The organism is Streptomyces sp. NPDC005263 (assembly GCF_042872365.1).
Taxonomy (GTDB): Bacteria; Actinomycetota; Actinomycetes; order Streptomycetales; family Streptomycetaceae; genus Streptomyces.
Map to the genome: position 1 here is coordinate 377,248 of NZ_JBIAKJ010000008.1, position 49,002 is coordinate 426,249.

General features: G+C 70.9%; 48 protein-coding genes (1 of these 48 only partly in view). 17 read left to right on the plus strand and 31 right to left on the minus strand.

What is annotated here, in order from left to right; all coding sequences use genetic code 11:
• Both ACFYRY_RS32675 and ACFYRY_RS32680 read right to left on the minus strand, forming a co-directional pair.
• A protein-coding gene (locus tag ACFYRY_RS32675; RefSeq protein WP_389153759.1) for an AMP-binding protein crosses the window boundary here: on the minus strand, positions 1 to 119 show its 5' end (the start). It extends 1,489 nt beyond the left edge of the window; only the first 119 of its 1,608 coding nucleotides appear in the window; it begins with the start codon at positions 117 to 119; its stop codon lies off the left edge, out of view.
• Positions 116 to 1,786 carry an AMP-binding protein gene (locus ACFYRY_RS32680; protein ID WP_389153761.1) on the minus strand — a complete coding sequence of 557 codons (1,671 nt, stop codon included), beginning with the start codon at positions 1,784 to 1,786 and terminating at the stop codon, positions 116 to 118. The genes ACFYRY_RS32675 and ACFYRY_RS32680 overlap by 4 nt, the downstream gene beginning before the upstream one ends.
• 114 nt (positions 1,787 to 1,900) lie before the next feature.
• On the opposite strand from ACFYRY_RS32680, the gene ACFYRY_RS32685 reads away from it, so the two are divergent.
• The 3 genes from ACFYRY_RS32685 to ACFYRY_RS32695 all read left to right on the plus strand — a co-directional run bounded on the left by ACFYRY_RS32685 (position 1,901) and on the right by ACFYRY_RS32695 (position 6,791).
• Positions 1,901 to 2,770 carry a response regulator transcription factor gene (locus tag ACFYRY_RS32685; protein WP_389153763.1) on the plus strand — a complete coding sequence of 290 codons (870 nt, stop codon included), beginning with the start codon at positions 1,901 to 1,903 and terminating at the stop codon, positions 2,768 to 2,770.
• A 167-nt stretch (positions 2,771 to 2,937) separates the two neighbouring features.
• A complete protein-coding gene (locus tag ACFYRY_RS32690) occupies positions 2,938 to 5,754 on the plus strand; it encodes an AAA family ATPase (RefSeq protein ID WP_389153766.1) in 2,817 nt (938 codons plus the stop codon).
• Positions 5,755 to 6,002: 248 nt separating this feature from the next.
• Entirely contained in the window at positions 6,003 to 6,791 is a 789-nt protein-coding gene (locus ACFYRY_RS32695; RefSeq protein ID WP_389153769.1) for a S1 family peptidase, read from the plus strand.
• Between the two features lie 151 nt (positions 6,792 to 6,942).
• Here ACFYRY_RS32695 and ACFYRY_RS32700 read toward each other — a convergent pair whose 3' ends face one another.
• Positions 6,943 to 8,070, minus strand: a complete 1,128-nt coding sequence (locus tag ACFYRY_RS32700; RefSeq protein ID WP_389153772.1) for a winged helix DNA-binding domain-containing protein — start codon at positions 8,068 to 8,070, stop codon at positions 6,943 to 6,945.
• 118 nt (positions 8,071 to 8,188) lie between these two features.
• Positions 8,189 to 9,205, minus strand: a complete 1,017-nt coding sequence (locus tag ACFYRY_RS32705) for a hypothetical protein (RefSeq protein WP_389153775.1) — start codon at positions 9,203 to 9,205, stop codon at positions 8,189 to 8,191.
• A 180-nt stretch (positions 9,206 to 9,385) separates the two neighbouring features.
• Here ACFYRY_RS32705 and ACFYRY_RS32710 point away from each other — a divergent pair, with 180 nt between their 5' ends.
• From ACFYRY_RS32710 to ACFYRY_RS32745, 8 genes are all read left to right on the plus strand, one after another.
• On the plus strand, positions 9,386 to 9,658 hold the full coding sequence (locus ACFYRY_RS32710; protein WP_389153777.1) for a heavy-metal-associated domain-containing protein: 273 nt from the start codon (positions 9,386 to 9,388) through the stop codon (positions 9,656 to 9,658).
• An 81-nt stretch (positions 9,659 to 9,739) separates the two neighbouring features.
• Positions 9,740 to 12,010 carry a heavy metal translocating P-type ATPase gene (locus ACFYRY_RS32715; protein ID WP_389153779.1) on the plus strand — a complete coding sequence of 757 codons (2,271 nt, stop codon included), beginning with the start codon at positions 9,740 to 9,742 and terminating at the stop codon, positions 12,008 to 12,010.
• Positions 12,011 to 12,035: 25 nt separating this feature from the next.
• The gene (locus ACFYRY_RS32720; RefSeq protein WP_389153782.1) at positions 12,036 to 12,317 is read left to right on the plus strand and encodes a metal-sensitive transcriptional regulator; all 282 of its coding nucleotides are present in this window, start codon (positions 12,036 to 12,038) and stop codon (positions 12,315 to 12,317) included.
• Between the two features lie 206 nt (positions 12,318 to 12,523).
• Positions 12,524 to 12,916: a BlaI/MecI/CopY family transcriptional regulator gene (locus ACFYRY_RS32725; RefSeq protein WP_389153786.1), complete on the plus strand. Its 393-nt coding sequence runs from the start codon at positions 12,524 to 12,526 to the stop codon at positions 12,914 to 12,916.
• Complete coding sequence (locus ACFYRY_RS32730) at positions 12,913 to 13,887, plus strand: M56 family metallopeptidase (protein ID WP_389153789.1); 975 nt, start codon at positions 12,913 to 12,915, stop codon at positions 13,885 to 13,887. The genes ACFYRY_RS32725 and ACFYRY_RS32730 overlap by 4 nt, the downstream gene beginning before the upstream one ends.
• A gap of 213 nt (positions 13,888 to 14,100) precedes the next feature.
• Positions 14,101 to 14,958, plus strand: coding sequence for a class I SAM-dependent methyltransferase (locus ACFYRY_RS32735; protein WP_389153792.1), 858 nt, complete (start codon positions 14,101 to 14,103; stop codon positions 14,956 to 14,958).
• Positions 14,959 to 15,058: 100 nt separating this feature from the next.
• Positions 15,059 to 16,117, plus strand: a complete 1,059-nt coding sequence (locus ACFYRY_RS32740) for a LuxR C-terminal-related transcriptional regulator (protein WP_389153795.1) — start codon at positions 15,059 to 15,061, stop codon at positions 16,115 to 16,117.
• A gap of 97 nt (positions 16,118 to 16,214) precedes the next feature.
• Positions 16,215 to 16,643, plus strand: a complete 429-nt coding sequence (locus ACFYRY_RS32745; protein ID WP_389153798.1) for a Fur family transcriptional regulator — start codon at positions 16,215 to 16,217, stop codon at positions 16,641 to 16,643.
• Positions 16,644 to 16,746: 103 nt separating this feature from the next.
• Here the strand turns inward: ACFYRY_RS32745 and ACFYRY_RS32750 are convergent, their stop codons facing one another.
• The 6 genes from ACFYRY_RS32750 to asnB form a co-directional block, all read right to left on the minus strand.
• On the minus strand, positions 16,747 to 17,097 hold the full coding sequence (locus ACFYRY_RS32750) for a hypothetical protein (RefSeq protein ID WP_389153801.1): 351 nt from the start codon (positions 17,095 to 17,097) through the stop codon (positions 16,747 to 16,749).
• A gap of 260 nt (positions 17,098 to 17,357) precedes the next feature.
• Positions 17,358 to 18,659, minus strand: a complete 1,302-nt coding sequence (gene mshA, locus ACFYRY_RS32755) for a D-inositol-3-phosphate glycosyltransferase (RefSeq protein ID WP_389153937.1) — start codon at positions 18,657 to 18,659, stop codon at positions 17,358 to 17,360.
• Positions 18,660 to 18,870: 211 nt separating this feature from the next.
• Complete coding sequence (locus tag ACFYRY_RS32760; RefSeq protein WP_389153803.1) at positions 18,871 to 20,448, minus strand: class I tRNA ligase family protein; 1,578 nt, start codon at positions 20,446 to 20,448, stop codon at positions 18,871 to 18,873.
• Between the two features lie 48 nt (positions 20,449 to 20,496).
• Positions 20,497 to 21,234, minus strand: coding sequence for an SDR family oxidoreductase (locus tag ACFYRY_RS32765; RefSeq protein ID WP_389153940.1), 738 nt, complete (start codon positions 21,232 to 21,234; stop codon positions 20,497 to 20,499).
• A 124-nt stretch (positions 21,235 to 21,358) separates the two neighbouring features.
• On the minus strand, positions 21,359 to 22,288 hold the full coding sequence (locus tag ACFYRY_RS32770; protein WP_389153806.1) for a PrpF domain-containing protein: 930 nt from the start codon (positions 22,286 to 22,288) through the stop codon (positions 21,359 to 21,361).
• The gene (gene asnB, locus ACFYRY_RS32775; protein WP_389153808.1) at positions 22,285 to 24,060 is read right to left on the minus strand and encodes an asparagine synthase (glutamine-hydrolyzing); all 1,776 of its coding nucleotides are present in this window, start codon (positions 24,058 to 24,060) and stop codon (positions 22,285 to 22,287) included. Before asnB ends, ACFYRY_RS32770 begins: the two co-directional genes overlap by 4 nt.
• A gap of 150 nt (positions 24,061 to 24,210) precedes the next feature.
• On the opposite strand from asnB, the gene ACFYRY_RS32780 reads away from it, so the two are divergent.
• On the plus strand, positions 24,211 to 24,951 hold the full coding sequence (locus tag ACFYRY_RS32780; RefSeq protein ID WP_389153811.1) for a PIG-L deacetylase family protein: 741 nt from the start codon (positions 24,211 to 24,213) through the stop codon (positions 24,949 to 24,951).
• Positions 24,952 to 24,960: 9 nt separating this feature from the next.
• On the opposite strand, the gene ACFYRY_RS32785 is transcribed toward ACFYRY_RS32780, so the two are convergent.
• The 13 genes from ACFYRY_RS32785 to ACFYRY_RS32845 all read right to left on the minus strand — a co-directional run bounded on the left by ACFYRY_RS32785 (position 24,961) and on the right by ACFYRY_RS32845 (position 36,671).
• Complete coding sequence (locus ACFYRY_RS32785; RefSeq protein ID WP_389153814.1) at positions 24,961 to 25,632, minus strand: maleylpyruvate isomerase family mycothiol-dependent enzyme; 672 nt, start codon at positions 25,630 to 25,632, stop codon at positions 24,961 to 24,963.
• On the minus strand, positions 25,622 to 26,491 hold the full coding sequence (gene metF, locus ACFYRY_RS32790) for a methylenetetrahydrofolate reductase [NAD(P)H] (RefSeq protein WP_389153943.1): 870 nt from the start codon (positions 26,489 to 26,491) through the stop codon (positions 25,622 to 25,624). Before metF ends, ACFYRY_RS32785 begins: the two co-directional genes overlap by 11 nt.
• A gap of 23 nt (positions 26,492 to 26,514) precedes the next feature.
• Positions 26,515 to 27,498 carry a carbohydrate kinase family protein gene (locus ACFYRY_RS32795; protein WP_389153816.1) on the minus strand — a complete coding sequence of 328 codons (984 nt, stop codon included), beginning with the start codon at positions 27,496 to 27,498 and terminating at the stop codon, positions 26,515 to 26,517.
• 1 nt (position 27,499) lies between these two features.
• Complete coding sequence (gene metK / locus ACFYRY_RS32800) at positions 27,500 to 28,693, minus strand: methionine adenosyltransferase (protein WP_389153819.1); 1,194 nt, start codon at positions 28,691 to 28,693, stop codon at positions 27,500 to 27,502.
• Position 28,694: 1 nt separating this feature from the next.
• Entirely contained in the window at positions 28,695 to 28,940 is a 246-nt protein-coding gene (locus ACFYRY_RS32805; protein ID WP_356773743.1) for an acyl carrier protein, read from the minus strand.
• Positions 28,937 to 29,449 (minus strand): holo-ACP synthase, encoded by a 513-nt coding sequence (gene acpS, locus ACFYRY_RS32810; RefSeq protein ID WP_389153824.1) that lies wholly within the window; start codon positions 29,447 to 29,449, stop codon positions 28,937 to 28,939. The genes ACFYRY_RS32805 and acpS overlap by 4 nt, the downstream gene beginning before the upstream one ends.
• A 1-nt stretch (position 29,450) precedes the next feature.
• Positions 29,451 to 30,185, minus strand: a complete 735-nt coding sequence (locus ACFYRY_RS32815) for a hypothetical protein (RefSeq protein WP_389153827.1) — start codon at positions 30,183 to 30,185, stop codon at positions 29,451 to 29,453.
• Positions 30,186 to 30,347: 162 nt separating this feature from the next.
• Positions 30,348 to 31,238 (minus strand): diiron oxygenase, encoded by an 891-nt coding sequence (locus ACFYRY_RS32820; protein ID WP_389153830.1) that lies wholly within the window; start codon positions 31,236 to 31,238, stop codon positions 30,348 to 30,350.
• 46 nt (positions 31,239 to 31,284) lie between these two features.
• Complete coding sequence (locus ACFYRY_RS32825) at positions 31,285 to 32,364, minus strand: class I SAM-dependent methyltransferase (protein ID WP_389153833.1); 1,080 nt, start codon at positions 32,362 to 32,364, stop codon at positions 31,285 to 31,287.
• Positions 32,361 to 33,191, minus strand: a complete 831-nt coding sequence (locus tag ACFYRY_RS32830) for a class I SAM-dependent methyltransferase (protein ID WP_389153835.1) — start codon at positions 33,189 to 33,191, stop codon at positions 32,361 to 32,363. Before ACFYRY_RS32830 ends, ACFYRY_RS32825 begins: the two co-directional genes overlap by 4 nt.
• A gap of 70 nt (positions 33,192 to 33,261) precedes the next feature.
• Entirely contained in the window at positions 33,262 to 33,774 is a 513-nt protein-coding gene (locus ACFYRY_RS32835) for a MaoC family dehydratase (protein ID WP_389153838.1), read from the minus strand.
• Between the two features lie 69 nt (positions 33,775 to 33,843).
• Positions 33,844 to 35,016 (minus strand): trans-sulfuration enzyme family protein, encoded by a 1,173-nt coding sequence (locus ACFYRY_RS32840; RefSeq protein ID WP_389153841.1) that lies wholly within the window; start codon positions 35,014 to 35,016, stop codon positions 33,844 to 33,846.
• A gap of 212 nt (positions 35,017 to 35,228) precedes the next feature.
• Positions 35,229 to 36,671, minus strand: coding sequence for an MFS transporter (locus ACFYRY_RS32845; protein ID WP_389153844.1), 1,443 nt, complete (start codon positions 36,669 to 36,671; stop codon positions 35,229 to 35,231).
• Between the two features lie 204 nt (positions 36,672 to 36,875).
• Between ACFYRY_RS32845 and ACFYRY_RS32850 the strand changes: the two genes are divergently transcribed.
• On the plus strand, positions 36,876 to 37,544 hold the full coding sequence (locus ACFYRY_RS32850) for a hypothetical protein (protein WP_389153846.1): 669 nt from the start codon (positions 36,876 to 36,878) through the stop codon (positions 37,542 to 37,544).
• A gap of 124 nt (positions 37,545 to 37,668) precedes the next feature.
• On the opposite strand, the gene ACFYRY_RS32855 is transcribed toward ACFYRY_RS32850, so the two are convergent.
• Entirely contained in the window at positions 37,669 to 38,274 is a 606-nt protein-coding gene (locus ACFYRY_RS32855; protein ID WP_389153849.1) for a TetR/AcrR family transcriptional regulator, read from the minus strand.
• 144 nt (positions 38,275 to 38,418) lie between these two features.
• On the opposite strand from ACFYRY_RS32855, the gene ACFYRY_RS32860 reads away from it, so the two are divergent.
• On the plus strand, positions 38,419 to 39,228 hold the full coding sequence (locus ACFYRY_RS32860; RefSeq protein ID WP_389153852.1) for an alpha/beta fold hydrolase: 810 nt from the start codon (positions 38,419 to 38,421) through the stop codon (positions 39,226 to 39,228).
• Between the two features lie 228 nt (positions 39,229 to 39,456).
• A complete protein-coding gene (locus tag ACFYRY_RS32865; protein ID WP_389153854.1) occupies positions 39,457 to 41,001 on the plus strand; it encodes a protein kinase in 1,545 nt (514 codons plus the stop codon).
• Here the strand turns inward: ACFYRY_RS32865 and ACFYRY_RS32870 are convergent.
• From ACFYRY_RS32870 to ACFYRY_RS32885, 4 genes are all read right to left on the minus strand, one after another.
• The gene (locus ACFYRY_RS32870; RefSeq protein ID WP_389153857.1) at positions 40,985 to 41,560 is read right to left on the minus strand and encodes a cupin domain-containing protein; all 576 of its coding nucleotides are present in this window, start codon (positions 41,558 to 41,560) and stop codon (positions 40,985 to 40,987) included. The two genes, ACFYRY_RS32865 and ACFYRY_RS32870, sit on opposite strands and share 17 nt — an antisense overlap.
• A 32-nt stretch (positions 41,561 to 41,592) precedes the next feature.
• Positions 41,593 to 42,327, minus strand: coding sequence for a phosphotransferase family protein (locus ACFYRY_RS32875; RefSeq protein ID WP_389153860.1), 735 nt, complete (start codon positions 42,325 to 42,327; stop codon positions 41,593 to 41,595).
• 123 nt (positions 42,328 to 42,450) lie between these two features.
• Entirely contained in the window at positions 42,451 to 43,611 is a 1,161-nt protein-coding gene (locus ACFYRY_RS32880; RefSeq protein WP_389153863.1) for a sensor histidine kinase, read from the minus strand.
• Positions 43,604 to 44,299, minus strand: a complete 696-nt coding sequence (locus ACFYRY_RS32885) for a response regulator transcription factor (protein WP_389153866.1) — start codon at positions 44,297 to 44,299, stop codon at positions 43,604 to 43,606. The genes ACFYRY_RS32880 and ACFYRY_RS32885 overlap by 8 nt, the downstream gene beginning before the upstream one ends.
• 86 nt (positions 44,300 to 44,385) lie before the next feature.
• Between ACFYRY_RS32885 and ACFYRY_RS32890 the strand changes: the two genes are divergently transcribed.
• Both ACFYRY_RS32890 and ACFYRY_RS32895 read left to right on the plus strand, forming a co-directional pair.
• On the plus strand, positions 44,386 to 44,748 hold the full coding sequence (locus ACFYRY_RS32890; protein ID WP_389153869.1) for a hypothetical protein: 363 nt from the start codon (positions 44,386 to 44,388) through the stop codon (positions 44,746 to 44,748).
• 23 nt (positions 44,749 to 44,771) lie between these two features.
• Positions 44,772 to 45,851 carry an endonuclease/exonuclease/phosphatase family protein gene (locus ACFYRY_RS32895; protein ID WP_389153872.1) on the plus strand — a complete coding sequence of 360 codons (1,080 nt, stop codon included), beginning with the start codon at positions 44,772 to 44,774 and terminating at the stop codon, positions 45,849 to 45,851.
• A gap of 210 nt (positions 45,852 to 46,061) precedes the next feature.
• On the opposite strand, the gene ACFYRY_RS32900 is transcribed toward ACFYRY_RS32895, so the two are convergent.
• The 3 genes from ACFYRY_RS32900 to ACFYRY_RS32910 form a co-directional block, all read right to left on the minus strand.
• Positions 46,062 to 47,126 (minus strand): HoxN/HupN/NixA family nickel/cobalt transporter, encoded by a 1,065-nt coding sequence (locus tag ACFYRY_RS32900; RefSeq protein ID WP_389153946.1) that lies wholly within the window; start codon positions 47,124 to 47,126, stop codon positions 46,062 to 46,064.
• A gap of 251 nt (positions 47,127 to 47,377) precedes the next feature.
• Positions 47,378 to 48,199, minus strand: a complete 822-nt coding sequence (locus ACFYRY_RS32905; protein ID WP_389153874.1) for an SAM-dependent methyltransferase — start codon at positions 48,197 to 48,199, stop codon at positions 47,378 to 47,380.
• 287 nt (positions 48,200 to 48,486) lie between these two features.
• Positions 48,487 to 49,002, minus strand: a 516-nt coding sequence (locus ACFYRY_RS32910) for an RNA-guided endonuclease InsQ/TnpB family protein (RefSeq protein ID WP_389153877.1), incomplete at its 5' end; no start/stop codon positions are given.

The window sequence follows — 49,002 nt, forward strand, 5'->3', positions numbered from 1 at the left end:
ACGTCGACGAGGGCCTCGCGCTCCGGCCAGGCCGCGACCGCCCGGTCCAGGTTGGCGCCGATGGTGTCGCCGAGCAGGGCGGTCCGGCCGGTGCCATGGGTGTACGACGGCTCACTCACCGGAAGTCCTCCTCGCGGTACTCGGCGTCCGAACCCGCGGCCGTGGCCTCGCGCAGTTCGATGCGGCGGATCTTGCCGGATACGGTCTTGGGCAGCGGCGCGAACTCCAGGCGGCGGACGCGCTTGTAGGGCGCGAGGGCGCTGCGGGAGTGCTCGAACAGCACCTTCGCGGTGTCGGGGCCGGGCTCCCAGCCCTCCGCCAGCACCACGTAGGCCTTCGGGACGGCGAGCCGCAGCTCGTCCGGCGCGGGCACCACGGCCGCCTCCGCCACCGCTTCGTGCTCCAGCAGCGCGCTCTCCAGCTCGAAGGGGCTGATCTTGTAGTCGGAGGCCTTGAAGACGTCGTCGGCGCGGCCCACGTAGGTGATGTAGCCCTCGGCGTCGCGCGCGCCGATGTCCCCGGTGCGGTAGAAGCCGCCGGCCATCGCCTCGGTCGTGAGGTCGGCGTCGCCGTGGTAGCCGGTCATCAGGCCGACCGGCCGCGCGGACAGGTCGAGCGCGATCTCGCCCTCCGCCGCGCCGGGCGCGCCCGACACCGGGTCGAGGAGTTCGACGCGGTAGCCGGGGCTGGGCCGGCCCATGGAACCGGTCTTGAGGGGCTGCCCCGGGCTGTTGGAGACCTGGACCGCCGTCTCCGTCTGCCCGAAGCCGTCGCGGACGGTCACGCCCCAGGACCGGCGGACCTGCTCGATGACCTCGGGGTTGAGGGGCTCACCGGCCGCGACGATCTCGCGCGGCGGGACGCGCAGCTGGGTCAGGTCGGCCTGGATGAGCATCCGCCACACGGTCGGCGGGGCGCAGAACGTGCTCACGCCGGCGCGGTCCATCTCCGCCATCAGCCGGGCCGGGTCGAAGCGCGTGTAGTTGTGGATGAACACGGTCGCCTCCGCGTTCCACGGCGCGAACAGGTTCGACCAGGCGTGCTTGGCCCAGCCGGGCGAGGAGATGTTCAGGTGGACGTCGCCGGGCTTCAGGCCGATCCAGTACATGGTCGCCAGGTGCCCGATCGGGTACGAGGTGTGGGTGTGCTCGACGAGCTTGGGGCGGGCCGTCGTACCGGAGGTGAAGTACAGCATCAGCGGGTCGTCCGCGAGGGTCGGCCCGTCGGGCAGGAACTCCGCCGAGGAGGCGTACGCGTCCTCGTACGGCTGCCAGCCCTCCGGCACACCGCCGACGGCGGTGCGCGTGTAGTCGCCGGGCACGTCGTCGAACTTGCCGGCGTCCTCGGCGCGCACGAGGACGTGCCGCACGTTCCCGCGCTCGACCCGGTCGCGCAGGTCGGCGGGGCCGAGCAGCGGGGTCGCCGGGATGACGACGGCCCGCAGCTTCATGGCGGCGAGCGCCGTCTCCCACAGCTCGGCCTGGTTGCCCAGCATGACCAGGATCCGGTCCTCGGCGCCCACCCCGCGCTCACGCAGCAGGTTCGCGACGCGGTTGGACCGTTCGGACATCTCGGCGAAGGAGAGGCGGACCTCGGAGCCGTCCTCCTCGACGATGTGCAGGGCGGTCCGGTCGTTCCCGTGCGCGATCTCGTCGAACCAGTCGAGGGCCCAGTTGAAGTGCCGGGGGCGGGGCCACTCGAAGCCCTCGTACGCCGTGGTGTAGTCCTCGCGGTGTTCCAGCAGGAAGTCCCGCGCGCTGCGGAACAGCTCCGTGGCCGATGTCATCTGTCCTCCTGGGTGCCGGACCATTGCCGGGCGGTGGTCTGCCATCGTGTAATCCGTGATGCAAGCCTCACTACCCCCGAACGGGGGTGTGTGCCGCAACAAAGGGGCGAGCAGGTGACGGCAGAGGTGTCGCAGTCCGCGGAGATCCGCAGCGCGCTGGTGCGGCTGCGGCGTACGACCGGGCTCCCGGTGGCCTTCGGCGGCCTGGTGGAGTCCCGCCTGAGGCAGATGCGCATCAGCGAACTGAACGGCACGGCCACGCCCGCCCTCAGCGCGCTCGCGGTGACCTCCGGCAACGGCCTGGGCGGCCGGGCGGTGGCGCTGGGCCGCCCGTGCGCGGTGACGGACTACTCCTGCTCGCGGCAGATCAGCCACGAGTACGACACCGCGGTCGCCGCCGAGGGCCTGCGCTCGGTGCTGGCCGTGCCCGTGGTGGTGCGGCGCCGGGTGCGTGGTGTGCTCTACGGCGCCCTGCGCGACGCCCGGCCGCTCGGTGACCGCATGCTCGGCGCGGCCGTGGACGCCGCGCGGGACGTGGAGCAGGCGCTGGTCGTCGCGGACGAGGCGCGGGATCTGGTGATCGCCGCGCGAGCCGGGCCGGGCCGGGCCGCCGGCCAGGACTCCGCTCGGGACTCAGCGGCGTGGGAACAGGTCCGGGAGGCGCATGCGGCGCTGCGGGCCCTGGCCCCGCGGATCGCGGACCCGGCGCTGCGGACGGAGCTGCTGGACGCCTGCGGACTGCTGACCGCGGGGACCGGTCCCGCCGCGGGAACCGGGCCTGCCGAAGCGGCGGGGCCGGCACCTCGCGAGGTGGATGTGCTGGCCTGCGTCGCGGCCGGGGCGACGAACGCCGTGGCCGCCGAACGGCTGGGAGTGACCGCCGAGACGGTCAAGGGGTACCTCCGGTCGGCGATGCGGAAGCTCGGGGCACGGACCCGCGGCGAGGCGGTCGTCGCCGCACGTCGGGCCGGGTGGTTGCCGTAGGCGGCCGGGAGACCACGGCGGCCGGATCCGTCGGCGGGCCATTCAGGCGTGACGGCGCTGAATTTCTCTCTGCCCCCATGTTGTTATTTCCCTCACCACCGCGTTTCGGCCGAATTCCATTGTCCGTTGCCTAATATTGGCCCGGACACGACACACGGAGGGGAGCGGTGACCGTGCGACGGGACTTCAAGGAGCCTGCCCGATGCCGCCCCGATCTGCTGATCGGCACGGAGGAGCTGTTCACGGCCGCGCGTGAGCAGCTCGTTCGCGGCGGCAGCGTACTGCTCCACGGCCCGGCCGGAATAGGAAAGTCGACGGTGCTGCGGAGTTTGGCCGCCGAATACTCCGGCACGGCGGGCACCGTCCTGCGCTGTTCCGCCACCGAGTCCGAATCCCACCTCCCCTTCCTGGCCCTGGCGGATCTGCTGGGCCTGGTCGTCGACGAGGTGGCCGGCCGGCTGCCCGCGGCCCAGCGCACCGCCCTGGAGTCGGCGCTCACCGGCCGCGGCGAGTCCACCCTCCAGCGCGACGGGCTGGCGCTGCGGCTGGCCGTCCTGTCCGCGCTGCGCGCACTCGCCGCCAAGGGCCCCGTCCTGGTCGTCGCGGACGACCTGCAGTGGTTGGATCCGGCCAGCGCGGAGCTCCTCGGCTTCGCCGCCCGACGCCTGGGCGACACCCCCGTCCAGCTGCTGTGCGCGGTGCGGACCGACGGGCAGGAGTACGACCGACATCTACGCGCGTTGCCCCCGGACAGCGTGGCGGTCCGGCTCAACCCGCTGTCCCGCACCCACGTGTCCGAGCTGTTGATCCAGCGCGGCTACACGGGTCTGCCGCGCTCCACCGTCCGGGACATCCACCGCACCAGCGGCGGCAACCCGCTGTTCGCGCTGGAACTGGGCCGGGCGCTGACCGAGAACCCGACCCGGCCCCGTCCCGGCGAGCCGCTGCCGGTGCCCACCTCACTGCGGGCCCTGGTGCTCAACCGGCTGGAGATGCTCTCCGGCGAGGCCCGTCGCACCCTGCTGGTGGCCAGCGCGGGCGCCCGCCCCACGCTGGCGCTGCTGCACGCGGCCGGCCGGGACAACGCCGAGGCGGAGACGGCGCAGGCGGCGGCCCTGGGTCTGCTGGCGACGGAGCCGGAGGGGCCCGCCGTACGGTTCGCGCATCCGCTGATCTCGGCGGCGCTGTACGCGGAGGCGCCCGCGCAGGAGCGGCGGGCCGCGCACGCCGCGCTGTCCACGGCGGCCTCCGACCCCATCGAGCGGGCCCGGCATCTCGCGCTGGCGACCACCGGAACCGACCCTGAGGTGGCGGCCCGGCTCGCCGAGGCCGCCACCCAGGCCCGGGACCGCGGCGCCCCCTCGATGGCCGCGTCGCTCGGACTGCTGGCCGCCCGGCACACCCCGGCGGACACCGTGCCCGGGCCGGACGAGCGCCGGTTGCAGGCCGCCGAGGACGCGATCACCGCCGGGGAGGTGGACCTGGCACGGGACATCGCCCGGGAGGTGCTGACCCGGGCGACCGTGCCCGCGGACCGGGTACGGGCCTGGATGGTGGTGATCGAGTCCGCCGGGCAGGCCCTCGGGGACGTCGACGCCGTCTTCCCGCAGGCGCTGGCCGACGCGGGCGACGACCCCCGACTGCTCGCCCTGGTCCACTACCAGCTGGCCTGGCGGGGCCTGGTCGTCCAGGGAGACTTCGCGGAGGGCCGGGAGCAGGCCGCGCACGCGGCTCAGCTGGCCGCGCGGGCCGGGGACCGGCGCACCGAACTGCTGGCGCTCGCCTTCCAGGCCCAGACGGAGACCCTGATGGGTCATCCCGACGCCCCCGCGACCATCAACCGGGCGCTCACCGAACCCCAGGACCCGCAGGTCGCGTGTCATCACAACGGGCCGGGCCTGACCCGCTTCCGCTGGCTGCTGATGAGCGACCAGCTGGCCGAGGCCCGCACCACCGTGACGGCGCTGCTGCGCGAGGTGCGGCGGCGCGGCATGGTCGAGAGCGAGGTGCACTTCCTGCGGCTGGTCGCCGAGACGGAACTGCGCTCCGGGCACTGCGGCCGGGCCCTCGACCTGGCCCGGGAGAGCCTGCGGCTGGCCCGCGACTCCGGGATCGGCGAGGTGGCCTCCGCGCTGCTCACCTCGTTCGCGGAGGCGGCCGGCGGGGACGTCGACCGAGCGCTGGCGCTGGCCCGGGAGGCCGCGGACCACGCCGAGGTGGACGGCGACCAGATGTACGTCTCGCGGGCCCTGGCCGCCCTCGGTCACGCCCAGCTGGTGGCCGGGGACGCCCCGGGGGCGGTCCGGTCGTTGCGCCGGGTACGGGAGCTGGAGCTCGGGCTCGGCATCACCGACCCGGCGCGCGGGCGCTGGCACGGTGACCTCGCCGAAGCCCTCGTCGGCACGGGTGAGCTCGCCGAGGCGCAGGACCTCATCACGGTGACCCGCGAACACGCGTTGCGGCTGCGCCGCGAGTGCGTGCTCGCCGTACTGGACCGCGCGGAGGCGCTGGTGCGGGCGGCCCGCGGCCAACACGAGGCCGCTCTCGGGCAGTTGACCTCGGCGCAGGACCGGCTCGCCAAGCTGGGCTACGGCCTGGAGGAGGCGCGGGCCGCGTTCGCGCTGGCCGCGCTGCGCACCCGGCGGCCGGGGCCGACGTCGTACGACGAGGCGGCGCGGCTGTTCCGGCGCTGCCGGGCGCTGCCCTGGCTGCGGCAGGTGGAGGCCGCGACGGTGCCGCCGCCGGCCGAACCGGCCGTGGTCCCCGCCCCCGCCCCCGCCCTGGAGGCGCTGGACGGACTGGCCGCGATGGAGCGTCAGGTCGCCGCGCTGGTCATGGAGGGCGCCACCAACCGGGAGATAGCCGGGCGGCTGTTCATCAGCGTCAAGACGGTGGAGGCGACGTTGACCCGCGTCTACCGCAAGCTCGGGATCCGCTCGCGGGTCGACATCGTCAGACTGGCGGCGGGCCGCCGTACGCCGTGAGCGCGTGAGCGGTAAGCCCTGTGGTTTCGGGGATGTTTCGGCGTCCCACGCGGTGTTTCGGACGGGGCCGACCGAGGGTTTTCCCTGCCCAACTCCCTTAGGGGGTTCCCTCATTGGGGAGGGGAACTTGCGGGTTCTAGCGTAAGCGACATGCCGCTCGCCCGGTCATACGGGGGTCGGTTCCAAGGCCCCCGTGCACAACCCCCCACCCGCGCGACCTCCACCGGCAACCCCCACTGAGGAGACTCATGTTCGGGCTCCACCGCGCCAAGAAGTCCGCCGCCGTCCTGGTGGCCACCGCTGCCGCCGCCACGACCGCGCTGATCGGCTCCCCCGCAGCCGCCGCTCCCCAGCCCATCGTGGGCGGCACCACGACCACGACGACCGCCTACCCGTTCATGATGCAGATCACGGACGCCTCGCAGAACCAGTTCTGCGGCGGCACCCTGGTCTCCCCCACCAAGGTCGTCACCGCGGCGCACTGCATGGTCGGCGAAACCACCAGCAGCGTCCGTGTGGTGGGTGGCCGCACCTACCTCAACGGCACCAACGGCACGGTCAGCAGAGTCAGCAAGATCTGGGTCCATCCCGGTTACACGGACGCCACCAACGGCGACGACGTGGCCGTGCTGACGCTGTCGACGTCGATGCCGTACACCACGGCACCGTACGTCTCCTCGTCCCAGACGAGCGTCTACGCGGCCGGTACCACCGCCCGCATCGTGGGCTGGGGCACCACGTCCTCGAACGGCAGCTCCTCCAACCAACTGCGCACCGCGACCGTGCCGACGGTCTCCGACAGCAGTTGTGCGAGTTCCTACGGCTCCGACTTCGTCGCGAGCGACATGGTCTGCGCCGGATACACCTCCGGCGGCGTCGACACCTGCCAGGGCGACAGCGGCGGCCCCTTCCTCATCGGAGGCGTCCTGGCAGGGATCACTTCTTGGGGCGAGGGCTGTGCCGAGGCGGGTTACCCGGGCATCTACACCCGGCTGACCACCTTCTCCAGCCTCGTGACGGCACAGGTCAACTCGTAGCCAGGAAGGTTCTCCTGAGGATTCCTCAGGTGCAGTACCAGGGGTGGGGGGGGGGGGGGGGGGGGGGGGGGGCCCCCCCCCCCCCCCCCCCCCCCCCCCACCCCTGTTCCATGTCCGCCGTTCCGCCGTTCCGCCGTTCCGATGTGGGCCTCTATCGGATGACGGTGCCGAACCGGATGTCGTACGACGACTCCGGGTGCAGCACGCTCAACAGGTACTCCCCCTCCTCGGTCACCGCGCGACGCTGGTCCCTGGTGAGGCGGCCGAAGGGCTCGATGACGAGGTGGTCGTCCTCGATTCTCCACACGCCCGCCAGGAATCCGTCGACCAGGAGGGTGCGATGGGCCTGGTTGCCCTGCCAGGCGCGGCCCCAGTGCTCCGGAGGGACGACCCGGGTGCGGTCGGCGTGGGAGAGGAGCAGGTTGTCGAACTCCGGGAGGAAGCGGGGCGGGGCCGGGGTGTCCGGGGCGGGTCGGGGCGCGTCCGGGAGGTCGAAGAGTTCGGTGCCCTGTTCGTCGCGGAAGGTGACCAGGTCCGGGCGGAGGCGTTCGAAGGCGTCCCGCAGGCGGGTCAGGCCGGCCCAGGTCTGCATGTCCTTGACGGACGCCGGGCCGAACGCGGCCAGGTAGCGCAGGACGGTGGCGTCCGGGGTGGGCGTCGGCTCGGTGGGGCGGCCCAGCCAGTGCTCGGCGGTGGTGAGGGCGACCTGGCCGCTGCGTTCCCACAGTCCGCGCGGGGTCACCTGGACCAGCGGCAGCTTGCAGCGGGCGGCGATCGCGAGGGCCTGCGGATCGGCGTCCGGCCAGACGGCGAGCAGCGCCTCACGCAACTGCTTCATGGTGCGCGGCTCGGCCTCGACGAGGTCCCGGGCGAGCGCGGCCAGCCGGTCGAGGTCGACACCCTGAAGTCCCCTGCGGAAGGTGGTGAGTTCGCGGTCCCGGGCGGGCTGCACCAGGGGACGCAGGGTGAGGCAGTCGGCGGCGGTGTGGGTGTGGATGGTCGAGCGCATGGTGACGATGCGCACCACCGCACGGTCGGCCATCAGCCCGGACAGCTCACCCGGGGTGAAGCCGTCGAGGCGGGCGGCGAGGGCGTAGTACGGGGGCTTCACGTTCTGCGCCTGGAGTCCCAGCAGGTGCTCGACGGCGGCCTCGGCGGACAGCGGAGCGCGGCGCAGCAGCAGTTGCCGCTCCAGGGTGGCCCGGTTGAGGGCCCGGGTGTCGAGCACCGGCACCCCGGCCGCCGACCGCGGGGTGTTCCGCTTCGTCGTCTTCGTCATGTCGGGCACGCTAGCGGTGATCGCGGACAGGTTCCGTCCGCGACTCCCACTCCCTTCGGTCCGCGACCACCGCTCCAGAGGCTCCGGGCACGCTGATCACCTCGGCCGACCGCGTTGATCAGTGTCCGTGCGGCGACGACTCGTCGGAGGTCCCCGACCCTGCCTCCGGCGTCGCCTCCGCCTCGGCGCCCGGGCCCGCGGCCTGGGCACGCACCGTGAAGGCGGCGGTGCGGACCTTGCCCTCGTGCTTGAAGTCCAGGAACAGCCGGTAGGCGCCCTCGCTGGGCGCGGTCGCCGTGAAGGACACGTCGGGGCCGGGCCGGGTCCTGCCGTCGCCGGGCTCGCCGTTGGGGTGGACGTGCAGGTAGGCGAGGTCCCCGGAGCGCAGGGCGACCAGGTGGCCGTATGCGCCGAGGTAGGGCTGGAGGTCGCGGACCGGCTTGCCGTCCTTGGTGACGGTCAGGTCGAGTTCGCCGGCCTTGCCGGGGGTCAGGGCGCCCTTCAGTGCGACGTCGTAGCCGTCCACCGTCGCCGTGGTGTTCTGCTCGGGAAGCGTGTGGGGCTCGTAGGCGCCGGAGACCGCGAGGTCGGCACCGAGGGTGAGCCCTTCTCCGCCCTTGGGCGTGAAGTCGGCGAAGACCCGGTAGCCGCCGGCTTCGGGGAGTTCCACGGGAGTGGACCAGGTGCCGTCGGCCGCCCGGGTGGGATGCAGATGACGGTAGGTCGTCAGGTCGCGTGAGGCGACGATCAGATGCAGTTCCTTGTCGTGCTCCCGCTCGTAGGCCGACACCTGCCGTCCCGTCGACCCCTGCACGACCGCGAAGCGCAGCTGTGCCTTCTTGTCGGCCTCGAGGCGCGGGGTCTTCAGGTCGAGGGTGTAGCCGCCGTCCGAGATCTGCAGGCCCCCGGGCGGGGCCGCCGTCGCACTCGCTTCCGCACGCTGCCGGGCGTCCGGCTCGTGGCCCGGTTCATGACCGCCGCCCTGTTCGGCGCGGGCGCCCCCGGCGTGCTTCCCGTGAGCGGCGCTCGCCGGCTCGGGCGAGATCTCGCCGACACCGCTGCCGACGCCGTACGCGGTGCCGAAGGTCGCGGCGAGGGCGGCGGCGAAAACTGTGATCCGCAGTCCGGTGTTCATGTCTCGCACTCCTCGATCTCCCAGCCGCCCGGTCTGGCGGCCTCCACACACCTCAACATACCCCCAGGGGGTACCAAGTCAAGCCGGGACCCCGCTTGCGTTCGATACGGGCGGGGGGTATACAGGAAGCCGATACGGATACCCCGCCGGGGTATCCAGCCCGCCCAAGATGGAGGAACCGTGTCGGACTGCTGCACCCCGGACGGAAGCTGCCACACCCAGACCGAGACCAAGACCGTTTACAAGGTCGACGGCGTCGGCAGCGCTCACTGCCAGGGCATCGTCGCCAAGGCCGTCGGAGGCCTGGACGAGGTCAAGGCGGTCGAGGTCGAGATCGGCACCGGCCTGGTCACCGTGACGACCGCCGCCGAGCCCGGCGAGGAGCTCGACAAGCTGATCGCCGACACCGTCGACGAGGCCGGCTACGACTTCGCCGGCCGCGCGGCCGTCTGAGCCGCCCCACCCGGGGTGGGGCGGCGTCCGCGCCCCACCCCCCGTTTTCCGTGTCGCGTCCGTGAGCTGCGAGGAGCAGACATGACCACCACCACGCCCGGCGCCGCCGAGGTCGAACTCGCCATCGGCGGCATGACCTGCGCCTCGTGCGCCGCCCGGATCGAGAAGAAGCTCAACCGCATGGACGGGGTCGAGGCCACCGTCAACTACGCCACCGAGAAGGCGAAGGTCACCTTCAGCGAGGACATCGCCGTCACCGACCTGATCGCCACCGTAGAGGCCACCGGCTACACCGCCCGGGAACCCGAGCGGGCCCCCGGGCGCGGCGGATCCGGGCCCGGCTCGGCCGAGGAAGAGGCGGAGGCCGACGAACTGCGGCCGCTGCGCCAGCGGTTGATCACCGCGGTCGCGCTCGCGGTTCCGGTGATCGCGATGGCGATGGCTCCCGCCCTGCAGTTCGAATTCTGGCAGTGGCTGTCGCTGACGCTGGCGGCGCCCGTGGTGACGTACGCCGCCTGGCCCTTCCACAAGGCGGCCTGGACCAACGCCCGGCACGGCGCGGCGACCATGGACACGCTGATCTCGGTCGGTACGACGGCGGCGTTCCTGTGGTCGCTGTGGGCGCTGTTCTTCGGCACGGCGGGCACACCCGGCATGACGCACCCCTTCGAGTTCACCATCGCCCGCACCGACGGCGCCGGGAACATCTACCTGGAGGCCGCCGCCGGCGTCACCGCGTTCATCCTCGCCGGGCGGTACTTCGAGGCCCGCTCCAAGCGGAAGGCGGGCGCGGCGCTGAAGGCGCTCATGGAACTCGGCGCGAAGGAGGTCACCGTCCTGCGCGGCGGCCGCGAAGAGCGCGTCCCGGTCGCGGAGTTGAAGGTGGGCGACCGGTTCCTGGTCCGCCCCGGGGAGAAGATCGCCACCGACGGCACGGTCGTCGAGGGCTCCTCCGCCGTCGACGCCTCCATGCTCACCGGTGAGTCCGTGCCCGTCGAGGTCGCGGCCGGTGACGGTGTCACCGGCGCCACCCTCAACGCCGGCGGCCGACTGGTCGTGGAGGCCACCCGGGTCGGTTCCGACACCCAACTCGCCCGCATGGCCAAGCTGGTGGAGGACGCGCAGAACGGCAAGGCGGCCGCCCAGCGGCTCGCGGACAAGATCTCCGCGGTCTTCGTGCCGGTCGTGATCGCCCTCGCGCTCGGCACCCTGGGCTTCTGGCTCGGCAACGGCGCGGGCCTGACCGCGGCCTTCACCGCGGCCGTGGCGGTGCTGATCATCGCCTGCCCGTGCGCCCTGGGCCTGGCCACCCCGACCGCGCTCATGGTCGGCACGGGGCGCGGCGCCCAGCTGGGCATCCTCATCAAGGGCCCGGAGGTCCTGGAGTCCACCCGCAAGGTCGACACCATCGTCCTCGACAAGACCGGCACCGTCACCACCGGCCGGATGACCCTGCTCGCCGTGCACACCGCGGACGGGACGGACGAGGACGAGGCACTGCGTCTCGCGGGCGCCCTGGAGCACTCCTCGGAGCACCCCATCGCCCAGGCGGTCGCCGCGGGCGCCGCCGCCCGTGTGGGCTCCCTGCCCGCCCCGGAGGACTTCGCCAACCTCGCGGGACTGGGTGTCCAGGGCATCGTGGAGGGCCACGCCGTCCTGGTCGGCCGGCTCAAGCTGCTGGACGAATGGGCCATCACCCTCCCCGTGGGGCTGGAGCGCGCCAAGGCCGAGGCCGAGGCCGCCGGGCGCACCGCCATCGCGGTCGCGTGGGACGGCGAGGCCCGTGCCGTCCTCGAGGTCGCCGACGCCGTCAAGGAGACCAGCCCGGAAGCGATCCGGCGGCTGCGTGCCCTCGGTCTCACGCCCATGCTGCTGACCGGCGACAACAGGACGGTCGCGGAGTCCGTCGCGACCGAGGTCGGCATCGACCGGGAGCATGTGATCGCCGAGGTCATGCCTCAGGACAAGGTGGACGTCGTCAAGCGCCTCCAGGGCGAGGGCCGTTCGGTCGCCATGGTCGGCGACGGCGTCAACGACGCCGCCGCGCTCGCCCAGGCCGACCTCGGTCTGGCGATGGGCACCGGCACCGACGCCGCCATCGAGGCCGGCGACCTGACCCTGGTACGCGGAGACCTCAGGGCGGCGGCGGACGCCATCCGGCTGTCCCGCAGGACGCTCGGCACCATCAGGTCCAACCTGTTCTGGGCCTTCGCCTACAACGTCGCCGCCCTCCCCCTCGCCGCCTCCGGGCTCCTCAACCCGATGATCGCCGGAGCGGCGATGGCGTTCTCCTCGGTGTTCGTGGTCGGCAACAGCCTCCGCCTGCGCGGCTTCAAGCCCACCGACCGATGAGCCACCGACGACTCAGGAGGCACCCATGGCCGGATACGAGAACCATCGGGACGACGTCGTCAGGCGGCTGCGCAGGATCGAGGGCCAGGTGAGGGGGCTGCAGCGGATGGTCGAGGAGGAGACCTACTGCATCGACATCCTCACGCAGATCTCGGCCACCAACGCGGCCCTGCAGGCCTGCGCGCTGGCGCTCCTCGACGAGCACCTCAACTGCTGCGTGACCGACGCGATCGTGGAAGGCGGCGAACAGGCCAGGGCCAAGGTCACCGAGGCGTCCAGAGCCATCGCGCGACTGGTGAAGGCCTGACGGCGGGTGGTGCGGGCCTGCGGCTGCGGGGCCCGGTGCGGTGATGACCGCACCGGGCCCTGATCGCTGTCCAGCCGGACCTGCGGGGCTTGCGGGACGGACCTGTGGGACTTACGGGCCCTGCGGGACCGATCACTTGGATCACCGATGTGGCCTACGATGTGGCATCCCATGGCATCCCTACGCGGAACGAAGAAGGGGCCGACGTGCGGCGGCTTGGTGATCTGGAAGCCGAGGTGATGGACCGGCTCTGGCGATGGAGCCGCCCGGCGACGGTCCGTGAGATCTTCGACGACCTGAAGGGTGCGCGGCCCGTCGCCTACACGACCGTGTTGACGGTCGCCGACAACCTGCACCGCAAGGGCCTGCTGCGACGCCGCAAGACCGGCCGCGCATGGCTCTACACCCCCGAGTGGACCCGCGACGAATACACGGCCGGGCTGATGAAGGACGCGCTCGGACACACCGAGGACCGGGAAGCCGCGTTGCTCCGCTTCGTGGAGCACATGTCCCAGGAGGACATCTCCGCACTGGCGGCGGCCCTGCGCGCCGCGGGCCACAGTCCTGATCAGGGCAGCGACCAAGGGGCTGCTTCGTGAGCGGTTTATTCGCCCACACGGTCGAGTTGCTGCGAGCACGGCACCACGTGCTCCCGCCCCTGGCGGTCGCCGTGGCCGCCGGGCTGGTGCTGCCGCGACTGCTGGCGCGCAGCCGCTGGGCACGTGAGGTGCCGGGCCTGGCGCTCTGCGCCTGGACCGCGCTCGCGATGCTGTTGCCGATGGCCGTCTCCCTGCTGGCCGTGGAATCGCTGCTGCCCATCCCGGCCAGTCATGCCCTCTCCCACCTCGTCGAGGACTGCTTCCTGCCGCGGGGGGCGTCGTGCGACCCGCCGTCGGCCGGCCGGCTGGCGAGTCTGAGCCCTCGGGTGTGGTGCTCGCTCGCGGCCGGCGCCGCGGTGCCGGTCGCCCTCACGGTCGCCTTCGCCCGGGAACTGCTGGGCGCGCGCCGCCGTCGGGCCGAGCACGCCGACGGGCTGCGCCTGGTGGCCGCCAGGGAGCTGGCGCTGAGAGCCACGGTCGTACCGCACAGCACCCCGGTCGTGTACTGCCTGCCGGGCCGGGGCGCGCAAGTGGTGGTGAGTTCCGGGGCGCTGCGGGTCCTGACGCGGCAGCAGCTGACGGCGGTACTGGAACACGAACGGGCTCATCTGGTGGGCCGCCACCACCTGTTCCTCTGTGCCACATCGGCTCTTCGAAGGGTGCTGGGCGTCCTGCCGCTGTCCCGGCACGCGCAGGAAGAAGTGCCGCTCCTGCTGGAGATGGCCGCGGACGACCGGGCGCTGCGCGGGTCCTCCCGGGATGCGCTGGCGACAGCTCTGTACTCGCTCGCGGCCGGACAGCATCCGCGGGCCGCCTTCGCGGCGGGTGGTTCCTCGGTGGTGGTACGCATGCGCCGGATTCTCACGCCGCGGACATCAGGACATCCGGTCCTGCGGGCCGTCCTGGCGGCGCTCGTCCCGGCGGCCGTTCTCATTCCCGTGGTCGTCGCGTGCTGTTCGACACCGGTGTGACGAGGAAGACCCGCGCTGTCGCCGCGGTCGGTGGCCTTCGCCGGACGGCTGGGAGGCAACGCCGCTGGCGTACACGCGCGTTGGCGTGCACGCGCACCGTCGATGGCTGGTGCGCGTGATCCCGCACCGGACAGCATGGTCGCGGGGCGGGTTCCCGGCGGCACGGGATCCCGCCAGGACGGCAGGGACCGGTTCGAGTCATCTGGAGGAGCGGTGCACACGCAGGCGAGCACGTCGGTGACGTCCGCGCTCGACCCGGTCCCGCCGTTCCGAGCGGAGAACGCGATCACCGTCCGGCCTTACCGACTTCCCGGCCTGGAGTCCCTGGCCGAGCAGACCGACGAACAGCTCTGGCTCCAGGACGCCCTCCTCGGTCCCTTCAGCGGCGACATCGTGGGCTTTCTGGAACTGGCCAGGAGCACCGGTGGCCCTGTCCTCGATCTCGGCTCCGGTGCCGGGCGGCTCGCCGTGCCCTTCGCATCTCACGGATTCGAGGTCGAGGCCGTCGACCGGCATGCGGAGAGTCTGCGTCGACTGCGGGCGAGGGCCGAGGGCAGGGGCCGTCCGGTTCGGGACCGGGTGACCACGACGTGCGCGGACCTGACGCGGTCACGACTTCGCCGGAGGTACCAACTCGTCCTGCTGGCAGGCACGTTGGTGGCGGCGGTCGCCCCCTCCGAACGCGTCGACTTCTTCCGGTCCGTCGCCGCGCATCTGGGCAGCGGTGGCGCCCTGGCCTTCGACTACACCGCCCATGACACCGAGGCGTTGGTCCGGGACCCGGTGCGGACCTGGGCCTTCCAGGTGCCCCGATTCGACGGCGTGACCGAGCGGGCGGTGGCGCGGCAGGCCTTCGATGCGGCGGCCATGAGGGAACGGATCACCTACGACGTCGAGCGCTCGGGCGGACACGGGGCACACAGGTCGGTCACGACCACGGTCAAGTGGGTCGTCGACGAAGGGGACTTGACGCGGGATCTGCGCGCGGCCGGGCTGCGTGTCGTCGAGCGCCGACAGCGGTGGCTGGACGGCCGGACCCGTAGCGTCATGCTGGTCTGCCGAACCAAGTGATGCCCATCACACTACTATGCAGCGTCGGAGATCGGGGCGGCGGCATGTGACAAGGTGTGACCGGGGCGACTCGGAGCATCACTGAGGGGGTCACTTCGGCATGCCCAACGGCGGTGGCAGGACAGGCAAACAGTCCACTGATCTGGCACTCGCTCTCTACCAGGAACTCAGGGCGCGTGGAGCGTCGAGCCTGCGGGGCATCGCGTCGGAGATGGACCTGACCGACGACGAGACGGATCGATGTCGTAACGAACTACTCACCCTCGGCCTGGTGGTCGCCACCGGGCCGGCCCACGACAACCGCCTGGAACTGGACGCGGGCAAGGCGTCGGAGGAGCAGTCCGACGCGGTCACCGTCGTCGCCCCGGAGATCGCCCTGCTGCGCCTGCTGGAGCGGGAACGCAGCCGACTGCGCAACCATCTGGAACAGGCCGACCGCGCCCACAGCACCCTCAAGACACTGGCGGGCAACTTCCTCCGCGTGGAAATGCTCACCCAGGCGTCCGGCGTGGAGGTCGAGATCCTGCACGACTACCGCCGCATCCAGCAGGTCCTCGAGGACATCACCGTCACGGTGCGGCACGGCCTGTCCTCGATGCATCCGATCGCACGCGGCAGGGAGATCCCCGAAAGGGCACTCAACCGCGACCGACGACAGATCGAGAACGGGGTGCAGGTCCGCTCCATCTTCAGCCAACGCCTCGCCGGCGTACCGGAGGACGCCGAACACCTGCGGGCCAAGGCCGAACTGGGCGTCCAGGTCCGGCTCTCCCCCGTGGTGCCGATGAACATGATCATCGCCGACGACCAGTTCGCGATCCTCCCGGTGAACCCCGAGGACCACGCGGCCGGGGCCATCCTGGCGCACGGTTCCGCTCTGGTGCGCTCCTATCAGGCCCTGTTCGAGCACGCCTGGCACATGGCGACGCCGTTCGGCGATCAGACGCGGCCGACCCACGGGGGTGACGGCCTGCGGGAGCAGCAGCGCGCCGCTCTGCGCATGCTCGCGTCCGGGATGAAGGACGAGAAGGTGGCCCGCAATCTGGGCGTCTCCCTGCGCACGGTGAGCAGGATGATCTCCGACCTCATGCAGGAACTGGACGCCTCGAGCCGCTTCGAGGCCGGCGTACGGGCCGCTCTTCTGGGCTGGCTGGACTGAATCGGCTCCTCCGTCGCCGCGGGACCGGCGTCGGTAGATGTGGCGGGGCAAGAGGTACGATGGCCGCAAACCTTTGGTCCCCTCAGATGGCGGAGAGATGGCACTCGAAGCAGTGGCGAGCGAGCGCGACGCGGCCATCCAGCGTCTGCGTGATGTCGGTCTGCGTGTCACGAGCCCGCGTCTTGAGGTGCTGCAGGTGCTGGCCGCCGGCGGGCACCTGGACGTGGAGGGTCTGACCGCCGCGGCCCGCGAACGCCTCGGAACCCTCACCAGCCAGGCGGTCTACGAGATGCTGCGGCATTTCCTCGAGACCGGCCTCGTCACCAAGTTCGACCGTCCCGGGTGGCCGGCGGTGTTCGAGATCTCCGGCACGCCGCACCAGCACGCGATGTGCACGAACTGCGGACGGGTGGAGAACACGGTCCACGAGGCGCCGGCGCCGCCCAAAAAGGGCTTGACGGGGTGGCATATGCACGGCACGGACATCATTTTCAGGGGACTGTGCCCGGACTGCCGGGATTCTTGAGAATACGTTCGAGCGAGCAAAGACCTCAACCAGACAAAGACGAAAAGCCGTGGGGTGCGGAATACAGCACCCCACGGCTTTTCGTTGTGGCCGATCGACAGCGTTACACCTTGGGCCAGTTGTTGTCCGTGCCGTCGTCCGAGCCGGTCGGCCAGTTGTTGTCCGCGGCGTCCAGCGGCTTGGTGGGCCAGTTGTTGTCATTGGTGCCCAGCGGCTTCGGCCAGTTGTTGTCCTCGGTGCCCAGCGGCCTGCTCGGCCAGTTGTTGTCGGTACCCACGGTCGGTACCGAGGGCCAGTTGTTGTCCGAGGCCCCGGCCACCACCTGCTGCGACGGACGCCCCTCCCCCGGCATCGAGGTCAGCACCCCGGCCGCCGCGACCGCCGTACACAGAGACAGGGCGGTGGCGAGCTGGACGACGACCTTGCCGAGACCGGAGCTGCGCACTGCGAACATGTTCCCTCCAGGAGTAATCGACATTTCTCCGGAGGCCCGTGCCGCCGGGCCCCCTCGAAGACATTTCAATAATTGCGCACCCGGAATTGGGAACCAATGATTCCCCAAGTCGCAGATCTGCCATGGCATGGATGCGACAGCGGCACCTCCAGAAGGGCGATTTTCAACCACAGCATGGGAGTTGATTTCAGCCTCGAAAAACACCGGGCGTCCGGCATTATTTGGAATTCACCACTTCTTTGGTTACACCAAAGAAGCTGCTACGCTGGTACGACGGCCCTCCTGCTCCTCCAGGAGGGAGCGGCCGTAGGGGCAGGGGCGTGCCGCCGCCCCCGCCCCACCTCCGCGATCGGGTCGGTCAGGGCGTGGGTGTACACCCCCAGGGTGCGTTCGGCCGCGGCCCGCCAGCTCATCCGCTCCGCGTGACGGACGGCCGCGGATCCCATGAGTGCGGCTTCGGACGGGTTGCGCGAGAACCACAGAAGCCGCTGGGCGAACTCGACGGGGTCGTGTCCTGGTACGAGCAGCCCGGTGCCCCCGTCCCGCACCGCGGCCGACAGGCCCCCGACGGCCGCGGCCAGCACCGGAGTTCCGCAGGCCTGTGCCTCCAACGCCACCAGGCCGAAGGACTCGCTGCGTGAGGGAACCACCAGCACGTCGGCCGCTCGGTACCAGTCGGCCAGTTCCCGCTGGGGCACGGCGGACTCGAAGTGGATGACGTCGGTGAGCCCCAACCGCGCGCACATGTCCTGGAGTTCGCCGCCTGCTCGCAGACCGGTGCCACTTAGGCCCCCTACCAGCGGAACGTGCATCCGGGTGCGCAGTCCCGGCGCCTGTTGCAGCAGCGCACCCACGGCCCGGATCAGGACGTCCGGTCCTTTGAGCGGCTGGATGCGGCCGGCGAAGAGCGGGACGAAGGCCCCCTCGGGCACTCCGAGTCTGGCCCGCGCCGCACGTCTGCCGTCCGCCGGGTGGAACGTACGGGTGTCGACCCCGGGAGTGACGACCTCGGTGCGGCCGGGCGGGGCGTCATAGAGGCTGCGCAACGCCCCTGCTTCTTCGGGGGTGTTGGCGATGAGCCGGTCGGCCGCGAGGACCACTCCGCTCTCGCCTCGCACACGCGACTCGGGTTCGGGCGTGTCCCCCGGTGCCAGCGACAGGTTCTTGACCCGGGCCATGGTGTGCATGGTGTGCACGAGCGGAACATCCCAGTGGGCGGCGGCGACGGCACCGGCCAGGCCGGACAGCCAGTAGTGGGAGTGCACCACGTCGTACGGCCGGTTCGCTCCGGCACGCAGCAGCGCCAGGGAGAAGTCGAGCAGCAGCTCGGGCATGGCCTCTTTGGGAAGCGGGCGGCACTCTCCGGCCCGCAGATGCCGGACCCGCACCCCGGGGGCGAGGTCGGCCACAGGCGGCTGCCCTTCGCCACGGCACCGGGTGAACAGGTCGACGTGGGCTCCCTGTTCGGCGAGGGCACGGGACAGCTCGACCATGTAGACGTTCATTCCTCCCGCGTCCCCGGTGCCGGGCTGATGGAGCGGCGAGGTGTGCACACTGAGCATGGCGACGTTCAGGGTCACGTGGAGCTCCTTGGAAGCCAGGGCCACGCGCCCGGACGCCACGATGCGCCGGACACGCGGCGTCTTCTACGACTGATGTGCCGAACTACGGGTGTGCCGACGTACGGATGAGGTGTGGGTGCGCAGGCGGGAGAGCGGTGTGCCCACCTGGTGGCCGGCCGGACCAGGTGGGCACGCGTCGAGCGGTCGCCGGTCAGAACCCGAAGACGGGTCCGGACGGAGGCTCCAGCCGGGTTCCGGGACCCGGTGGTCGCAGCGCTTCCGGGAGCACCGGGCTTCCGGCTTTCAGCCGTAGGGCCGCGGCCAGGCGGGTGGCTCCCTCGGGCATGACGGGCCAGGCCCACGACGTCAGCGCGCAGGCCACGGCGAGCTGTGCCGCCACCGCGGGAAGATGGCCTCGCTCCCCCCGCGGCTGGTCCCGTTCGAAGACGTTGACGTAGCCGAAGTCGGCCGCGCAGTTGACCACTTCGTCCAGCACCGCCACCGCGCGACGGGGATCGAAGGCGTCGGGTCCGTACGCCTCGCGCAGGTCCTCGGCCGCCCTGTGCAGCCGGCGCCGCAGCGCCTCCCAGCCCGTACCGCCGGGCTCCACGTCCGGCACCAGCCCCCTGCAGTCCTCCCGCACGGCCGTGAACAGACGGCTCAGCCAGCTGTTCCAGGTGGCCTCCAACACCTGCCGGGTACGGTGCAGTTCGTCCCGGTGGAACCCGGTGCTGCGGCCCAGCGGCCGCAGTTGCAGGACGTGGCGGCGCAGGGTGTCCGAACCGAACTCGGTGAGCAGGTCGAGGGCCCATACGCCGGGCCCGCCGTCCACGGTCCCTCGGTCCGTGTCGACGCGGTAGGTCTCGTTGACGTAGATCTCCTGGGGGAGCTTCATGCCGCGTGCGATGAGGATGGCGGGCAACAGCACGGCGTGACAGAAGGCGTGCTCGAATCCGCAGAAGTGGATGGCACGCTCGGGCAACGGCTCGTCGTCCTGGCCGTAGCCGAAGAGCTGCATGACGACGGACTCGAAGCACGCGTCGATCCGGTGCTCCCCGAAGTCGTCGATGGGGATCGGGACGCCCCAGTCCCCCGGGTGTCCGACACACACGTCCGGCAGCCCGTCGTCGAGGAGACCGCGGCACAGCGCCGTCAGCCGGGGTGGCAGGGCGGTCGAGGCCCAGTGGTCGGCCAGCGCGTCGCGCATCGGTTCCAGGGGGAGATACAGGCGCCGGCAGCGGCGCGGCCGGCCCGCGGAGCCGCACAGGGCGCAGACCGGGTCGATGAGATCGGCGTCCGTCGGTCGGGCGCACGCCTGGCACAGGCTGCCGTCGGCGCGGGCGCCACAGCTCGAACAGGCTCCGACGACGAAGGCGCCGTACAGCCATCGTTCGCAGGAGGTGCAGTACGGCTGGAGACGGGTGCGGGCGACGATGGCGTCCCGTGCGAACAGTTCCAGGAAGATGTTCTGCTGCCAGCGCTGATAACCGCGATCGTGGCGGGGACGGACGATGTGGTCGAACTCCACGCCGGAACGCAGCCAGTCGGCGGTGATGGCGGCGCGGTAGCCCTCGGCCACCTCCTCCGGCTTGCGGCCGCCGCGTAACGCGCGGACCTCCACGGAGTCGGCGTGGTCGGCGGTGCCCGTGCTGAAGAGCACCGGCTGACCGTCGGCACGCAGAAAGCGGCTGAGCACGTCGGCGGCCACGTACGGACCGGCGAGGTGCCCGATGTGCAGTTCGCCGTGGCTGGCTGGTGGAGTCGCGGTGATCCACAGGGGGGTGCTCATGGACGGTCCTCCTTGGCGGTGGTGCGAGCGGCTGCCGGTCGTGGGCCGTCAGCGGGGCTCGAAGTGGAACGAGCGGATGAAGCAGTCGCGGGGCTGCTCGACCGCGTAGACGATGCATTCGAAGAGGGCCTGGGTCGTGAGCTTCTCGTCCCGGTACTGGGCGTTCCGACCCGTGCCCTGCCATTCCACGGACCGTGGGTCCGAAGTGGAATAGTCGGGCGGATAGAGGGAGAAGACCCGCACTCCGGAAGGGCGCAGCCGACGCCCGAGGATCTCCGCGAATCCCGCCTGGGCGCCTTTGGCGGCGTGGAAAGCCTCGTGGGCCGGAAAATCACCGGCTCCGCCCGGTTGGCACACGGCGACCATGTTGATGATGTCGGGACGCTTGGAGACGCGCAGCAGCGGCAGGAAATGCTTGACCATGAGGACGGTGCCGCCGGCCGTGGATTCGATGGTCTCGACGATCGAGTCGTCCGAAGCCCCCTCGAGATCCATGCCGTCGAGCCACCGGGCACCGTTGTTGACCAGGAGATCGACCCGGTCGGTACGTTCGCCCACCTGCCGGGCGAAGCCCCGGATCTCGGCCGGCTTGCTCAGGTCGCAGCCGAAGGCGTGGATTCGACTTCGGGCCTCGCCCATGACTTCGGTCCTGGTGCGTTCCGCGGCTTCCACCGTGCGGGCGGACACAAAGACTTCCGCGCCGAGGTGGGCGAATCCGATGGCGATCGCCCGCCCGAAATACCGGGATGCCCCGGTCACCACGACACGCATGTTCTCGAACTTCATTCTGGAAACCACTCCCCCGGTCGGGACGCAGAACGGCCGCATTCCTTTTGTTCTGCAAGGAACAGGGGCCGATCACCAGCGTGGCAGAGAGACGACAGTCAATCCGCCGTGAGCGGTTGCGTATTCACGCCGTGACGTGGATACGCCAGGGCAGGGGCACGGCACGTTCGAGGACGCGGGCTCGCTTGCCGTGCACGGACACACCCAGCAGTCGGCCCGCACGGACGGCGGCGGACGCCTGAGCGTCACCCCCCGGGGTGCGCATGGTCAAGCGGCCCCTCACACCGGCCATGAGACGCCACGGCACACAGCCCGGCACCACGGTGGCCGCTGCCAGGCAGGTGCTGCCGGTCAGCGCGAGGGAGGGGTGCCAGCCCGCCACCGTGACCGCCCGCACCGACAGACGGCCAGGGGCGTACGACCCCACCACGGCGATCTTGGGCAGTGCCCCGTGCCCGGGAAGCCCCAACAGGCGGGCGGCCGCTGTCCGCACCCGGAGCAGCCGCCCGAGGACGTCGTCACGGGCGGCGAAGAGAGCTTCCTGCGAACTCAGTCCGAGCAGACCTGCCTCGACGAAGACATAGGGGTTTCCATAGCGGACGATCGAGACGGGCAGACCGCACAACCGGTCCACGGGGCGCCCGGTGGGCAGCAGTGCCGACACGTCGGCGGCCCGCTCCAGTCGCACCGTGTACGCGCCGCCGGGCTCCGGCTCGCAGACCACCGGGTCTCCCGTGGTCACCGCCCGCACCCGCACCCGGCCGGGCAGTCCCGCGCTGACGGTGGCCGCGAGCAGTGAATGGCCGCAGCCGGCCCGGAAGTCGGCGCCGTCGGCCAGCGTCTGGACGAACCGGTAGTCCAGGTCGAAGGCCGCGTCGACCGGCCTTCCGTACAGCGCCACCTTGTGGATCCGGCCGAGTCCGCTCTCCCGCAGCCACGTCCTCAGGGCCGCGAGTTCGGCGGACGAGGCCAGGGATCCCGGCGGCAGTCGGTCGCTGTCCACCACCAGAGTGGGACAGGGCGCGCCTTCGGCCTGGACGATGTCGGCGATCACGCCGCCCAGCCGACGGGCACCCTCAGCCCCTGGACGACGTCCCTCCACAGTTCGTGCACGGCCAGCGCCCACAAGGTGAGCGCGTCGGTGTCCGAGGGTCGGTCGAGGTGCCGGTCGAACAGTGCCCGCACCCGATCGGGCCGCACCTGCCCGGCCCGGGACAGCCTGGCCGGCGACAGCAGTTCACGGACCGGCTCCAGCAACGGCCCGCCGGGAGCGATCATGGCGGTGAGCGGCAGTGTGAAGGGCTGCTTGGGCCGGTTCAGGACGGCCCGGGGCAGCAGGCCCGCGCCCGCTTCGTACAGCGCGCGTTTGCCGTGCCTCTGCTCGGCCGGCAGCGTCCGGGCGAGGGCGACCACGGACGGCTGACAGAACGGCATTCTCGCCTCCACGGCCCAGGCCATGCTGAGGTGGTCGACACGCCGCAGGTGGTAGGCGGGCAGCCTCCGGCGCGTCTCGAAGCGGGTGAGTGTGTCGAGGCGGTTGGATCCTTCGGCTCGGGCGGCGCGCAGTTCGGCCGTGATGTGGTCGGCCACGGAGCCGCGTTCGGCGATGAAGGCCCGGTAGTCGGGGGTGTAGAGCCGTTCGCGTAGCAGCCTTGGGGCGGCGGCGAGGGCGTCGACGTACGCGCCCGTCCAGTCACTGCCGGCCGGGGCCGCCAGGGCGGCGCGCACCCGGTCGTAGCCGCCGAAGAGTTCGTCGGCGCCGTCGCCGGTGAGCGCGACGGTGAATCCCGCGCCGTGCACCGCCCGGAACAGCGCGTACGTGCTCAGCGCGATGGGGTCGGCGTTGGGCTGGCCCAGGTGCCGGGTCGTGCGGGTGAGCAGGGACACCAACTCCTCGGAGTCCACCTCGACGTGGTGGTGGACCGTACGGGCGCGGCGGGCGACGGCCCTGGCGTAGGCGCCCTCCGCGTGGGGCCAGCGTCCCCGGTACCCCAGGTGGAACGTGTGCAGGGGTGCGGCCTCCTCGGCGGCGAGGGCGGTCACCAGCCCGGAGTCCAGGCCTCCGCTGGTGATGGCGCACAGGGGGACGTCGGCGCGGGCCAGCCGGTGCACTTCGTGGCGCAGGGTGTCCAGCAGACCGGCGCCCGGCGCGGCCGTACGCGGACGGCGACGGGCCACGCGTAACCCGCGGGTGCCGCGGGCCACCGCGGTCGCGCCGGGCGGAAGAACCCGGATGCCGCGCAACGCGGTGTCGGTCCCGAAGGGTGTCTTGGTGGCCAGGACGGTGTCGAGTGTCTCCTCACGGGGATCGGCCGGCACTCCGTCGAAGGCGAGCAGTGCCGGGATCTCGGAGGCGAACCGGACAGCTCCGCCCGGCCCTTCGTGGTAGTGGATGGGCTTCATGCCCATCTCGTCGACGGCGAGCACGAGTTGAGGCGTGGCGCGCAGGTCGAGTATCGCGATCGCGTACATGCCGTCCAGTTCCTCGGCGAACGCGGGGCCGTATTCGGCGTAGAGCGCGGGCAGCACACCGCCGTCGCAGGCGTCCGGGAAGACATGACCGCGCGCCGCCAGCCGGCGCCGCAGTTCACGGTGGTTGTAGATCTCACCGTTGAGTACCGCCAGGACTCCCGGGACGGTCCCGAGCCGCAAGGGCTGGGCACCACCGACCGGTTCGGTGACGGCGAGACGGTCACACCCGAGTGACCATCCGCGGCCGGTGAGCAGTCCACGCTCGTCGGGGCCGCCGTGTCGCTGCCGGGCGGACACCGTGTCCAGCTCAGGACCAGTGGCCGCCACGGCGAAGGAGCCGAAGATCCTGCACATGCCGGTCGCCTCCGGATCTCTTGCTTGTCATCGACTGCTTCGGATTGTTTTGAATCTACCAATTATTTGGGTGGCACGTAAGTGCCATGTCTCGGACACGCCACGGATCCGGTCTTGCCGCCCCCGCACAACGGACAAGAGGCTTGCCTCATGGATGAGTTCAGGCCCGACGCCCCCGACCGCAGCGCGCCCGAGCGACTGCTCGTGGTGGCCGCCCACCCGGACGACATCGAGTTCTGCGTCAGTGGCACGGTGATGCGGTGGATATCCGGCGGCACCCGCGCGACGTACTGCATCGTGACGGACGGTGACGCCGGCGGGTACGACGAGCGGCTGCCGCGCCAGGCGATGGCGGATCTCCGCCGCGCCGAGCAGGTCCATTCGGCCAAGCTCAGCGGGGTGCACGACGTGCGGTTCCTCGGTTACCCGGACAGTTTCGTCGAACCGAGCGCGCACCTTCGGCGCGATCTGTGCCGGGTGATCCGCCAGGTACGTCCACAGCGGGTGATCATCCCCAGCCCGGAGATCAACTGGAAGCGGGTCGCGGACCTGCACCCCGACCACCGCGCGGTCGGCGACGCCGCACTGCGCGCGGTGTACCCGGAGGCCCGCAACCCCTTCGCGCACCCCCAGTTGCTCAAGGACGAAGGTCTCGAGCCCTGGGTGGTGCGGGAGTTGTGGCTCATGACAGGGCCGACACCCAACCAGTACGTCGACGTCACCCCCGTCTTCGACCGCAAGGTGGACGCCCTGCGCATCCACACCTCGCAGACGGCCCACTTCGAGGATCTGGCCGGCCTGCTGCGCGACTGGCTGACCGAGCACGCCCGAGCGGGCGGCCTTCCCACGGGCCGCCTCGCCGAGGCCTTCCAGGTGGTGCACGTCGACTGACCCGTACGGTCAGCGGTAGATGAGCAGTTCCTGCTCGTCGGCGCGGAGCAACCGGTACCGCGTGCCGACGAGCGGCCGCCCCGCATAGATGCGGATCAGCGTCGCCACGTCCCCGTGGAACTCGGCCACCGAACGCCCTTCCTCGGGCCTGCCCAGGACGACCGGGGCCGGGTGACCGGTGAGATGGGCGCGCAGCAACGGGGTGTCACGCCTGCCACTGGTCACTGCCAGCAGCGGGATCGCGTACCGGATGCCGGCCCCCTCGTACGCGCCCGGCTCGCCCAGCGCCTCCCGTACGTCCCCGGCGTGCACCCACTCCCCCAGAGCGACCGCGTCCAGCAGGCCGTCGTCGTGCGGGGCGATGGCGGGCCCTGCCTCCGTGAAGCCGCGTTCCAACTCGTCCAGGACACGCCGCAACGGCCATTCCTCGCGTTCGGCGACGTCGGCCGCGTTCGACGCCGGCAGGAACACCCCTTCCTCCAGGCGTCCCTCCACGATCCGCATCAGCGCCGCACCGCAGTGGGCGAGGACCTGACGCACCGTCCAGCCCGGGCAGGCCGTGCGCAGCTCGAAACGCTCCTCGGGCGTCTCACGGAGCAGCGGCATGAGGGCGTCGCGCTCGGTGAGCAGCAGCCGGCCGGGAAGCTCGGGGTCACGCTCAGTGGGGCGGTCAGCGGGCACTGAGGCTCCTTGAGTCCTGAAGGGTCCGGTGGATGTCGACGGCCGCGGTCGAGCGGTTCAGGGTGATGTAGTGCAGCCCCGGGGCGCCCTCGGCGAGCAGTCTGTCGCCCATCGCGACGGCGTGGTCCACGCCGACGCGGTACGCGGTGGCTGGGTCGTCGCGGGCGGCTTCGAGCCGATGGGCCAGGTCCTCGGGGAACGCGGCGTCGCTGAGCTCGGCGAATCGGCGGATCTGCCGTACGTCGGTGGCCGGCATGATCTCGGGAATGATCGGCGTGTGGCAGCCGGCCGCGGCCACCCGGTCCCGGAAGCGAAGGTAGTCCTCGGGACGGAAGAACATCTGCGTGATGGCGTAGTCGGCGCCGGCCCGGCACTTCGCCACGAAGTGCCTGAGGTCGCTGTCCGGGTCCGGCGAACGGGGGTGGCCCTCGGGGAAGGCGGCCACCCCGATCCTGAAGTCACCGAGCGAGCGCACCAGTTCGACCAGCTGGTAGGCGTAGGTGAGGCCGTCCGGGTGAGGCAGCCACCGCCCCCTCGGGTCGCCCGGCGGATCGCCCCGCAGCACCAGCACGTCACGTATGCCCGCGTCCGCGTAGGCTCCGACGATCTGCCGCAGCTCGGCCACCGAGTGGCCCACCGCGGTGAGATGGGCCACCGGACGCAAGGTCGTCTCCGCGGCGATCCGGTGGGTGATCGAGACGGTGCGGTCCCTTGACGTGCCTCCGGCTCCGTAGGTGACGGAGACGAAGTCGGGCCGCAGGGCCTCGACCCGGCGTACGGCGTCCCACAGGGCGCGCTCCCCGCCGGGTGTCCTCGGGGGGAAGAACTCGAAGGAGAAGGTCGTCGTCATGTCCTGCATCCCGGTGTCGAAGTGACCCTCCCTCACCGCAACTCCCGTAGGTGTGCGAGGAGATGGGCGGCGCATCCGACCCCGTACGTCGACCTCAGACGCGCCATCAGCGGCTCCCGGTGCAGGCGGTACTCCTGCGTTCCCACGTAGTCGAGCACGGTGGCCGCCAGGACGCACCCGAGTTGGGCCGCGCACTTCTCGGGTACGCCCCAGGCGACACCGGCCAGGAAGCCGGCCCGGAAGGCGTCACCGACGCCCGTGGGGTCCACCACGCCGGGCACCTCGACCGCGGGCACCGTCAGGACGCGACCGCCGTCCCGGTGGATGCGCACCCCCTTGTTGCCCCGGGTGACGACCCAGCAGCCCACCCGACGCAGGATCTCCGCGTCCGTCAGTCCGGTCCGCTCCCGCAGAAGGGCGGCCTCGTACTCGTTGGTGAACAGCCAGCGGGCGCCGTCGACGAGGTCGAGCACCTGCTCCCCGGTGAGACCGGCCAGCTGCTGGGAGGGGTCGGCGGCGAACGGTATGCCGAGCAGACGGCAGGCCCGGGTGTGCCTGACCATCGCCTCGGGGTCGTCGGGCGAGACCATGACCAGGCTGATCCGTCCCACTCGGGCGAGGACCTGGGCGAGGTCGATGGTGCGCGCCTCGGCCATGGCGCCGGCGTAGAACGTCGCGATCTGGTTCTGCATCCGGTCCGTGGTGCAGACGAACCGTGCGGTGTGCAGATCCTCGCGGACGAGCACGGAGTCGGTGTCGACTCCGTGCTCCTTGAGCCGGACCCGGTACGGCTCGAAGTCGCCGCCGACCGCGCCGACCAGCACCGGCCGCAGGCCGAGTTGGCCCAGGCCGTAGGAGATGTTCGCCGCCACCCCGCCGCGCCGTACGTCCAGCCGGTCGGCGAGGAACGACAGCGAGACCCGGTCCAGGCGGTCGGCCAGCAGATGGTCCGTGAACACCCCGGGGAAGGACATCAGATGGTCGGTCGCGATGGAGCCGGTGACAGCGATCCGCATCTCAGCCCTCCACCGCGCTGAGCAGTGCCTCGGCGCGATCGGTCCGCTCCCAGGTGAAGTCGGGGAGTTCGCGGCCGAAGTGGCCGTAGGCCGCGGTCTGCGCGTAGACCGGCCGCAGCAGGTCCAGGTCCCGCACGATGGCGGCCGGGCGCAGGTCGAAGACGTCGGTGACGGCCTGCTGGATCCGCCCGACGGGGACGGTCCCGGTGCCGAAGGTCTCCACGAACAGGCCCACCGGGGCGGCCTTGCCGATGGCGTACGCGACCTGCACCTCGCAGCGCGCGGCCAGCCCTGCCGCCACCACGTTCTTGGCGACCCAGCGCATCGCGTATGCCGCCGAGCGGTCCACCTTCGACGGGTCCTTGCCGGAGAACGCGCCACCGCCGTGGCGGGCCATGCCTCCGTAGGTATCGATGATGATCTTGCGTCCGGTCAGGCCGGCGTCGCCCATCGGACCGCCGATCTCGAACCGGCCGGTGGGGTTGACCAGCAGCCGGTACCCGTCGCTTTCCAGGCTGATGCCCTGCTCGGCGAGTGCCTTGAGTTCCGGATCGACCACGGACTCCCGGATGTCCGGCGTCAGGAGACCGTCCAGGCTGATGTCGGCGGCGTGCTGGGAGGAGACGACCACGGTGTCCAGGCGCACGGGCCGGTCCCCGTCGTACTCGATGGTGACCTGGGTCTTGCCGTCGGGCCGCAGGTAGGGGCAGGTGCCGTTCTTGCGGACGTCCGCCAGGCGGCGGGCCAGCCGGTGCGCCAGATGGATCGGCAGGGGCATGAGTTCGGGGGTGTCGTCGCAGGCGTACCCGAACATCAGGCCCTGGTCGCCGGCGCCCTGCCGGTCGAGGTCGTCGCCGTCCTTGCCCGCTGTGTCCACGCCCCGTGCGATGTCGGGTGACTGGGCGCCGATCGACACGGAGACACCGCAGGACGCGCCGTCGAATCCCTTGGCCGAGGAGTCGTATCCGATGCCGAGGACGGTGTCGCGCACCAGTTGGGCGATCGGGGCGTAGGCGCGGGTGGTGACCTCGCCCGCCACGTGCACCTGGCCCGTGGTGATCAGGGTTTCCACGGCGACACGTGAGGCGGGGTCCTGCGCCAGCAGGGTGTCCAGGATCGTGTCGCTGATCTGGTCGGCGATCTTGTCGGGGTGCCCCTCGGTGACGGACTCGGAGGTGAAGAGCCGCCGGCCCATGTCACTTCACCTCCGCACAGAAGAAGTGGGTGTCGATGGCGTCGAGGGTCCGGATCGCGTCGACCTCGAGGGTCTCCATCTCGATGGTCTGTCCGCTGAGCTGTTCGAGGAGGAAGACGAACTCCACGAAGGAGAGCGAGTCGATCAGCCGGTTCTCGATCAGGTCGAGGTCCCGCGGGATGTCCTCGCGGTCCGGGTGGCGCTTGAGGATCCAGTCCTTGACCTGCTGCAGAGGGGAGTCGGTCATGGCAGTACTCCTTGGTCCTTGAGTGGCTGTGACGGATGTGATGGATGTGATGCAGGGGCTTCGACGGCTGTTTCCCGCCTGGGGGCGGGCGGATCGCCGAGGATGGGAGCGGCGACGGCCACCGCGTAGTCCACGTCGTGGCTGATGCTCACGGTGATGTCGGTGATGCCGGATTCGGCGGCCATCTCGGCGGCGCGGCGGCGCAGTTCGACCAGCGGCCAGCCGCCGTCCGACCGCCGCACCACGATGTCCCGCCAGGGCAGGAAACGCCCCTGGACGCGCAGGGTCTTGAAGGCGGCTTCCTTGGCCGCGATCCGCCCGCACAGGCTGAGCAGGTCGAGGCCCTGGGAGGTTTCGCAGTCGGCCAGTTCGCCCGGGTCGAGCATCCGACCGAAGAAATCCTCGCCGTACTCGGTGAGCAGTCGGTGGACGCGTTTGACGGACACGATGTCCATGCCGAGGTTCGCCCACCCCAGGCCGCCGCCCGCGGCGGTGGGACGGGCCGGCATGTCAGACCACCGGCCCGGCCGCGGCCAGCTGTGCCGACGCGGTGCGCACCGCGTCGTTCGCCGCGGCCCAGCTGCCGTGGCGCCGGGTCAGGGCGGACAGCCAGCGTTCCAGCCCGAAGGCGACGCAGCTGGTGAAGGCGGGGCCGCCGGTGCCGCCCAGGGTGATGGAGCAACGGTCACCGAAGAAGTTGCGGTGGGTGTTGACCGAGGCGATCGCCAGGTCCTCGTAGAGGAACTCGTGCTTGACCGGGGTCAGCCGCTGCAGAACGGCCTTGGAGCCGCCCTTGTCGTAGAAGGGGTCGCTGGCCGCTTCCTTGCGCAGCGGCAGGTCCAGCGCTCGGGCGAACGCGGTGATGCGGTCGGTGAAGGCACACAGGTGGCTCTCGGCGTGTTCGCGGCTGCCGAGCGCCACGATCTCCCGCATCCGGAAGCCCAGTTGCCGGCGCAGGCCCTCGTAGTGGTTCTCCTTGCGGAAGCACCAGCCGACGACCGTGACGAGCGTGTTCTCGGTGATCTCACGCCCCTCGTGGTCGAGGTAGACGGCGTAGCAGGAGGCGGAGGGAAGGCCGAACTCGGCGGGCTGGAGGGCCCCGCAGGGGAAACAGCCGGTGTCGGCACAGAACTCGCCGCGCCGGTCGACCTCGATGGGCGTGGCGACCACGGCCTGGTGCGGGAAGTTCTCGTAGTAGTCCAGCCGCTTGAGGTCGGCGGCCGGCAGCAGCGGGGGCATGGTCATGGACTGGGCCCCGGCGGCGGCCCCCCAGCTTTCGAAAGTGTCGTCGAGCAGCCGCAGCAGGGCCGTGCCTTCGGGCCCCAGGGACGGGAGGCCGCGTGATTCCCGTGCGGAACATCGTTCTTGGGCAAGGGTGTCGTGGGACACGAGGTGCCACCTCTCGGTTCAGATGACCGGCAGGGTGTCGTCGGAGAAGATCCCGGTCTTGAGGAAGAAGGCGAGCGGCTTGCGGATGGCCTTGCGTTCGTGCGCGCGGCGGCCCTCGTCGGCGATGAGGGCGTTGCGCAGCGCGAGCGGGTCGGCGATGCCGGCGTCGCGGTAGACGTGCGGGTTGTACAGGGAGTTGACGCTGAAGACGACGTAGCGCTTCAGGTACGCCTCCACCTCGCGGACCCGTTCAGCGCTCACCGCCGCACACATGCGGGTGAACAGCAGGGAGACCAGTTCCCGTCCGAAGGCGATGTGCCGGGACTCGTCCTGGTGGTGGATGCGGTTGACCTCCCGGATGGTGTCGCACAGTGAAGTGTCCTGGGCCATCCGGGAGTTGTAGTGGTCGACCAGCTCCTCGAAGAACAGGATGCGGGCGAAGACGAGGAAGTTCTCGATCTCCGGCTCCCAGGCGGAGTCGGCCCGCATGGCCGTGGAGGCGTAGATCTTCTGGCCGTAGCGGCGGCAGAACTCGGCGAAGAACCACATGTGTTCGTTCTCTTCGCCGATGAAGTGGTGGAAGAAGTCGGACGGCACCTCGAAACCGGGCATGTGGATGCGGCCCACGACCTCGATGAGGAGTTCGCGGATGCCGTGCACGTTGAGGCTGTAGAAGTTGATCGACTCCCACTTGGACAGGCTGTGCAGCGTGTCCTCGCTCAGGGCGTCGAAGTGGGAGGTGCCGTAGGGGGTGAGTAACTCGGGGCTCATCCACATACGGTTGTCCTCGAGCTTTTCGGGCCATGCGAACTGCTGGTAGGGGTTGTAGTAGTCCTCGATGGACTTCTGGCTGAGCCGGCCGAGGACTTCCAGGAAACGGTCGGTGACGGGCAGCGTCGTGGCGGCCATGGTTCTCTCCTGTCGGGGACGCGATACGCGGTGCGGGGTTCGCGTGTCAGGGCCTGACTTCGTAGACGGCGTTGACCGGGGTCTCACTCGCGCGCCGGAAGCGGGTGAAGCCGGCCTCCTCGGCGATGCCGCGGAACGCCTTCTCACCGGAGTGGTTGCCGAGGGCCTTCGGTCCGCGCTGGGCCACGGCGACGGGCAGACACATCACGGCGGACAGGGCCATGAACATGTGGGCGGCCGGAGTGTGGGTGTCGATGTCCGCCGGCGAGACGTTGGACTCGACGAGCATCCATGTGCCGTCCGCGTCCAGGGACTTGTGCACGTGCTGGGCGGCGGTGACCGGATCGCCCATGTCGTGCAGGCAGTTGAAGAAGGTCACCAGGTCGTACCCCGCGCCGGGGTAGTCGTCGGCGGACGCCACGTCGAAGACGACCCGGTCGGACAGGCCCTCGTCCTCGGCGAGTTGCCGGGCGATGCTGATGGCGTCCTCGGAGTAGTCGAAGCCGTACACCCTGGCGTTGGGGTAGGCCTGGGCGATGAGCCGGGTGGTGTCACCGACGCCGCACCCCACGTCGGCGACGCTTCCGCCGTGCGCCAGCTTCTCGGTGACGCCGTGCAGGGACGGGAGCCAGTCGGGCAGGAGCCGGTGCTGGTAGGTGGGGCGGAAGAAGCTGCCCATGCCGGTGTCGAGGGCCGGGTCGTGCTCGGCCCATCCGACGCCGTCACCGGTGCGGTAGGCCTCGGTGAGCAGGTCCTCGGTGGCGTAGAGGGCCTTGAGCGCGGTGAAGAATCCGGCGGCGAAGGTCGGCGCGCCCGGGTTGGCGAGCACCGGGACGTGGGCGTCGGGCAAGGTGTACTTGTTCGACGAGGGGTGGCGCTCGACGTATCCGGCACTGAGCTGGGCGTGCAGCCACTCCTCCGCGTAGCGCGGGGTGACGCTGGTGCGCCGGGCGAGTTCGGCGGGGGTCTGCGGCCCGTGCACGGCCAGCGCCCGGTACAGCCCCAGCCGCTCGCCGAGGGAGACGGTCAGGCCGCGGACCGCGGCCGCCGCGTCACCGATGACGCGCTGGTGGAAGGCGGTGACCGGGTCGGCGGTCGCCTCGGTGCCGGTGGTCTCGTCGGTCATGCCGATACCTCGTCTCGAACCGCGGTGAACAGGAAGGACCGCGGCACACCGGGAACCTCTCGCGGCGCCACGGGGTAGGGCCAGCGGCCGAAGTCGGCACCCTCCTCGCCGGGCTGGCGGACCTCGCGCACGGTCCATCCGCAGGAGGTCAGCAGCAGCTCGGGGTCCTCGGTGCCGAAGAGCCAGGGATTGCCGTCCTCAGCGAGGGCCCGCATGAACGACCGGGAGAGCGGGTTCTTCAGGGCCGCCTCGCTGATCACGTCTCCGAGGAGGACCGAGCCCGGCGCACTGTGCTGCCAGAGGGTGGTGATCAGGGCGCGTACGGCGTCCTCGGGGAGGAAGAACAGCAGCCCCTCCACGATCCACAGGGTGGGCTGCTCGGAGCGCCAGCCCGCCTCCTTGAGCTGCCCGGTCCAGTCCTGGGTCAGGTCGACCGCGACGGTACGGCGCTCACGCCCCGCGGGCGCCGGCTCGTCGGCGAGCAGCTCGGCCTTGGCGTCGAGCAGGCCGGGCCGGTCCAGTTCGTAGACGGTGACGCCGTCGGGCCAGTCGAGACGGTAGTAGCGGGTGTCCATGCCGGCCGCGAGGAACACGACCTGGCGCAACCCCCGCTCCTGGACGGCGCGCCCGATGGCGCGGTCCAGATAGGTGGTGCGGATGGCGAGGAACGGCACGGTGCCTGCGCCCGCGTACCGTTCGAGCAGTTCGAAGCCGGTGGTTCCGGCGACGGTGCGTGCGTGCGGATCGGCGAACAGCCGGTCCTCACGTTCGGTTTCCAGTGCCCGCGCGGCGGCGGTCCACTGGGCGGTGCGGGATACGGCCTCCACAGGAGGTCCCCCTTCGGGAAGCGCTTCGGACGTCGGAGTGCTGTGCGTCAACAGGTGGGGACGGCCGTGCTCAGCGCGTTCGCGCACAGGCGACCGGGTCCTCCGCCGCGGGCATCGACACGGGGGATGCGGCGGAGGCGGCGGTGGGACGCCGCCGGAAGATGCTGTGCAGGATCATGCTGAACACGACCGTCCCGTCCGGGGCCACCAGCTGGCAGCGGGGCTGGACGATTCCGGTGGTGGGGCTCATGAGCGAGGGGCGCGAACCGAGGATCTCGACCCGGGCGGTGAGGACGTCCCCCGGGCGCACCGGCCGGTGGTAGCGGACCTCGTCGATGCCGGGTGAGCCGACGCAGTCGCTGTAGGCGAGGAGGCCGTCCACGTACCGCCGCATGAAGAGGGCCGAGGTGTGGAAGCCGCTGGCGATCAGACCGCCGAAGGGCGACCGCTTCGCGCGCTCGGCGTCGGTGTGGAAGCTCTGCGGGTCGTAACGCCTCCCGAACTCCAGCACCTCCTCTTCGGTCACGGTGACGGTGCCCAGTTCATGCACGTCACCGACACGGAAGTCCTCGAAGTAGCGCATGACGCCCCCCAGTTGGGCCGGAGAAGTTTCTCGGGTCTCCTCCAATCTACGAATCGACCATTTATTTTGTCAATCCAAATCTAGCCCGAGTGCCTGCTCGATGTCGCTCCACAGGTCCTCCGGGTGCTCGATGCCCACGGACATCCGTACGGTCCCCGGACGTATGCCGGCGGCGGCCAGCGCCGCTTCGTCCAGCTCCCGGTGCGAGGTCGACGCCGGATGTGCCACCAGGGTCTCCACTCCGCCCAGGGAGAGGGCCAGTTGAGCGAGCCGCACCCGTTCGATGAACGCGCGCCCCGCGTCCCGGCCGCCCGCGAGGTCGAAGGAGACCATGCCTCCGCCGCCGCTGAGCACGGTGCGCGCCATGCCGTACGTCGGGTGGTCCGGGAGCCACGGCCAGTGCACCGCCGTGACCCGCGGGTGCCCGGCGAGGCGGCGGGCCAGCAGTTCGGCGCCCGCGCAGTGCTGGCGCATCCTGAGCGGCAGCGTCTGGACTCCCCGGAGGGTCAACCAGGCGGCGAAGGGGTCGGCGCAGGACCCGAGTTCCACGGCGCGCGGCCACACCCGGTCACGCACACCCTCGTCGGCGAAGACGGCCACACCGCCGAGGACGTCGGAGTGACCCGAGAGGTACTTGGTGGTCGAGTGCACCACCACGTCGGCCCCGTGTTCGATGGGGCGGCACAGCACGGGTGACGCCAGCGAGTTGTCCACCACGCTCACCACGCCGTGCCGCCGTGCGACCGCCGCGAGCCCCGCGAGGTCGGGCACCCGGCCGGTGGGATTCGCGATCGTCTCGAGGTGCAGCACGCGTGTCGTGGGCCGGACGAGCCGCTCGAACTCGGAGGCGTCGTCACCCGTCACGTACTCGACCACGACGCCGAGCCGGTCGGCCAGGTCGCAGAGCAGGGAGTAGGTGCCGCCGTACAGGCACCGTTGCGCGACCACGTGGTCCCCCGGCTTCAGCAGGGCGAGGAGGACCGCGCTGATGGCTCCCATGCCCGAGGCGAACGCCATGGCGGCGGCGCCCCCTTCGAGGCCCGCGAGCGTCCGCTCCAGTGCCCGTACGGTCGGGTTGCCGCGGCGCGAGTACACGTAGGGACCATCGGGGCCGGACATGGCCTGGGCGAGCGCGTCAGCGGAGTCGAAGGCGAAGGCCGAGGACTGGACGATGGGCACGCTGAGCGGCCGGCCACCCTCCGGTGAGGGCTCGCCGCGCGCGTGCACGGCTCTGGTCTGCATATCCAAGGGTGCGCTCCTGACGACTGGGGCGCTTGGGCGAGGCCGTCGACCGGGCCGTGCGACATGAGGCTCGCTCCACCACACGGTTTTGTCGGTCGGCCCCGCTCCCGCGCAGGTGAAAGGGCCGCCCCGATGCTGGTTTCCCGGCACTGAACGGCCCTGTTGTGATTCCGCTGGTGCTAATGCTGGTGCTGGCGTTGGTCTCTTGCCGTCTAGGCGGTGGCCCGCTCTCCCTGAGCGGCTTGAGACGTCTCGGCCTGAGGTGCCGACGCGGGCTGGTCACCGCGCATCAGGAACAACGTCAGCAGGCCGCCGGTGGCGGCGATCACCGCGGCCCAGATGAAGGCCGCACTGAAGCCGTCGGTCAGCGCGGGCAGATTGCCCAACTGGCCGGCGCCCTGCGAGGTGGCCACCGCGGTCAGCGCGGCGAGCCCCAGCGCCGACCCCACCTGATAGGTGGTGTTGACGATGCCCGACGCCAGACCCGCCTGCTCCTGCGGGGCTCCCGACATCGCCGACATCATCGCCGGGATGTACGCCAGCGACATGCCGAGTGCGGCGACCAGCGAGGCGGGCAGGACGTCGACCACGAACGTTCCGGTGGGCTCGACCGCCGACAGCCAGAGCAGACCGGCCGCGAGGACCAGGAGACCGCCACCGATCAGCGGCTTGGCGCCGAACCTGGCCATCAGCTTCGCCGTGATGGCCGTCATGAAGATCATCAGGAGGACGGTCATCGGCAGCAGGGCGGCGCCGGAGGCGAAGGCCCCGTAACCGAGGACCTGCTGGAGGTACAGGTTGAGGAAGTACCACATCGGGATCCACGCGGCACCCAGCAGCGTCATCGCCAGGTTGGCCGAGCCGAGCCGCGGGACCCGCCAGATGCCGAGCGGCATGAGGGGCTCGCGCAGCGTCTTCTGGATCACGAAGAAGAGCAGCAACAGCGCTGCGGCGCCTGCCAGTTGGAGCACGGTGCCGGTGGAGGACCATCCGACCTCCGGCGCCCGGACGACCGCGAAGACGGCGAGCGCGAGACCCGCGGTGACCGCGGCCGCGCCCAGCACGTCCACTCCACCGCGGCGGCCGCCGACGGCCGGCAGCAGCTTGGTGGCGGCGAGGGTCGCGACACCGATCGGGATGTAGATGATGAAGACCCACGGCCAGCTGAGCCACTCGGTGAAGACTCCGCCGAGGAAGACGCCGGCGGTACCGCCCGCGGGTGCCGCCGCACCGTAGAGGGCCATGGCCTTGCCGAGCTCCTTCGGGTCGTGCATGAAGAGCATCATCAGCAGCGTCATGGCCGAGGGCGCGATGAGCGCCCCGCCGACACCCTGGACGGCGCGGCCGGCGACCTCCACCCAGGCGGTCTGGGCGGCGGCCGCGAGGACCGATCCCGCGATCAGGACCACCCAGCCGGTGGTGAACACCTTGCGTGCGCCGAGCAGGTCGGACAGCCGACCGCCCAGCAGCAGTAAGCCGCCGAAGGCGATGACGTAGGCGTTGAACACCCACTGGAGCTCGCCCTGCGAGAAGCCGAGGTCCTGCTGCATCTCGGGGAGCGCCACCCCGATGATCGACGTATCCATGATCACCATGAACTGGGCGGCAGCGAGCACGAGCAGTGCCCACCACCGCCGAGGATTGATGGCCGACATGGCTCACCCCTTCTCGTCACATACCCCCTCGGGGTACCTTGGAGTGAGAACATAACATACCCCTAGGGGGTATGTGGAGACCCGAAATCGGCACCGTCCGGGCCCACTTGGAGGGGAGCGGTACGGCGTTTCCGGCTGCCTCGGCGCCGCCTGCCTCGCCCTGCGCGTTTCTGCGATGGGCGTTGGGGGGACCCGGCGCCTGTGGTGGCGTACGGAGCGGAGCAGCGGGCGGGGAGCGGCCCTCGCTCGTCCGGGGCTCCCCCGCGCTCGCGGCTGCGCTTCGACGGCTGGATCGCGGGCCTGGGTACGTCCTCCGGGACGCGTGTCGTGCTGGGCCACTGGACGCGGTCGCCGTTCGGGGCGTTCAGCGACGTGATGCTGGAGCGGGCCGACGGAGAACGGCTGCTGCTGGCGCCCACGCGTGAGACGGCGGACTTCGTCGGCGGGACCTACGCCTTCGACACCGTGCGGGTCGTCCCGGTCGACGTGAGCGTCGACGGCGACACCTGGACCGTCGGCGCGGACTCACTCGCCCTGCGGTTCACCACCGGCCGGCGAGGACTCCTCGGGCTGATGCTGTGTTCCGTACCCGGCGCGCTCGCCCGCCGTCCGGCGTGGAGCGCGCTGACGGACCTTCCCGCCCGCGCCCTGCTCCCCGGTGTGCGCACGCGTGGCAGTGCGGGTGGGGGTCGCAGGGAGTGGTACGGGGCCCGTGACCTGCGGCCGATCCGCGCGGTGTCGGCGGTCTTCGAGGGGGCCGACCTCGGTGCGCCGGCACCGGTCGACCCGCCCGTGCGGTTCGGGTTCGGATCGGCGCCACGGAAACCCGCCCTCACCAGGATCACGACGACGGTGGAACTCGCCTCGGCGTGAGAACCGGTACTGCCGTCGCCGTTGTGAGAAGCGGGAGTCACCCCGCCCCGGCGTGAGAACCGGTACTCAGCGCCGCACCACCCGCAGCGATTCCAGGTCTCCGGCGGGACCACCCCTGTCCGGCCTACGCGATCGAGCGCACCGCGGCCCGGGTCAGGGTCTTCGCGGTCCGTACGGCGCTGGAGACGGCCTCCTCGGGATCGAGCCCGCACAGATCGGTGAGGGTGAAGAGCGCCTCGGCGCCCACGACGACCGCGAGGTCCCGTTCGAGCTGGGTGAAGGCCTCCGGGTCGGCCGCGCCGAGGGTGTCCCGAAGAGGGAGCAGCGCGTGGTCGATGAGTCCGAAGCGGATGCCGGGGCGCCTGGTCACCGTCTCGGGCCGGGTGATGGTGGCGGCGATCATCGCGCGTACCGAGCCCTGCCGGGCGAGGATGCCGCGGAGCAGGAACTCGCAGGCGAATGCGACGCGTTCGACGGGGTCGGTGGAGTCCGCGACCGGCGCGAGCGCCTCCTCGGGGGGCGGCCAGACCCCGGCCAGGGCCTCACTGATCAGTGAGGGGAGGTCGGGAAAGTACCGGTAGGCGGTGGCCTCGGAGACCAGGGCCGCCTGGGCGATCGCGGGCATCGTCACCTCGGCGCCGGTCCCGATGAGTTCGCGTGCGGCCGCCACGATCGCCGTACGCGTGCGCTGCTTCTGGTTGGCGCGGCCGGTGCCCGCATGCGCCGTCATGGGGGACTCCTCCTGTTGGTCCATCCACACGATAGCAGTCCCCTTCCGTTATGAGAGTGGACTTGCATAACGAGATCCAGCCTCTCTAATCTCATGAGAGTCAGCTCTCACGAAGGAATCCACGGCCCGCTCAAGGAGCACCGGATGACCACCCAGACCACTCAGACCACCCACACCCTCACGCTCGACCACGGCACCCTCGACGTCACCGTCGACCTCCAGGGAAAGCAAGGGCGCCCCTTCCTGCTCCTGCACGGAGGCGGCGGCCCGCAGACCGTCACCCCGTTCGCCGGCCTCCTGGCCGAGCAGCGGCCGGCCCGGGTGTTCACCCCCCTCCACCCCGGCTTCGGCGGCACGACACGCCCGGACTGGCTGACCGACGTCAGGACTCTGGCCCAGGTCTACGCCCACCTGCTGGACGCGCTCGACCTGCGGGACGTCGCCGTCGTGGGCAACTCGATCGGTGGCTGGATCGCCGCCGAACTGGCGGCCCTGGGCAGCGACCGGATCAGCAGCGTGACCCTTGTCAACGCGGTCGGCATCCACGTCCCCGGCCACCCGATAGCCGACACCTTCTCGCTGACGCCCGTGGAGCTGTCCCGCCTCTCCTTCCACGACCCCTCGAAGTTCCGCTTCGACCCGAGCGCGCTGTCCGAGGCGCAGCGAGCGGTCATGGCCACCAACCGGGCCGCTCTGCAGGTCTATTCGGGACCCCACGCGATGGCCGACACCGCCCTCGTGGAGCGCCTCGCCAAGATCGCTCACCCGACCCTGGTCGTCTGGGGCGCGAGCGACCAGGTCGTGGACAGCGACTACGGGCGCGCGTACGCGCAGGCGATCCCCGACGCGGAGTTCCGTCTGCTTGAGGGCACCGGCCACATGCCCCAGACCGAGACGCCCGAGCGACTCCTGCCGGTGCTCTGGGACTTCACCGACAGCCACGTCGGCGCCTGACCGCGGCACTGACTCCAGAACGACGGGCGCCCACACGTCTCTCCGTCCCGCCGCGGTTCAAAGCCCTTTTTCCACACCGCAGTTGACGGCGTGTGACCAGGGCGCGCTCCGCTATGCTCACCTCCGTTCGAACGAAGAAACGACCACCTGAACGACGGTCGAACGACGGCCCCGAGCGAGCGATGACCGGCGGACCCCGTCCTCCGGGAAGGAAACGTGAGAGAGCACGTGAGATCGGAACACGGCGATGACCAGGCCGCGACGCGTTCGGAACGCCGCTCGGAGCGACTGGTAGCCGGTCGGTATCTGCTCCACGACGTTCTCGGCAGAGGCGGCATGGGCACGGTCTGGCGCGCCCATGACCAACTCCTGGACCGCGCGGTCGCCGCCAAGGAACTGCACATCCTCTCCCACGGCGACGACGAGCACCGCGTCAGGATGCGCCGCGCCGTCCGGGAGGCGCGCGCGGTCGCCCGGGTGCCGCACCCGCACGTGGTCGGCGTCCACGACCTGGTCGAGTCGGAGGACCGGCTGTGGATCGTCATGGAACTCATCGAGGGCCCCTCGCTGGCCCACCGTGTCGCCGAGACCGGACCCCTCACCCCGCAGCACACGGCCGCCCTCGGTCTGCACATGCTCGACGCGCTGGAGGCCGTGCACGCGGCCGGCACGCTGCACCGCGACGTCAAACCCGCCAACGTGCTGCTGCGCCACAACGACGACGCCGTCCTCACCGACTTCGGCATCGCGGCCCTGGACGACGGTGAGTTCCTCACCACCACGGGCGAACTGGTCGGCTCCCTGGAGTTCATGGCACCCGAGCGGATCACGGGATCAGAGGCCGGGCCGGCCTCCGACCTGTGGTCACTGGGCGCGACCCTCGCCACGGTCTGTGGCGGACAGTCCCCCTTCCGCAGGTCGGGAGCGCCCGCGACGCTGCACGCGGTGGCGTACGAGGAACCCGTGCTGTCGGAGCGGCTCGGCCCGCTGCGGCCGGTCGTCGAGGCGCTGCTGCGCAAGTCCCCGGCTGAGCGCCTTTCGGCGGCCGGTGCGCGGTCCGCGCTGCGGCGCGTCGCGGCGGGCGAGGCGGACGCCGGGCCGCTGCCGTCGGCGACCGTGCGCGTGTTCTCGCCTTCGACCGCGTTGGCGGACGCGGACACCGTGACCAGCGGCCAGGGGCGGCTCGTCCCGGCCGGACAGACCGCGCGGCACACCCCGTCGCCCCGCTCCGCGGGTCATCAGTCATCCCGCTCGTCGGGGCCGAAGCGGCTGTGGTGGGCTCTGGCCGGTACGGCGGTGCTGGCAGCGGGTGTCGGAGGTGGTCTGTTCCTCACCGGGGCACCGCCGTTCGACGAGGCCCCGAGGACGACGACCGTCAGCCAGGTCGTCCAGTCGCCGACCGGCTGGCAGCCGGTGCCCGGAGCGGTCGTCCGGCGGGGCGACCAGGTCAGCGTGCGGTTCGTGTCGGGGGAATGGACGGCCGACCACCGGAACATGCCCATGACCGGGCCGGCCGGCTACGACAAGGGCACCGACGCGCGGCTGGCCGGCGCCAAGGACTGCAAGGTCAAGCCCGCGGCACCGTTCGGCGCACTGCTGGCGGTCCTCGCGGGCGAGAAGGACTTCCCCGTCCACACTGTCGGACAGAAGCTGAACTTCCTCGCCACCGGGGACGGCACCCTGCAACTGGGCATGAACGACACCGCGGGTTCCTGCTCCGAGGACAACCGGGGTGCGCTGACCGTGCAGGTGAGCATCACGCACCGGGGGTGAGGCGACCGCCGGGTCGACCGTCGCGTTCGGCGCCGTCGCGTTCGGCGCCGACGAGGACGAAGGCCATCGTGACGGGTTGGTCGCTGTGGTTGCGCCAGCCGTGGCGGGTGCCGTTCTGGATCACGATGTCCCCCACTGTGAGCCGGGTGTGGTGGCCGTCGTCGAGTTCGAGGACGATCTCGCCGTCCAGCACGATGCCGTAGTCCACGGTCGGCGTGGTGTGCATGCCGTCGGGCTCCATGAGGTCCGCGATGCCGGGCGAGTCGGCCCGCTGCTCCTCGTCGAAGGCCACGGGGTCGAACGCCGGGTCGGCCATCGCGGTGTCCGGCGGGAAGGTCAGCACGATGAACCGGGTGCCGCCGGGCGCCGGGAGCAGGCTGGTGACCTTCGGCGTGGGGTCCTCCCCGGTGCGGCCGGCCGGTTCGCCGGGTTCGGTGGCCCACGGCAGGCGGGACACCCAGCCCGGCAGGCTGGTGAACTCCCGGCTGCGCGGGACGGGACCGTCGCTGACGACGACCGACCGTCCGTTCTCGTCATGGCCGGTGACGACTCTGCGCATGCGTCTCTCCTCACTCACGTCGGTCGGGGCGGTCAGCCGACGCCGGTCGCGTCGGTCATTGGCCAGGGGCGGTCGCCCAACTCGGTCGAGGGCCCCAGCTCGGCCGCCCAGCTGTCCAGGACGTCCGCCACGGTAGGGGCGGGCGCCCTGAGCAGGGACGATGCCATGGTGCGTACGAACCGCCGGTGCCGTTCGTCCGTGAGGTACTCCACGGGGGACTTGCCGTCCACCCGCGCGAGCAGCAGCGCCGGCAGCAGTGACGCGGCCCGCGCGTCAAGGGCCGGCCGGGGCTCCCAGTCGACGCACCGGACGTACTCCTCGGTCAGCGCCCGGGCGGACCGTAGGAGATCGGCGCGGCACCCGGGCACCACCAGGCTCTTGAGCAGCAGATGGTTGACGCAGAACGCGAGGTCGAAGGCCGGGTCTCCGTACCAGGCGCACTCGGCGTCCAGCAGCACGGGCCCGGCGGGTCCGACGAGGATGTTCTTGGGACTGACGTCACCGTGCACCAGGACCAGGTGCGTCGCGGCCGTACGGTCGGCGAGGCCCCGGAGGATGTCGCCCAGGCCGGGGTGTGCGGCGGCGGTGGCCAGCAGGTACGGCTCGACGCGCAGCGCGTGGAAGGTGTCGTCGGTGGCGAACTCGGCGGCCAGTGCGGCGTCGCCGGCGCTCGCCGCGGCAGGGTGCCGAGCGAGCTCCTCACTCGGGTCGGCCGGTTGTTGCTCGGCTGCCTGTTCAAGCCCCGCCGTGAACCGGTGTGGAACCACCTCGCCGAGCCCTCCGTCGCAGCGCGGTTGTGGGACGCGAGCTGCGATCTGACCGGCGTCGACCTCAGCAGCGGCCTCTCCGGACAGCTGAGGCACGCGCGCGTCGCGGGATCACGGAGCGAGTCATGACTCGGTGGTGTTCGGGCTTTTCGTGGATCGGTCCGGGTCAGCTCGTCCGTCGGCGCGCGGGGCTGTCGTGGGGAGTTCCACAGCGATGTGGATCCCGCCGGCGGCCCGCGGGGTGAGGGTGAGTGTTCCGTCGTGTGCGTGGGTGATGGTCTTGACGATGGCCAGGCCGAGGCCGACGCCTGCGTGGTCGGCGTGTACGCGCTCGGTGCCGCGCTGGAACGGTTCGGTGAGGGTCGAAACCAGCTCTGGAGTGAGCTTCTCACCGGTGTTCTCGACGGTGAGCACCACAGTCCTGGGGCGAACGCTGGTGTTGACCCACACGGTGCCCTGTTCGGGCAGGTTGTGGACGATCGCGTTGTGCACGAGGTTCGTGGTCAGCTGCAGCAGGAGCGCCTGCGATCCGATCGTGGGGGTGATGTCACCGGAGGTCTCGATGGTGACGTCGTGGTTCTCGGCGAGGGGAAGGAGTGTCTCGGTGGCCTCCTCCGCGAGCAGGGACACGTCGACACGTTCTCGGGTGAAGGACCTCTGGTTGGCGTGGCTGAGCAGGAGCAGTGCTTCAGTGAGGTCGATCGCCCGGGTGTTGACGGTGTGGAGGCGGTCGATGACTTCGCCGGCGTCGCGGTTCGGATCGGCGCGGGCCACGTCGAGAAGCGCCTTCGAGATCGCCAGCGGGGTGCGCAACTCGTGAGAGGCGTTGGCGGCGAATCTCTGCTGTTCGGCGACGTGTGCTTCGAGCCGTACGAGCATCGCGTCGAAGGCGTCGGCGAGTTCGCGGAACTCGTCCTTGCGGCCCGGGAGCCGGATCCGGTGGGAGAGTGATCCGTTCGCGGCCTTGCGGGTGGCGTTGGTGATCCGGGTCAGCGGGGCGAGCATCCGGCCGGCGAGGATCCACCCTCCCACGAGGCCGAACACCAGCAGGAACGCCAGGACCGCGGCTGCCCTCGGAGCGAAAACACCCAGGAGAGCGGACCGGACGGGAAAGACGCCACCCGTGGGCTTGTCGTCGGGGTTGATGAGCATCGCGCGGTCGGGGACGTAGCGGAGGAGGAACACCCACACCGCCGCGAGCAGCAGGGCGCCGGCCAGCATGAGGAACCCGGCGTAGCTGAGGGTGAGTTTGAGGCGAACGCTCAACCCAGGTGCCCTATCCACGCTCGCCGCCCTCGTGCCCGGCCTCCGGTCGCGTGTCGATGCGGTAGCCGACGCCCGGCACGGTGGCGATGATCCAGGGTTCGCCGAGCCGTTTGCGCAGTGCCGAGACGGTGATGCGTACGGCGTTGGTGAACGGGTCGGCGTTCTCGTCCCAGGCGCGTTCCAGGAGTTCTTCGGCGCTGACGAGACCGCCTTCGGCAGCGACGAGGGCTTCCAGCACTGCGAACTGTTTTCTGGTCAGCGCGACATAGCGGCTGTCCCGGTACACCTCTCTGCGGAACGGGTCCAGCCGCAGACCTGCGATCTCTCGCACGGGAGGCCGGTTGTGGGCGCGTCTGCGGTCGAGTGCTCTGAGCCTGAGCACGAGTTCTCGCAGTTCGAACGGCTTCGTGAGGTAGTCGTCGGCTCCGAGCCCGAACCCGGAGGCCTTGTCGTCGAGCCGGTCGGCGGCGGTGAGCATGAGGATCGGCATGCCGCTGCCCGAGGAGACGATGTGCTCGGCGATCTCGTCACCGGACGGCCCGGGGACGTCGCGGTCGAGGACGGCGATGTCGTAGGCGTTGATGCTCAGCGCTTCCAGAGCGGTGACACCGTCACCCGCGATGTCGGCCGCGATCGCTTCCAGACGCAGGGCGTCGCGGATGGCTTCCGCGAGATAGGGCTCGTCCTCGACGATCAGCACACGCATGCTCCGAGGCTACGAGCCGACACATATCGTCGGCGTATCGAAAACCGGATACAGGCCGGCAACACCGCGCCGCCTTGACTGACGGCATGACTCGAACTCCACCGTCGGCACGAACAACAGACCGCCGCCGGATCCGTCGGCTCCCTGACGTCGGCCTGCCGGTCGTCCTGTCGGTGATCACCGCGGCCCTCGGCCACCAGGTGGCGAAGCCCCCGTCCTCTTCGGGCGCGTCACCCTCGCATGCTCCTCGCCGTGGGCACCTCGGTGCGTTCGGCGAGGCCGGCGGTGTCGTCCCCGACGGTGTGACGGTCGTCGATGACGCGATGTGGGCGGTGGCCCAGCTTCTTCGCGCGGCGGTCTCCGCGTACGAACTGCGCACCCGTGCGATCGAACGTCACTGCCCGCGCACGTACGCAGACCCCATCCAGGACCCGAGGCCGCAGCAGTGACCGGCAGTGAGCGAGGCCGGACGATGGCGCAGGTGGACACGGCGGCGACCGGACAGGGCGGCGCCGGTCGCCAGGACACCGGCTCCGGTACCTGGCGCGCGGACATCCGCCGGACGATCCTCATCGGCTTCCGGCCGGGGCCCTGGAAGCGCGGCCTCGTGCTCGCGGCGTTGGCGCTGCTGCTGGGCCTGCTCATGCTGCTGCACGCGAAGATCCCGAACCGGACCGGGAACCTCGGCAGCCTGGTGGAGACCTTCCTGCCATGGTTCGGCCTGTTCATCCCGGTGCTGCTGGCCGGGGCGCTCTGGCGCCGCTCGGCCTGTGCGGTGGCCGCGTTGCTGCTGCCGGTCACGGTGTGGCTGATCCTCTTCGGCGGGCTGCTCGGCGACAAGTCCCACCCGGGCAGCGACCTCACGGTGGCCAGCCACAACGTCGGCGCCGACAACCCCGACCCGGTCGGCACGGCCCGCGACCTGGCCGCCTCCGGTGCGGACGTGCTGGCACTGGAGGAGCTGGCCCAGCAGGCCAGGGGCACGTACGAGAAGGAGTTGGCGAAGGCGTATCCGTACCACACGGTGCAGGGCACGGTCGGGTTGTGGAGCAAGCTGCCGCTGTCGGACACCCGGCCGGTCGACATCAAGATGGACTACGGGCCACTGGCGGACACCAAACCGGTCGACGTCAAGATGGCCTACAACCGGGCGCTGCGCACCACGGTGGCCACGGACCGGGGTCCGCTGGCTGTGTATGTGGCCCACTTGGGGTCCGCACGGGTGACCCCTGGGGCCGGCTTTTGGACGGACTCGCGGGACAGGGGCGCGCAGGCGCTCGGCAAGGCGATCGCGGCCGAGCGGAACGAGCGGGTGGTGCTGCTCGGCGACCTGAACGGCACCCTGGACGACCGCGCGTTCGCCGACCTCACCTCGCAGCTGCGCTCCGCCCAGGACGCGGCCGGGGATGGCTTCGGCTTCAGCTGGCCGGCGAGGTTCCCGGTGGTGCGGATCGACCAGATCCTGGTCCGCGGCGTGAAGCCGGACAGCTCGTGGTCGCTGCCGGCCACGGGCAGTGACCACCTTCCGGTGGCGGCCGGAATCAGCTGGTGACCACCGCATGACGGCCGGCGCAGTACCTGGTCGAGGCGGTACTGGCCGTCGACGGTGAGGGCTTGGTGGCCAGCGACTCGCCTTCGCCGACGTGGTGGTGCGGTGGACGGCCGTGTACGCGTCCAGGACGGTCTTCGCCGGGGTGTCCCGGTCGGCGGCCTGGTGGCCGTGGGTCCGCGCCCAGCCCCGGAGCGAGGCCGGTTCCTCCCTTCACTTGGCGGGGCTCTGCAGGTCCGCCGTCCACTTCTCCTCGATCCGGCCGTACTTCCAGACCAGCACGGCGACGGCCCAGGTGGCGAAGAACAGGCCGACGATGACGTAGCCGACGACGTTGAGGTCCAGTCCCAGGACCCAGTCCCAGAAGGGGCCGTGCAGGCCGGCCTTCTCCGCGACCAGGCCCAGCAGTTCGACGGTGCCGATGATGAGGGCGACGGCGACGGACAGCCCGGTGATGGTGAGGTTGTAGTAGACCTTGCGGACCGGCTTGGAGAACGCCCAGCCGTAGGCGAAGTTCATGAACGAGCCGTCGATCGTGTCGAGCAGCGACATGCCGGCCGCGAAGAGGACGGGCAGGCACAGGATCGCGTACCAGGGCAGCCCGGAGGCCGCGCCCGAGCCGGCCAGGACGAGGAGCGCGATCTCGGTCGCGGTGTCGAATCCGAGGCCGAAGAGGAGCCCCAGCGGGTACATCTGCCAGGGCTTGGTGATCGACTTCATCAGACGGCCGAGGATGCGGTTCATGAAGCCCCGCTTGTCGAGCTGTTCCTCCAGGGCCGCCTCGTCGAAGTGGCCGGAGCGCATCTGCCGGAACACCTTCCAGATCCCCGCCATGATCACCAGGTTGATGACGGCGATGACGTACAGGAAGGTCCCCGAGACGGTCGTGCCGACCCAGCCGGTGACGCTGTGCAGGGAGGAGCCGTCGTCGGCCACCGGACCGGCCAGCGCCTTGACGCCGAGGGAGAGCAGGAAGGAGAGCGCGAAGACGATGCTGGAGTGGCCGAGCGAGAACCAGAAGCCGACGGAGAGCGGGCGTTGCCCGTCGTTCATCAGCTTCCGTGTCGTGTTGTCGATGGCCGCGATGTGGTCGGCGTCGAAGGCGTGCCGCATGCCCAGGGTGTACGCGGTGACGCCGATGCCGACGCCGAAGGTCTTCGTCCCCAGGCTGTAGTGCTCGGGGGCGACCACCGCCACCAGCGTGAACCAGCCGATGACGTGCAGCGCCACGACGAACGCGGCCATCCCGCCGAGGCTCGCCCACTCCTCGCGGGTCATCGACGTACGGATGCGGTGCCACGAGACCCCGCGTCCGCCGGTCGGTGTACGGCGGGCGGGATCTGCAGCGGTGCTCATGGGGACGCGGGCCTCACTCGTCGACGTGCGGCTGGTTCCAGCCGCACGTCCCAGGCTGATGCGAACACCTTGCAAGTACAACCAGCGAGCGGTAAAGGCCGGGTCCGGTTTCGGTCCGGGCCGGCCCCACGCCCGGATTCCGTCGCCGGACCGCGCCCGCCGCCCCCGGCCGATCAGGGCTTGCGGCCCACCCCGCAGTAGGCGTCGACCGCGACCCGGCCGGCCGGGTCGTCGGACTCGGGGCGCCACTCGGTCACCTGGACGACGCCGGGGTCCACCAGGTCGAGGCCGTCGAAGAAACCGGTGATCTCCGCGACGGACCGTACGTGGTAGGGCACCGCGCCGCTCGCGTTGTAGGCCTCGGACGCGGCGATCATGCCCGGGCTGGTGGAGGTACTGTCGCTGATCACCAGGTAACTGCCCGAGGGCAGCCCCGCCATGAGCCGGCGCACGAGGTCGCGGGCCTGGGCGTGGTCGGCGACGTGACCGAGTGTGTTGAGGATCATCAGGGCGGTCGGCTGGGAGAGGTCGAGGGTGCGGGCGGCGGCCTCCAGGACGGCCTCGGGCTCGTACAGGTCGGCGTCCAGGTAGGCGGTCCTGCCTTCCCGGGTGCTGGTGAGCAGGGCATGGGCGTGGGCCAGCACGACGGGGTCGTTGTCGACGTACACGATCCGCGCGTCCGGCGCCACGCGCTGGGCCACCTCATGGGTGTTGTCGGCGGTCGGCAGACCGGTGCCGACGTCCAGGAACTGACGTAAGCCCTGGGTGCCCGCCAGGTGGCGGACGGCACGCCCCAGGAAGTGCCGGCTCGTGACCGCCACGTCGACGAGACCGGGGAAGATCTCCTTGATCTCGTCCCCGATCTGCTGGTCGACCTCGTAGTGGTCCTTGCCGCCGACGAAGTAGTTCCAGAAGCGGGCGGAGTGCGGTTTCGAGGTGTCGATCCGGGCGGGCTGCTCGGTAGCGGTGGTTGCCTTGGGGGCGGCGTCGGACACTGCGGGTCTCCTGTGGCTCGTCAGGGTTGATCAGAGCCCAACGTAGGTCAACCTGCCGTGACCGAAGCGAAGTTCGGTAAAGATCACCGTTACGGACGGTGGAGTTTTGGCCATACCTGTGGCGCCTCGGTCGGTGCCCTCACCGCATCGGTTCGCCAATGCCCCCTCGCAGTCGCCCCGTTCACCAATGCGACATCCTCGGCTTCTACTCGAACTGCGCGACCGCCTGGGCGGTCACCGTGGCCACCGACATCGGTATCAACAAGTACCTGGTCAACGACCCGGGACTAAAGTTCCGGGCTTGCACAACGGGCGCCACTGGCTGTGGTGCTGCGTTTGCGTCCTGTGGCACGCTCCGGTTCGGGAGGTGGGTCTGGGGCGGTTGACGGCGCCCCGCGTCGCCACAACTCCCATGCTCTGGCACGGATGTTGCGGGAGCTGTTCCGGTCCGCGTGATCAACGAATCCGCAGTTCCGGCACGCGAACCAGGCCTGGGAGACCCGGTTCGCCTTGTCGATGTGCCCGCATTCGGCGCAGGTGCGGGAGGTGTACGCCGGATCGACGTACACCACCGGCACCCCCGCCTTCTTGGCCTTGTACGCGATGAACTGCCCCAGCTGGGCGAAGGCCCAGCTGGAATGGGTGGCCCGTTGGGGCTTGCGAAGCCGTACCCGTTCGCGGATACCCGTCAGGTCCTCCAGGGCGATCCCGCGACCGGTGCGTTCTGCCTCGGCCACCACATGTTTCGCGATCTTGTGGTTGATGTCCTTGGCCCTACGGGCCTCCTTGCGGCGCCGCTTCTT

Bases quoted from the DNA above. Each gene is read 5' to 3' on its own strand.
- ACFYRY_RS32845 (WP_389153844.1), bottom strand. From the start codon at position 36,671: ATGTCGGCCATCAATCCTCGGCGGTGGTGGGCACTGCTCGTGCTCGCT.
- ACFYRY_RS32795 (WP_389153816.1), bottom strand. From the start codon at position 27,498: ATGCGGATCGCTGTCACCGGCTCCATCGCGACCGACCATCTGATGTCC.
- ACFYRY_RS32720 (WP_389153782.1), top strand. From the start codon at position 12,036: ATGGCCGGATACGAGAACCATCGGGACGACGTCGTCAGGCGGCTGCGC.
- ACFYRY_RS32680 (WP_389153761.1), bottom strand. From the start codon at position 1,786: ATGACATCGGCCACGGAGCTGTTCCGCAGCGCGCGGGACTTCCTGCTG.
- ACFYRY_RS32890 (WP_389153869.1), top strand. From the start codon at position 44,386: ATGACTCGAACTCCACCGTCGGCACGAACAACAGACCGCCGCCGGATC.
- ACFYRY_RS32820 (WP_389153830.1), bottom strand. From the start codon at position 31,238: ATGGCCGCCACGACGCTGCCCGTCACCGACCGTTTCCTGGAAGTCCTC.
- ACFYRY_RS32855 (WP_389153849.1), bottom strand. From the start codon at position 38,274: ATGACGGCGCATGCGGGCACCGGCCGCGCCAACCAGAAGCAGCGCACG.
- ACFYRY_RS32860 (WP_389153852.1), top strand. From the start codon at position 38,419: ATGACCACCCAGACCACTCAGACCACCCACACCCTCACGCTCGACCAC.
- ACFYRY_RS32760 (WP_389153803.1), bottom strand. From the start codon at position 20,448: ATGAGCACCCCCCTGTGGATCACCGCGACTCCACCAGCCAGCCACGGC.
- ACFYRY_RS32780 (WP_389153811.1), top strand. From the start codon at position 24,211: ATGGATGAGTTCAGGCCCGACGCCCCCGACCGCAGCGCGCCCGAGCGA.
- metK (WP_389153819.1), bottom strand. From the start codon at position 28,693: ATGGGCCGGCGGCTCTTCACCTCCGAGTCCGTCACCGAGGGGCACCCC.
- ACFYRY_RS32705 (WP_389153775.1), bottom strand. From the start codon at position 9,205: ATGAACACCGGACTGCGGATCACAGTTTTCGCCGCCGCCCTCGCCGCG.
- ACFYRY_RS32815 (WP_389153827.1), bottom strand. From the start codon at position 30,185: ATGACCATGCCCCCGCTGCTGCCGGCCGCCGACCTCAAGCGGCTGGAC.
- ACFYRY_RS32745 (WP_389153798.1), top strand. From the start codon at position 16,215: ATGGCACTCGAAGCAGTGGCGAGCGAGCGCGACGCGGCCATCCAGCGT.
- ACFYRY_RS32835 (WP_389153838.1), bottom strand. From the start codon at position 33,774: ATGCGCTACTTCGAGGACTTCCGTGTCGGTGACGTGCATGAACTGGGC.
- acpS (WP_389153824.1), bottom strand. From the start codon at position 29,449: ATGCCGGCCCGTCCCACCGCCGCGGGCGGCGGCCTGGGGTGGGCGAAC.
- ACFYRY_RS32695 (WP_389153769.1), top strand. From the start codon at position 6,003: ATGTTCGGGCTCCACCGCGCCAAGAAGTCCGCCGCCGTCCTGGTGGCC.
- ACFYRY_RS32765 (WP_389153940.1), bottom strand. From the start codon at position 21,234: ATGAAGTTCGAGAACATGCGTGTCGTGGTGACCGGGGCATCCCGGTAT.
- ACFYRY_RS32885 (WP_389153866.1), bottom strand. From the start codon at position 44,299: ATGCGTGTGCTGATCGTCGAGGACGAGCCCTATCTCGCGGAAGCCATC.
- ACFYRY_RS32900 (WP_389153946.1), bottom strand. From the start codon at position 47,126: ATGACCCGCGAGGAGTGGGCGAGCCTCGGCGGGATGGCCGCGTTCGTC.
- ACFYRY_RS32715 (WP_389153779.1), top strand. From the start codon at position 9,740: ATGACCACCACCACGCCCGGCGCCGCCGAGGTCGAACTCGCCATCGGC.
- ACFYRY_RS32840 (WP_389153841.1), bottom strand. From the start codon at position 35,016: ATGCAGACCAGAGCCGTGCACGCGCGCGGCGAGCCCTCACCGGAGGGT.
- asnB (WP_389153808.1), bottom strand. From the start codon at position 24,060: ATGTGCAGGATCTTCGGCTCCTTCGCCGTGGCGGCCACTGGTCCTGAG.
- ACFYRY_RS32805 (WP_356773743.1), bottom strand. From the start codon at position 28,940: ATGACCGACTCCCCTCTGCAGCAGGTCAAGGACTGGATCCTCAAGCGC.
- ACFYRY_RS32870 (WP_389153857.1), bottom strand. From the start codon at position 41,560: ATGCGCAGAGTCGTCACCGGCCATGACGAGAACGGACGGTCGGTCGTC.
- ACFYRY_RS32895 (WP_389153872.1), top strand. From the start codon at position 44,772: ATGGCGCAGGTGGACACGGCGGCGACCGGACAGGGCGGCGCCGGTCGC.
- mshA (WP_389153937.1), bottom strand. From the start codon at position 18,659: ATGCTCAGTGTGCACACCTCGCCGCTCCATCAGCCCGGCACCGGGGAC.
- ACFYRY_RS32825 (WP_389153833.1), bottom strand. From the start codon at position 32,364: ATGACCGACGAGACCACCGGCACCGAGGCGACCGCCGACCCGGTCACC.
- ACFYRY_RS32700 (WP_389153772.1), bottom strand. From the start codon at position 8,070: ATGACGAAGACGACGAAGCGGAACACCCCGCGGTCGGCGGCCGGGGTG.
- metF (WP_389153943.1), bottom strand. From the start codon at position 26,491: ATGCAGGACATGACGACGACCTTCTCCTTCGAGTTCTTCCCCCCGAGG.
- ACFYRY_RS32740 (WP_389153795.1), top strand. From the start codon at position 15,059: ATGCCCAACGGCGGTGGCAGGACAGGCAAACAGTCCACTGATCTGGCA.
- ACFYRY_RS32750 (WP_389153801.1), bottom strand. From the start codon at position 17,097: ATGTTCGCAGTGCGCAGCTCCGGTCTCGGCAAGGTCGTCGTCCAGCTC.